The following is a 46,506-nucleotide window of genomic DNA, read 5'->3' as shown; positions in this document are numbered from 1 at the left end:
CGGCGGCTCACGCTCAAACCTTCGAACGCGGATTCCTCATTTCGCAAAAACGCACGGAAACACAAGACGGCACGACAAAAGCGTGCTGTCAGGCGTCGATGGTTGTTGCGGAATCGCTGTCCGGGGCCGACCGGAGTCGGTGCTCACGTCGGACAACTCGGAGAACACTACGGATCACGAGGGACCATGTCAACCCCGCGCCTGGGTGCCCGCCGACACCGAAGTCAGTCGTGAGAGGAGCATCAGGGTCGCCCCGCGCAACTGCCCCGAGCCCGTCCTCCGCCTGACGAGGATCTCCCCGTGACGACGTCCGGGCGCCGGTCACGGATGAAGTAGGACAGCACCCCTCCTGACAGTACGGCCCGGAGGACGTGAAGCTCGTTGTGGAGGTGGTCTCCCCCGAGTCCGCCCATCGCGATCGCACAGTAAAGCTCCGCAAGTACGCAGAGGCCGGCATCCCGCACTACTGGTGCATCGAGGACGAGGACGGGGCGCCCGTCGTGCACGTCTACGAGCTCGACGAACCCACCGGCGCCTACGCGCCCGCCGGGATTTTCCGGAACGCTCTCCAGCGCCCGGTGCCCTTCGAGATCACCCTGGACCTCGACAAGCTCACACCGCCGCGCAGCAGCTGAAAAGACAGCACCAAGTCAGCACGGTGCAAGTTCACCCAGCACATCCAGCACGCGCGACCGCGACGAAGCCCGTCGCCCGCGCCGGGAAAAGCGTTGTGTACACCTGAGTCACTCGGCACGCTTGGGCGCATGACGCAGCCGCTACCCATAGAGTCCATCCGCGATGTGCGCGCCCACCTCGCCGAGGTCGTGGAGCGTGCTGATCGCGACGACGTACCCACAGTGATCACGCGCCGGGGCAAGGAAGTCGCCGCCGTCGTCTCCATCGAGGTACTGCGCAAGTACCAGGAGTGGGAAGAGCGCGAGATCAATCGGATCATCGACGAGCGCATGGCCAACCCCGCGCCCGGCATCCCGATCGAGGACATCATGAGGGAGACGCTGGCACGCGGTGAGTGAGCCGCGCTCGTGTCCCAGCTCGAACGGCGCCGCCTGCGCGTCGGCGACTACCGCGTCGTCTACGCCATCGGCAGCAGAGAACTGGTGGTCTGGGCCGTTCACGCGGGACACCGGTCCACCGTTTACGACACCTGAGTGCTGCTGACCACACGTCAGAGTGTCCAGCACCCATCCAGCACGCGAATGCAGAAGGGGTCGGACTCGACAGAGTCCGACCCCTTCGACTTGCACGTTTGACTCAAGGCCTAACGTGCAGTGCGTGCGCGACTACACGTTGAAGCGGAACTCCACCACGTCGCCGTCCTGCATGACGTACTCCTTGCCCTCCATGCGGGCCTTGCCCTTGGCGCGGGCGTCGGCGACGGAGCCCGTCTCGACCAGGTCCGCGAAGGAGATGACCTCGGCCTTGATGAAGCCCTTCTGGAAGTCGGTGTGGATCACACCGGCCGCCTCGGGGGCCGTGGCGCCCTTCTTGATGGTCCAGGCGCGGGACTCCTTGGGGCCGGCCGTCAGGTAGGTCTGGAGGCCGAGGGTGTCGAAGCCGACGCGGGCGAGGGTGGCGAGGCCGGGCTCCTCGGCGCCGACGGACTGGAGGAGCTCCATGGCGTCCTCCTCGTCGAGCTCGGCGAGGTCCTGCTCCAGCTTGGCGTTGAGGAAGATGGCCTCGGCGGGGGCGACCAGGGCGCGCTGCTCGTCCTTGAAGGCGTCGTCGGTCAGCTCGTCCTCGTCGACGTTGAAGACGTAGAGGAACGGCTTGGTGGTGAGCAGGTGGAGGTCGTGGAGGAGCTCCGCCTTCTCCGAGCCCTGGACGATGCCGGCCGAGAAGAGCGTGTCGCCCTTCTCCAGGATCTCCTTGGCGGCCTCGACGGCCACGACCTTCGGGGCCACGTCCTTCTTGATCCGGGACTCCTTCTGGAGTCGCGGCAGGACCTTCTCGATGGTCTGCAGGTCGGCGAGGATCAGCTCGGTGTTGATCGTCTCGATGTCGTCCTTGGGCGAGACCTTGCCGTCGACGTGCACGACGTTCTCGTCCTTGAAGGCGCGGATGACCTGGCAGATCGCGTCCGACTCGCGGATGTTCGCCAGGAACTTGTTGCCCAGGCCCTCACCCTCGCTCGCGCCGCGCACGATGCCGGCGATGTCGACGAAGTCGACGGTGGCCGGGAGGACGCGCTGCGAGCCGAAGATCTCGGCGAGCTTGTCCAGGCGGGTGTCCGGGACGCCGACGACGCCGACGTTGGGCTCGATCGTGGCGAACGGGTAGTTGGCCGCCAGCACGTCGTTCTTGGTCAGGGCGTTGAACAGGGTCGACTTGCCGACGTTCGGCAGGCCGACGATTCCGATCGTGAGCGACACGGTGGCGACTTCCCTAGGAGGAGTGGAGGGTGGGGCGATCCCCCAGTTTACGGGGGCACCCGACCGGGCCCGACCGGTCGAGAACACCCCTCTTCCCGCCAAGGTCACCCAAAGGGCGTGTCCCGCAGGGGGTTCCCGGGCTGTTCCGACCTACGTTGGTGATGTGGAGCAGCACAGGACACGCAAGACGCAGCCCCGCCACCCCGCCGGGCACGGCCGGGAGGCCCCTCTGACGCCGCCCGGCGCCCTGGTCGAGGGCGCCGCGGTCTACCGCGTCGCCTCCCGGCCGCGTCCGGGCCGGCCCCGCGTCGAGCGCACGCCGCCGCCCGTCGTCATGGCGCTGCGCAGACTGCCCAACCCCCGGCTGACAGGTCTGGGCGCCGGGCTCTTCGTCTCCGCCGTCATGCTGGCGATCGGTTTCCTCGACTGGCTGCTGTTCGACAGCTCTCCGCTCGTCTACGGGCTGCTCTTCCTGCCCGTCAGCGCCCTGACCGCGTTCTGGGTGCGCACCGCCGACCTGGTCACCGCGCCCATCTCCGTACCGATCGCCTTCGCCGTCGGCGTCGTCCCCGTCTCGGGCGGTACGGGCGGGTTCGGGGGCCAGGCCATGGCCCTGGTCACGGCCCTCGCCGTGCACGCCGGCTGGCTGTACGGCGGCACTCTCGTCGCCGGCCTGATCGCCAGCGTCCGGAAGGTGCGCGACATGGGGCGCCGCCAGCGGGCGCCGGGCGGTGCGGCACGACCGGTCAGGCGCCCGGCCCCCGAACGCGGCTAGGACGAACGACGGCGGGAGGGGGCGGGGCCGGGGTGGGGGTGTCCGGACGTGGCGGCGACCTTCCCGAGCGAAGCGAAGGGAAGCTCGCAGTCCGGGCCGCCCGCGGTCTGGTTGTGTCGCCGCACGCCCCCCCCCCCCCCCCGGCCCCCGCCCCCGGCACCCCACGGGGTTGCCACCCACGAGCTCGCCGCGCCCACCCACCCGGCCCGGCACCACCCCAGGTCAGAGCAGGTCAGAGCAGGTCAGAGGCGCCGCAGGTCAGGTCAGGGCAGGGCAGGTCAGAGCACCGACGCCCCGGGCGGGGTGACCGGCGGCGCCCCCGCCGCCATCGCCGCCCCCACGATCCCCGCGTTGTTCTGCAACTGCGCCGGCACGATCTCCGCCCTGATGCCCTCGATCAGCGGCAGGAACCGGTCGGCCTTCCTGCTGACTCCCCCGCCGATGATGAAGAGCTCTGGCGAGAAGAGCATCTCGACGTGCGCCAGGTACTTCTGCACCCGTCGCGTCGCCCAGTGCTCCCAGCTCAGGTCCTCGTCCTCGCGCGCCTTCGACGAGGCGCGCTTCTCCGCGTCGTGGCCCTTGAGCTCCAGGTGCCCGAGTTCGGTGTTGGGGAGGAGCGTGCCGTCGACGAAGACGGCCGAGCCGATCCCGGTGCCGAGGGTGAGCACGATGACGGTGCCCTTCCGGCCCTTCCCCGCGCCGAAGGCCATCTCCGCGATCCCCGCCGCGTCGGCGTCGTTGAGGACGGTCACCGGCAGTCCGCCGAGCCGGTCGCCGAGCAGCCGGCCGGCGTCGACGCCGATCCAGCCCTTGTCGACGTTGGCCGCGGTACGGATGGTGGAGCCGGTGACGACCCCGGGGAAGGTGACGCCGATCGGCCCGGACCAGCCGAAGTGGTCCACGACCTCGACGACGCAGCCCGCGACGTCGTCGGGCGTCGCGGGCTGCGGGGTGAGTACCTTGTGGCGGGGTTCGGCCAGGTCGCCGCGGGCCAGGTCCACGGGGGCGCCTTTGATGCCCGAGCCGCCGATGTCCACTCCGAAGACGTTCATGGACCCAACGTTACGGGCAGAGGCCCTCCGTCACTCCTCAAACGGGAGCCGGAGTCACTCCTTGCCGAGCGCGTCCGCCACCGCGCGGAGGTCCTTGTTGCGGAGCTCCTTGGGCAGCGAGAAGGTCAGCGACTCGTCGGCCGTCTTGACCAGCTCCACGTCGGCGTAGCCGCGCTCGGACAGCCACTCCAGGACCTCCTGGACGAGGACGTCCGGGACGGAGGCGCCGGAGGAGAGGCCGACGCTGGTGACGCCCTCCAGCCAGGTCTCGTCGATCTCGCTGGCGAAGTCGACGAGGTAGGCGGCGGGGGCGCCGGCCTGCTTGGCGACGTCGACCATGCGCTGGGAGTTCGAGGAGTTCTTGGAGCCGACGACGATGACCAGCTCGGCCTGCGTGGCGAGCTCCTTGATCGCGGTCTGGCGGTTCTGCGTGGCGTAGCAGATGTCGTCCGACGGCGGGGAGATCAGCTGCGGGAACTTCTCCTTCAGCGCGTCCACCGTCTCCATGGTCTCGTCGACCGAGAGCGTGGTCTGGGAGAGCCAGACGACCCGGGAGGGGTCGCGGACCTCGACCTTGGCGACGTCCTCGGGGCCGTCGACGAGCTGGATGTGGTCGGGGGCCTCGCCGGAGGTGCCGATGACCTCTTCGTGGCCCTCGTGGCCGATGAGGAGGATGTCGAAGTCCTCGTTGGCGAAGCGCACGGCTTCCTTGTGGACCTTGGTGACCAGCGGGCAGGTCGCGTCGATCGTCGCGAGCCGGCCCTGTCGGGCCTCCTCGTGGACGGTCGGGGCGACGCCGTGCGCGGAGAACATCACGATGTTGCCCGGCGGCACCTCGGTGGCCTGGTCGACGAAGATCGCGCCCTTCCGCTCCAGGGTCTGCACGACGTACTTGTTGTGCACGATCTCGTGGCGCACGTAGACGGGGGCCCCGTACTGCTCCAGGGCCTTCTCCACGGCGATCACGGCACGGTCCACACCCGCGCAGTAGCCGCGGGGAGCGGCGAGCAGGACACGCTTCGGGCTGTTCGCGGGCGTTGCAGTCATGGTCCCCATCGTAAGGCCGCGTCGGTGGGCGGTTTCGTCACCGCCGTGGCCGAGACTGACGCCATGGCTGAGGACGCACGGGCGGCGGGGGCGGATCACGAGGGCCTGCGACGGAATCTCGGCTTCCGGGACCTCGTGGTCTACGGGCTGCTGTTCATCGCCCCGATGGCGCCGGTCGGCGTGTACGGCACGCTGGACGCGAAGTCGCACGGGGCGGTCGCACTCGTGTACGTCGTGGCGACCGTCGCGATGGCGTTCACGGCCTTCAGCTACGCGCAGATGGTGCGGGTCGCCCCGGGCGCCGGCTCCGTGTTCACCTACGCGCGCACGGCGCTCGGCGAGGGGCCCGGGTTCGTCGCCGGCTGGATGGCGATGCTCGACTACCTGCTGATCCCGGCGGTCGCGTACCTCTTCGCGGGCATCGCCATGGAGGCGCTGGTCCCCGAGGTGCACCGGTGGGTGTGGACGGGGATCGCGGTGGTGGTGACGACGCTGCTCAACCTGTGGGGCGTGCGGGCCGCGGCCCGGGTCGGCTTCGCCGTGCTGACGATGGAGATCGTGGTCCTGCTGGTCTTCGTCGTGTCCGCGATCGTCGTGCTCGTACGGGACGGGGCGCAGCGCGACTGGTGGTCGCCGCTGACGGGGGACGCCGGGTTCTCGACGGCGGCGATCGTCGGGGCGGTGTCGGTGGCGGTCCTGTCGTACCTGGGCTTCGACGCGATCGCGGCCTTCGCGGAGGAGGTGACGGGCGGCTCGGAGAAGGTGGCCCGCGCGCTGCTGTTCTGTCTGGCGCTGGCGGGCGCGCTCTTCGTGGCGCAGACCTGGTTGGTGGCGCTGCTGGAACCGGTCTCGTCGGGCGAGCTGGCGGCGGATCCGGCACTGCAGGGCTCCGCCTTCTACGACGCGGTGGAGGGGGCCGTGGGGGGCTGGCTGCACGACCTGGTGGCCGTCTCGAAGGCGATCGGCGCGGCCTTCGCGGCCCTCGCGGGGCAGGCGGCGGGCAGCAGGCTGTTGTTCGCCATGGGCCGCGAGCGCCGGCTGCCTCATCTGCTGGCCCGTACGGACTCGGGCGTGCCCCGGGTGGCGCTGCTCGTGTCGGCGACGGTCACGATGATCGCGGCGGTGTGGGCGGCGCGGAGCGACGACGGTCTCGACCACCTGGTGTCGGTGGTGGACATCGGCGCGCTGACCGCGTTCGTCCTGCTGCACGCGAGCGTGGTGGTCTGGTTCGCGGTGCGGCGCATGGCGGGGCCGCCGCACTGGCTGCGCCATGTGGTGGCGCCGGTGCTGGGTGCGGCGATCCTGGTCGCGGTGATCGTGGAGGCCTCCCCCTCGGCGCAGGTCGTGGGCGTGATCTGGCTGGGCATCGGTCTGGTGGTCCTCGCGGTGCAGGGCGCCCGGCGCCCGGAAGCGTGACGGTGCCCCGGGCCCGGAAGCGTGACGCGGCTCGGCGTCCGGGAGCGTGACGGTGCCCCGGGCCCGGAAGCGTGACCGTGCCCCGGGCCCGGAAGCGCGACGGTGCCCCGGGCCCGGAAGCCTGACGGTGCCCCGGGCCCGGGAGCGCGACGCGGCTCGGCGTCCGGGGACGCGGAGGGCGGCGGGCGGAGGGCGGCGGGCGGCGGCGAGCGGCCAGCGGCCAGCGGCCAGCAGCCAGCGGCGACATCGTCCGCCTGCGGGCGCCGGGCCGACCCGGCCGGGCGCCCGAGGGCGCGGCGGTCGCGGGGCGTCCGGAGGAGCCCGGCGGCCTGGGTCCGGGAGCGTGACGGGCCCCCGCACGGCACGCCTCCGCTGTCGGACCGGGCCGTTACGCTCGGCGCATGGGTCTGAACACGTCAGCCGAAGCGCCGCTGCCCGTCGGTGAGATCTCCCGGCTCATCGGGGGCTGGATCGACCGGCTCGGGACGGTGTGGGTCGAGGGGCAGATCACGCAGTTGTCGCGGCGGCCGGGAGCCGGGGTGGTGTTCCTGACGCTCCGGGACCCCTCGTACGACATCTCGATCAACGTCACCTGCTACCGCCAGGTCTTCGACGCCGTCGCCGACGTCGTGTCCGAGGGCGCGCGGGTGGTCGTGCACGCGAAGCCGGAGTGGTACGCGCCCCGGGGGCAGTTGTCGCTGCGGGCGGCGGAGATCCGGCCGGTCGGCATCGGCGAGCTGCTGGCCCGCCTGGAGATGCTGAAGAAGTCGCTGGCCGCCGAGGGACTCTTCGCACTCGACCGGAAGAAGCCGCTGCCCTTCCTGCCGCAGCTGATCGGCCTGGTCTCCGGGCGGGCGTCGGCGGCCGAGCGGGACGTCCTGGAGAACGCGCGGCGGCGCTGGCCGGCCGTCCGTTTCGAGGTGCGCAACGTGGCGGTGCAGGGGGTGAAGGCCGTGCCGCAGGTGATCCAGGCGGTGCGGGAGCTCGACGCGCACGAGGGTGTGGACGTGATCATCGTGGCGCGGGGCGGCGGCAGCGTCGAGGACCTGCTGCCGTTCTCGGACGAGCAGCTGGTCCGGGCGGTCGCCGACTGCCGTACGCCGGTGGTGTCGGCGATCGGTCACGAGCCGGACTCGCCGTTGCTCGACCTCGTCGCGGACCTGCGGGCCTCCACGCCGACCGACGCCGCGAAGAAGGTCGTGCCGGACGTGGGCGAGGAGCTGGAGCGGGTGCGGGGCCTGCGGGACCGGGCGCTGCGCTGCGTGCGGGGGTTGCTGGAGCGTGAGGAGCGGGGGCTGGCGCACGCGCTGGCCCGGCCGGTGATGGAGCACCCGCAGCGGATGGTCGAGGTGCGCGAGGACGAGCTCGACGCGCTGCTCGCCCGCAGCCGGCGCACGCTCGGGCATCTGCTGGACCGGGCCGACTCGGAGCTGTCGCACACCCGGGCGCGGGTGCGGGCGCTGTCGCCGGCGGCGACGCTGGAGCGCGGGTACGCGGTGCTCCAGCGGGCGGACGGCGCGGTGGTGCGGGACCCGGCGGAGGTCGGGGCCGACGAGGAGCTGCGGGCCCGGGTGGCCGCGGGCGAGTTCACGGTGCGCCGCACGGCCGGTCAGGGCTGAGCGCCGCACATCTTCCGGACGCCGGTCCGGATCATCTTCCCCAGGGATTTCCAAGGAGAGACGCATGGCTACGGGTACGGAACAGGGCGCGCTCGGCTACGAGCAGGCGCGGGACGAGCTGATCGAGGTCGTCCGGCGCCTGGAGGCGGGCGGGACGACGCTGGAGGAGTCGCTGGCGCTGTGGGAGCGCGGCGAGGAGCTGGCGAAGGTCTGCCGGCACTGGCTGGAGGGGGCGCGGGCCCGGCTCGACGCCTCGCTGGCGGCCGAGCGGGCGGAGGAGGCGGCGGAGGGGGAGGAGTAGGGGGCGCGGGGTTGTCGCGTACACTTAATCCTGTGAACCGGATCACTATCCGGTTTGGATAGTTGAAACTTCACCTACTCCGGGCGTACTGTCGAGACATCGCTCGCTCCCCCCGACGAGCGACCCCCCTTGCAGTTCGGAAGGTACGCAGCATGTCTCTCGTTCTTGACCCCGCCGCCCAGGACCTCCTCTTCCGTGAGGCCCGCACTGCCAACACGTTCACCGACGAGCCGGTGACCGACGAGCAGGTCCAGGCGATCTACGACCTCGTCAAGTACGGCCCGACCGCGTTCAACCAGACGCCGCTGCGCATCACCCTGGTCCGCTCCCCCGAGGCCCGCGAGCGCCTGGTCGCGCACATGGCCGAGGGCAACCAGGCCAAGACGAAGGCCGCCCCGCTGGTCGCCATCCTCTCCGCGGACAACGAGTTCCACGAGGAGCTCCCGGCCCTGCTTCCGCACTTCCCGCAGGCCAAGGACATGTTCTTCGCCGAGCGCCCGGTCCGCGAGCAGTCCGCCCTGCTGAACGCCGCCCTCCAGGCCGCCTACTTCATCGTCGGCGTCCGCGCCGCCGGCCTGGCCGCCGGCCCGATGACCGGCATGGACTTCGCCGGCCTCCAGAAGGAGTTCCTGGACGACGACCACACCCCGCTGATGGTCGTCAACATCGGCAAGCCGGGCGAGGACGCCTGGTTCCCGCGTTCCCCGCGTCTGGCCTTCGACGAGGTCATCACCACCGTCTGATGACCTGAGCGCACGCGAAGGGCCCCTGGTGCACCGCACCAGGGGCCCTTCCGCATGTCCGCAGCAGCAGGACCTCGCGCCGTCAGACCTTCTTCGACTGCAGCGCGCCCGCCATCTGGGCGAGCCGCTCGAACGAGGCCGTACCGGCCACGACCGTCGTCGCACCGCCCTCGGTGCGCACGAGGGCGTCGTACTTCGGACCCTCCCAGCGCTGCCAGACCCGGCCGCCCACCGTCTGGGTCTTCCCGGAGTTCTTGGCCTCCAGGGTGACCTCGGGCACGTACTTCGCGGGGTCGGCGGTGGACTGGTTGACCGCCACGTACTGGGTGTCCGGGTCCAGGAAGCCGAGGCGCCAGGCGTCGTGCTCCTCGCGCTTGTACGAGACGACCGTCGCCTTCCAGTCCGCGCCGAGGCCCTCGGGGGCCAGCACGGGGTAGGGCGCCGCGCGCTGCGCCGTCGCCAGCTCGACCCGGTAGTCCTTGGTCTCGACCGGGGTCGCCTTCTCGTCGTGGGGGATGAAGTAATACATCACGCCCGCGGCGACCATGATCACCGCGAGGGACTGGAACATCCCGCGTACCGTCTGCCTGCCTCGCATACCTGCCACGCCCCCATGGTCGCATCATGGTGTTGTGCTCATACGTGGGCCCCTCTGCTCAATTTGTCGACCTGACGATAGAGTCACAGCACCCTCTGTTTTTCCGGCCGTCGCCGACCGTCGCCGCATAGAAAGGTGCGCTCCGATGACCGAGCACCACCACCTGCCGCCCGAGCTGGAGGTCTCTCCCGAGGCCCCCGACCGCAACCTCGCCCTCGAACTGGTCCGGGTGACCGAGGCCGCCGCCATGGCCGCCGGCCGCTGGGTCGGCCGCGGAGACAAGATCGGCGCGGACGGCGCGGCGGTGAACGCCATGCGCACCCTGATCTCCACCGTCTCGATGAACGGCGTGGTCGTCATCGGCGAGGGCGAGAAGGACGAGGCGCCGATGCTCTTCAACGGGGAGCGGGTCGGCGACGGCACCGGTGCCGAGGTCGACATCGCCGTCGACCCGATCGACGGCACCACGCTCAACGCCAAGGGCATGCCGAACGCGATCGCCGTCCTCGCCGCAGCCGACCGCGGCGCGATGTTCGACCCGTCCGCGGTCTTCTACATGGACAAGCTGGTCACCGGCCCCGAGGCCGCCGACTTCGTCGACATCAACGCGCCCGTCTCGGTCAACATCCGCCGGGTCGCCAAGGCCAAGGGCATGACGCCCGAGGACGTCACCGTGGTCATCCTGGACCGCCCCCGCCACGAGGGCATCGTCAAGGAGATCCGCGAGACCGGCGCCCGGATCAAGTTCATCTCCGACGGTGACGTGGCCGGTTCCATCATGGCCGCCCGCGAGGGCACCGGCGTCGACCTCCTCATGGGCATCGGCGGCACGCCCGAGGGCATCATCTCGGCCTGCGCCATAAAGTGTCTGGGCGGCGTGATCCAGGGCAAGCTGTGGCCGAAGGACGAGGCCGAGCGCCAGAAGGCCCTCGACGCGGGCCACGACCTCGACCGGGTCCTCACCACCAACGACCTGGTCTCCGGCGACAACGTCTTCTTCGTCGCCACCGGCATCACCGATGGCGAGATCCTCCGCGGGGTCCGCTACCGCTCCGAGACCGCGACCACGCAGTCCCTGGTCATGCGCTCGAAGTCCGGCACGATCCGGCAGATCGACTCCACCCACCGCCTGTCGAAGCTGCGCGCGTACAGCAAGATCGACTTCGACCGCGCGAAGTAGCGGCGCGGAAGCGACGCCGGTACGAACCGGTACGGAAAGGGGCGCCCCCATGTGCGGTGGGGGCGCCCCTTTCCGTACGGGTGACGGACGCGTCAGCCGGCCTGGGCGATGCGCTCGGCCGCGGCCGCCTTGCGGAGCTCGACCTCCCGGCGGCGGCGCCGGGCGAGGACCACACGGCGCTCGGCGGCGGTGAGCCCGCCCCACACCCCGTACGGCTCGGGCTGGAGCAGCGCGTGCTCACGGCACTCGACCATCACGGGACAGCGGGCGCAGACCCGCTTGGCGGCCTCCTCCCGGGCGAGCCGGGCGGCGGTGGGTTCCTTGGAGGGGGCGAAGAAGAGCCCGGCCTCGTCCCTCCGGCACACCGCCTCCGCGTGCCAGGGACCGGCCTCGTCCTCCCGAGCGGGGATGCGCTGGGGCGGCACGGCGGCGGCGACCCGGAGGGGCTGATGCGGCGGCGTGTGCAGCACGGTCTACTCCTGACGACGGCTTCCGCGGGCGAGCGAGCGACGATGCACCAGCCCTACCCGCTGTGCGCGCGCCTATGCACTGCGTGCCGCGGTGTTCCGCGGTGCGGACACCTGACGGCGAATTCCGGTCAGCGTACGGAGCGGAATCCGGGCGTCAGTGACCGAGATGCTTGCGGAACTTGTCCTGAACCTGGTTCTGCAGGTCGGTGATCCACTTGCCGCGCTTGGGCTTGGCCTCCACGTTGCCGAAGATCGCGAAGCCGTTGACGACCACGACCGGGGCCTGCGGATCGACGCCCTCCAGGGTCACCACCTCGAAGTTGCCGAGGACCCCGGTGCCGCTGCCGCGCAGCGTGATGTTCTCCGGGACGCGGACCTCGACGTTGCCGAAGATCGACGTCGCGTTGATGGTGGTGAGGCGCTGGGCGAAGATCGCCTCGGTCAGGTCGATCTCGATGCTGCCGAAGAGCGAGAAGGCGTTGGTCCTGCGCCCCACCCGCCAGCGGCCCCTCCGGGTCGACGCGGAGAACACCGCGACCAGGTTGTCGGCCGGGCCCTCGGCGTCCTCGGGGCCGTACAGCGGGGCGGGCGCGGCGTGCGGCCGGGAGCCGGCGACCGGCAGGTCCCGCACGATCGGCTCCAGCTCGCCGACGGTCTTCGCCCGGTAGACCGCGTCGATCCGCTCCGAGTGCTCCTCGGCGTCGAGCCGCCCCTCCGCCAGGGCGTCCGCGAGGATGTCCGCGATCCTGTCCCGGTCCGCGTCCGAGGCCCGCAGCGACCCCGCGGGATCGGCGAAGTCGGGCCGGGGCGCGGGAGCGGGCGGCTGCTGAGGCTGCTTTTCGAGGTCCACGACCTCAGCGTAGCGAAACGCGATAGATCGCGACCAGGGGGAGCGGCCGTGTCCCGGGGGCGGCGGGCACGGCGCAGCGCAAACGCGCCATTCCGGCGCGGCCCCGGCCCCTACTGAGCCTTACCTCACAGGATCGCCGCCGCCCGCGCGTCTTAGGCTGGAGGACGCGCCGCCAATGGAGGCGGCGCCGCTGTCTGCCGAGTGAGGAATGGCCGCCGTCATGCCAGAGTTTGCGTACTCCGATCTGCTCCCCCTGGGAGAGGACACCACGCCCTATCGCCTGGTGACCTCCGAAGGTGTCTCCACCTTCGAGGCCGACGGCCGTACGTTCCTCAAGGTCGAGCCGGAGGCGCTGCGCAAGCTGGCCGCCGAGGCGATCCACGACATCCAGCACTACCTGCGCCCGGCCCACCTGGCCCAGCTGCGGAAGATCATCGACGACCCGGAGGCGTCGAGCAACGACAAGTTCGTCGCGCTCGACCTCCTGAAGAACGCGAACATCGCCGCCGCGGGTGTCCTGCCCATGTGCCAGGACACCGGCACGGCGATCGTCATGGGCAAGCGCGGCCAGAACGTGCTCACGCAGGGCCGGGACGAGGAGGCCCTGAGCAAGGGCATCTACGACGCCTACACCAAGCTCAACCTGCGCTACTCGCAGATGGCCCCCGTGACCATGTGGGAGGAGAAGAACACCGGCTCGAACCTGCCCGCGCAGATCGAGCTGTACGCGACCGACGGCGGCGCGTACAAGTTCCTCTTCATGGCCAAGGGCGGCGGTTCGGCCAACAAGTCCTTCCTCTACCAGGAGACCAAGGCGGTCCTGAACGAGGCCTCCATGATGAAGTTCCTGGAGGAGAAGATCCGTTCGCTCGGCACGGCCGCCTGCCCGCCGTACCACCTGGCGATCGTCGTCGGCGGCACGAGCGCCGAGTTCGCCCTGAAGACCGCCAAGTACGCCTCCGCGCACTACCTGGACGAGCTGCCCGCCGAGGGCTCCGCCGAGACCGGCCACGGCTTCCGCGACAAGGAGCTGGAGGAGAAGGTCTTCGAGCTGACGCAGAAGATCGGCATCGGCGCCCAGTTCGGCGGCAAGTACTTCTGCCACGACGTGCGGGTGGTCCGCCTCCCCCGCCACGGCGCCTCGCTGCCCGTCGCGATCGCCGTCTCCTGCTCGGCCGACCGCCAGGCCGTCGCGAAGATCACCGCCGAGGGCGTCTTCCTGGAGCAGCTGGAGACCGATCCGGCGCGCTTCCTGCCGGAGACCGAGGACGCGCACCTGGAGGCGGGCGAGGTCGTGAAGATCGACCTCAACCAGCCGATGGACCAGATCCTCGCCGAACTCACCAGGCACCCGGTCAAGACCCGCCTCTCGCTGACGGGCCCGCTGGTCGTGGCGCGCGACATCGCGCACGCCAAGATCAAGGAGCGGCTGGACGCCGGCGAGGAGATGCCGCAGTACCTGAAGGACCACCCGGTCTACTACGCGGGCCCCGCCAAGACCCCCGAGGGCTACGCCTCCGGTTCCTTCGGCCCGACGACGGCCGGCCGCATGGACTCCTACGTGGAGCAGTTCCAGGCCGCGGGCGGCTCGAAGGTGATGCTGGCCAAGGGCAACCGTTCGAAGCAGGTCACCGACGCGTGCGGCGCGCACGGCGGCTTCTACCTCGGCTCCATCGGCGGCCCGGCGGCGCGCCTCGCCCAGGACTGCATCAAGAAGGTCGAGGTCGTCGAGTACGAGGAGCTCGGCATGGAGGCGGTCTGGAAGATCGAGGTCGAGGACTTCCCGGCGTTCGTCGTGGTGGACGACAAGGGCAACGACTTCTTCCAGAGCCCTGCCCCGGAGCCGACGTTCACCCACATCCCGGTGCGCGGCCCCGGTCTCTGACCCCCGCTTGACGACAGGCCCCCGGCACGCGCCGGGGGCCTGTCGTCGTTCGTCCCGGGTGACGGCATGATCGTCAGGACGTCCGGGTGAAGGGGGAACACCGATGAGCGACGGGGGCCTGAGCGGCCGGGACCGGGAGCGGGACTTCCTGGTGGGGCTGCTGGCGCGGGCGGCGGACTGCCGGGGCGGGGCCGTGGTGCTGCGGGGCGAGGCCGGGTCGGGCAAGACGACCCTGCTGGAACACGCCGGGGCGCTCGCGGACGGGGCCGTCCTGCTGCGGTGCGTCGGGGTCGAGTCGGAGGCGGCGCTGCCGTACGCCGGCCTCCAGGTGCTGCTGCGGGGCACGCTGGAGCGGGCCCGCGGTCTGCCGGAGCGTCAGCTTCGGGCGTTGCGCGGGGTGATCGAGCTGGACGACGCGCCGCTCGGCGACCGGTTCCTGGTGGGGGCGGCCACCCTCGGGCTGCTCGGGGAGCTGGCCGAGGAGCGGCCAGTCGTGGTGCTGGTCGACGACGCGCACTGGCTGGACCTGGAGACCGTGGACGCGCTGCTGTTCGCGGCCCGCCGGCTGGGCGTGGGGCGGGTGGCCATGGTGTTCGCCGCGCGCGAGGGGTCGGCGGCCTTCGACGGCGCGCCCGGCCTGCCGGTGCTGCACCTCGGGCCGCTGACGGACGAGGAGGGCGCGGCGCTGCTCGCCGGCCGCGCGCCCGACCTGCACGCGGCCGTGAGCAACCGGATCCGCGGGCTCGCACAGGGCAATCCGCTCGCCCTGGTGGAACTGGCCGGGGCGCTGACGGCGGCCCAGCGGGACGGGAGCGAGCCGCTGGACGCCCGGGAGATCGCCGTCCTGCCGGCCTCGTGGCGGGTGCGGCGGATCTTCGACGAGCGGATCCTGGCCCTGCCCGGGCCGACCCGCCGGCTGCTGACGGTCGCCGCGGCCGACGACACGGGTGACGTGGCGCTGGTGCTCGCGGCGGCGGAACGGGTCGGGGCGGGCGCCGGGGACCTCGGGCCCGCGGAGGCGGCGGACCTGGTGCGGGTCTCCGGGCGGCGGCTCGTCTTCCGGCATCCGCTCGTGCGGGCGGCGGCGTACCAGGGGGCGGTGCTGGCCGAGCGGACGGCGGCGCACCGGGCGCTCGCCGAAGCGGCGCCCGCCGGTGGGGACATGGGCCGCCGGGCCTGGCACCTGGCGGCGGCGACGGTGGGCTACGACGAGGAGGTCGCAGCAGAACTGGAGCGCAGCGCCGAGCTGTTCCGTTCGCGTGGCGGGCGCGCGGCGGTCGCCGCGGCCTATCGGCGGGCGGCCCGCCTGACGGAGGACCCGGAGGCCCGGTCGCTGCGGCTGGCCGCGGCGGCGGCGGCCGCGGCCGAGGCCGGGCAGGTGGAGCTCGCGGCCGCGCTCGCCGACGAGGCGGGGCCGGTGAGCAGTCCGCCGGCGGTGGCCCGGCTCGCGAGCGTGCGGGCGGCGCTGGAGCACGGCCGGGGCCGTGCGGAGTCGGCGCGACTGCTGCTCGTCGAGGCGACCCGCGAGGTGACGGCGCGGCGGCCGGCCACGGGGGCGTGGCTGCTGTTCGAGTCGGCGGCGATGGCGTGGGACGCGCCGGACCCGGTCGCGGCGGCCCGGGACACCCGGTCGCGGCTCGCCGGCCTGGACTTCGGCGACTGTCCGGTGTACCGGGGCGCGTCGGGGGTGCTGGACGCGCTGGCGGGTGATCCGGTGGCCGGGGCGGCGGCGATCCGGGAGTTCGCCGGGTACGTGGTGCGGACCCGGCCCGAGCGCAGCCTGGCGGACCAGGTGCGGCTGCACGGCTGGGACATGCTGCTGGGCGAGTACCGGGGGGTGCTCGACGAGGCGGTGGCGCTGGAGCAGGAGTGCCGGGCGGAGGGCGCCGCGGGTGTGTTGCCGCGGGTGCTGCTGCGGCTGGCGCGCTGCCGGCTCTTCCTGGGCCGGCACCGGGACGCGTACACCACGGCGGTCGAGGGGCTGGAGATCGCCCGTGACACCGGTCAGCGGCACCTCGCCTCGCTGCTGTGCGGCGTGCTGTCCGCGCTCGCCGCGCTGGACGGGGACGAGCCGGGCGTGACGGACCCGGGCGGCGAGCTGTGGCCCGGTCTCGCGCCGCATGCGGTCTCGCGGACGAGGGCGCTGGGCCTGCTCGACCTGGGGCTCGGCCGCTACGACGCCGCGCTGCAGCGGTTCGCGGTCCTGACGGGCGGGCCGTACCGGCATCTGATGCTCTCCGTGCACAGCCTGCCCGACCAGGTGGAGGCGGCTGCCCGGCTCGGCCGGGGCGCCGACGCGGGCCCGGCGGCCGAGCGGTTCGCCCGCTGGGCGGGGTCAGCCGGGACGCCGTGGGCGGAGGCGGTGGAGCTGCGCTGCCGCGCCCTGCTGGCCCCCGAGGGTGCGGCCGAGCACTGGTACGAGCGGGCGCTGGCCGCGCACGAGGGGGACGGCCGCCCGTTCGAGGAGGCGCGGACCCGGCTGCTGTACGGCGAGTGGCTGCGCCGGGCGAAGCGCCGGGGGGCCGCCCGGGAGGCGTTGACGGTGGCCCTGGAGGTGTTCGAGCGGACGCAGGCGGGGGCGTGGGCGGACCGGGCCCGCACCGAGCTGCGGGCGCTGGGGGCCGCTCCGGCCCCGGCGGCGGCCGGGTCGGATCTCGCCGGCCGGCTGACGGCGCAGGAGCTGCGGGTGGTCCGGCTGGCGGCGACGGGCCTGAGCAACCGGGACATCGGGGCGCGGCTGTTCCTCAGCCCCCGCACGGTCGGCTACCACCTGTCCAACGCGTACCCGAAGCTGGGCGTGCCCTCGCGTGCCGCGCTGGGGGCGCTGGACCTGGGCTGAGGAAGCGGGACCGGGGGCGCGGCGCGGGTGCGGGCCCCGTGGCCCCGGCCTCCCCCCGCTGCCCGTGGCGGCGGCTTCCCCCGCTGCCTGTGGTGCCGGCCTCCCCCACTGCCCGTGGCGGCGGCCTCCCCCCACTGCCCGTGGCGGCGGCCTCCCCCCACTGCCCGTGGCGCCGGCCTCCCCCGCTCCTCGTGGCACCGGCATCCCCCACTGCCCGTGGCCCCGGCCTCCCCCGCTCCCCGTGGCCCCGGCCTCCGTCAGGGGTCCCGCGGCCGGGTCGTCCACCACCCCCGTACGGCGTCCCGGGTCGTCAACCCCCGGCATGGCATCCCGGGTCGTCAACCCGGCACGGCATCCCGGTCGTCCGCCCCGGCACGCCATCCCGGTCGTCCACCCCCGTAAGGCATCCCGGTCATCTGACGGATCCGCAGGACCCTTCCGTGTTCGTACGGTTCCCCTCGTCGGACGAAGGGCCGGCGGAGCGGCCGGAGGGGAGAGGTCATGAGGGTTCTGGTGCTGGGCGCGACCGGATACATAGGTTCCGCGGTGGTGGCGCGGCTGACGCTGGAGGGCCATGTCGTGGTCCCGCTGGTGAAGGACGCGACCGCGTGGGAGGGCGACGGGCCGGTGCGGGTCGGGGATCTGACCGATTCGGCCTCGTTGCGCGCGGCGGTCACGGACGACGTGGACGCGGTGGTGAACCTGGCGACGCCGACCGGTGACGAGGCGGTGGACACGGCCGCGCTGGAGGCGTTGCTCGCGCCGCTGCGCGGGACCGGCCGGGCGTTCGTCTACACCAGCGGCGTGTGGGTGCTGGGCGCCACCGGGGACGCGCCCGTGGACGAGGACGCGGCGACCGACCCGATCGCGATCGTCGGCTACCGCCCGCGGATCGAGGAGCGGGTGCTGGCCGCGGCCGGGGAGGACGTGCGCGCGGCCGTGGTGCGCCCCGGCATCGTGTACGGCCGCGGGGGCGGCATCCCGGCGATGATGACCGGCTGGGCCGGGGAGCACGGCACGGGCCGGTACGTGGGCTCGGCGGCGACCCGCTGGCCGATGGTGCACGTGGACGACCTCGCCGAGCTCTACGCCCTGGTGCTCGCCAAGGCCGAGGCGGGCACGGTGCTGCACGGCGTGGCGCACGAGGCCGTGCCCGTCGCGGCGGTCGCGGCGGCGGCGGACCTCGCCGCCGGTGGGACCGGGCGCGCCGAGCCGTGGCCGGTGGAGGGGGCCGCCGAGGTGCTCGGGGCGCCGTTCGCGGAGGCGCTCGCGCTGCACCAGGTGGTGTCCGGGCGGCGGGCGGCCGGGGTGCTGGGCTGGCGCCCGAGCCGCCCGTACGTCCTCACCGAGCTCGCCGGGGGTACCCGTGGCTGACTCCGGCATCCCGGCGCCCCCGATCTGCCGCGCGTGCGGCACCCAGTACGCCGAGCCGCGGCCCGACTGTCCCGTCTGTCTGGACGAGCGGCAGTACGTGGGCCGGGACGGGCAGCGGTGGACGACCCTGGAGGAGTTGCGCGCCGAGGGGCAGACCGGCCGCTTCGAGGAGGAGGGGCCCGACGTGCTCGGCGTCGGGTACACCCCGGGCTTCGCGATCGGGCAGCGCGCGCTGCTGCTGCGCACCTCCGCCGGGAACGTGCTGTGGGACTGCGTGCCGTACCTGGACGACGCGATGGTGCGGGCCGTCGAGGAGCTCGGCGGCATCGACCACATCGCGATCAGCCACCCGCACTTCTACTCCACGATGGTGGAGTGGGCGCACGCCTTCGACGCCCCCGTCCATCTGCACGAGGCGGACCGGCGGTGGGTCGGCCGGCCCGATCCGGCGCTGAAATTCTGGAGCGGCCGCACGCTCCGCCTGGGCGACGAGCTGACCCTGATCAACCCGGGCATCCACTTCCCCGGCAGCGCCGTGCTGCACTGGAGCGCGGGCCAGGGGGCGCTGTTCACCGGCGACGTGGTCAACGTCTGTCCGGACACGCGCTGGGTGACCGTCATGTACAGCTATCCGAACCACGTTCCGGAGCGCCCGCAGGCCGTCCGCGCCGCCGCCGACCTGCTGGGCGGCTACCGCTTCGAGCGCATCTACGGCGCGTGGTGGAACCGGGTGGTGACCTCGGGCGGCAACGAGGTCCTGGCCCGGTCCGTCGAGCGCTACCTGCGCTTCGAGGAGGGGCTCGTCGGCTGACCGGCCCTCCTTCGAGCCGGCGCCGGCGCCCTCCCGCGCCCCGCCCGCCCGTGCGCTCGCCCGCGCTCCCGGCCCCCGCGGCCGGGGGCGTCGTCGGCGGGGGCGCGGGCGGGGCCGTCTCCGGGACCGGTCCGCCGCGCCTCTGGCCGGGGCCGTATCCGGGACCGGTCCGCCGCGCCTCTGGCCGGGGCCGTCTCCGGGACCTTCGGCGGGACGTTCCTGCCCGCGCCCTCGCCGGCGCCTTGGCGGGCCCCTTCGTCGATCTTCGCTCAGATTTTCGCTACCGACTGGTAGCCCTCTCGTCTCCTACTGGCCAGTATGGGGCGCGAGCATGTCAACCACTGAGCCGGTAGACCACTCGGGAGCCCCCCATGCCCTCCGCAAAGGCCAAAACCACCGCGGCCGCCACCCTCGGCCTGACCGCCCTCCTCGTGGTCGGCCCCGCGCCGGCCGCCTCCGCGGCCGACCCGGACACGCACCTCGCGTCGACCGCCGCGATCAAGCACGTCGACTACACGACCTGGCGGCACGACGTGGCCGCCGTGGTCGACCAGGCGCGCCCGTACATCGAGGACCGCGCCGAGGACGCCGACGGCGAGAAGCAGGCGATCGTCCTCGACATCGACAACTCCTCCCTGGAGACGGACTTCCACCCGTTCTGGGAGCTCCCGACCCCGGCCATACCCGAGGTGCGGGCCCTGGTCGCCGACGCCCACGCGCGCGGGGTGTCCGTCTTCTTCGTGACGGCCCGTCCGGGGATCATCCACTCCCTGACGGACTGGAACCTGAAGAAGGCCGGCTACCCGGTCGACGGGCTGTACGTGCGCTCGCTGCCCGATCTGTTCGCCGAGGTGAGCGCGTACAAGACCGCCAAGCGCGCGGAGATCGAGGCCAAGGGTTACACGATCATCGCGAACATCGGCAACAACACCACCGACCTGGTCGGCGGCCACGCCGAGCGCACCTTCAAGCTGCCCGACTACGACGGCAAGCTGTCGTAGGGGGCGGGCACCGCGTGGTCAGCGCGTGGTGATGTGGAAGTCCATCCGCTGGTAGTCCCCGTCAGGGGTCACACGGATGTAGCCGTGCGCGCTCTTGAAGTCGCCGGTGCCGCCGGTGACGGCGACGTCGAAGGCGGCCGGCTGCTCGTTCGTGATGTCGAACGTCGTCAGGGCCTGGGCGGTCAGCTGGCCGCCCGGTCCACCGTTCAGGGCGAAGGTGCCGATGCAGTTGGCGTCGGCCTGGTCGCCGGAGACGCGCACCACTCCGCAGACGCCGCCGTCCCGGCCGACCTTGTCGCCGCCCTTGGTCTTGTACAGGTCGTCGGCGAACGTGAAGGTGTCGCCCGCCTTGGGCGCCGGGGCGCTCTCGCTCGCCCCGGAGACGGGGACCTCCTTGGCGTAGAGCGTGAATTCGAAGCCGTCGCCGTCGTCGTGGGCGGCGGCCGGGGCGGCGGTGGCGAGCGCCACGGCCGCGACCGTGCAGGCGCCGAGCGCGCCGATCCTCCTGAACCTGCGGATCATGTCCTGCCTCCTGCCGGGATGGCGGATCTCCCCCGAGGCCCGCTCATCATTGTCCGGCCGCCCGCCCGGGGGCGCACCCGGGTCGCGGGGGCCGGTCACCGGCCAGGGATGATGGGCCCATGCCACAGAGAGCATCCATACGTACGGCGGTACCCGTCGCCCTGCTGGCCTCGGGACTGCTGCTGACCGCCTGCGGCAGCCAGGCGGACTCCCCCGCGGCGCAGCCGGCGCCCGTCGCGCCGACGAGCGCCGCGCCCTCGTCCCCGCCCGCGCAGACGAAGCCGGCGAACGCGGCCGGCTCGCTGGGCGGCGCCGGTACGGCCTGCGAGCTGCCCGTCTCGTTCTCCCTCGCGAAGGACTGGAAGCCGAAGGCGGTCGAGAACCCGGAGGACCCGGAGTTCGCCGCGCTCACCCGCCAGGGACCGGCCTTCGCCCGCTGCGAGGTGGACGCCAAGCCCGCCGGGAACATCGGCTTCCTGCGGGTGTGGACCGCGCCCGGGGACAAGGGGCCGGCCCGTGCCGCGCTCGAGGCCTTCGTCAAGGCGCAGCAGAAGACGTCGGGCGTCCTGTTCAAGCAGACGCACGCCGGCGCACTGCCCGCCACGGAGGCCGTCTACACCGTGCACAACGAGGCCCTCGACGAGAAGAAGCAGGAGCGGGCCTTCGCCGTCGACACCCCGAAGGGCCCGGTCATCGTGCACCTCGGCGGGCTCGACACCGAGGAGCACCAGCAGATGCTCCCGGCGTACGAGCTGGCGAAGCAGAGCCTGCGGGTGCGGTGAGCCGCACCGCGTGACCGTGGTGGACCTGCCCGTGGCCCCCGTCCCGCACCGGACGGGGGCCACGGTGTCGTGGGGCCCCGCGCGAACGTCAGGCGGCGAAGCGCTGGTTCGCGGAGCCGTTGCAGCTCTGCAGGCGGATCGCCTCCCTGGCGGCGCCCTGGGTCAGGCACAGACCGGTGGCCGCGGCCGGCCGGAGGGTGTCGCCGTCACGGACGAACTTCTGGTTGGCGGCGCCGCTGCAGTTCCAGACGATGAGCGCCTTGCCGGCCTGGTAGACCGCGCCGGGGACGTCCAGGCAGCGGTCCTGGGTGAGCTGGGTGTGCACGGTCCGGCGGGCGGAGTCGTACCACCAGCCCTGGTTGCGGCCGCCGTGGCAGTCCCAGCCGAGGACGGCGGTGCCGTTGGCGGACTCGGAGGCGTTCACGTCGAGGCAGTTGCCGGTGGCCGCGTTCTTCAGCGGCCGGTACGCGTCGTCCCAGGCGAGCGGGAAGAGCGTCGGCGTGCCCGAGGAGTCGACGTCGGCACAGGCGGCCTCGCGGACGCCGGCGCTGTAGATCTGGGTGAGGCAGGACGCGAAGGCGCCGTGGCCCCGGTAGTTGGGGTGGAAGGACTGGCGGACGGAGTTCTCGTCCGGGGTGCCGGGCTTGGAGAGGTCGATGTAGAGGCCCCGCGCCCAGGCGTCCTCCATGCAGACCTCGTGGCCGTGGAAGAGCCGCGAGTTGTCGAGGAAGACGGCGCCGGTGTCGGCGGCCGCCTTGCGCATGCCGCGCTCGAAGGCGGGGACGGCGGTGTTGCGGCCCCACTTGGTGTCGGAGTCGTAGCCGAGACCGCCGCAGATCAGCTTGCCCGGGAAGTTCGGGTTGTCGTGGAAGTCCGGGCCGATCGGGCTGGGGTAGCCCATCACCACGAGCTTGTAGTCGGCGTCGGCGTAGCCGGCGTCGTGCATGACGGTCCGCAGGTCGCGGACGGTCTGCTCGACCTTGGGCACGAGGCCGTCGACGCGGGCCTGCCAGCCGGGGGCGTACGCGGGCTCGCAGGGGCCCTGGGAGAGCAGGTAGCGCTGGACGCAGTCGGTCATGACGGGACCGAACTGGAGGTCGTCGTTGGCGCCCGCGACCAGTACCACCATCTTGATGCGGGTGTTGCGCGCCTTGATCGCCAGGTTGTCGCTCTGGACCAGCTCGTCGGCGTACTGCTGGGAGCCGTCGATCCGGATGTTGCCCGTGTACGCGCCGGAGCAGGACACGTTGAACGTGAGGTCCGCGGGGATCCCGGTGCGGTGGATGGCGGCGTCGGGCGAGCGGTGGCACCAGTTGGCCGGGCCGTTGGTGGGCGACTCGTAGTTCCCGACGCCCTCCCCGGAGATCTCGCTGTCGCCGAGCGAGATCAGCCCGGTCCGGCGCTGGGCGAGCGGGCGTTCCTCGGGGCTGCCGTAGATCTTGGTGGCCTCCGCGGCCCGGATCGCCTCCAGCTCGGGCGAGAGGGGGACGGAGGTGATTCCGGCCGCGGTGGCCGTGTCGGCCGCTCCGGCGGGGGCGGCGGCCGTCATGCTGCCGAGGGCCGCCGCCGCCGCGGCGAGGGCGGCGACCGGCCAGCGGAGTCTGTACCTGGTGCGCGTCATTGCGCCTCCTGGAAGTGGGGTTACCCACGGTTTCTACTGGCCGGTAAACGACTTGGGAATACATCGAACAAGACAAGTGCTCAGCTTTTTGAGGAGGTTGACGAACCATGAGCAACGAAGAGGGCTACCGGATCGAGCACGACTCCATGGGCGAGGTCCGGGTCCCCGCCCACGCCAAGTGGCGCGCCCAGACCCAGCGGGCGGTGGAGAACTTCCCGGTCTCCGGGCAGCGCCTGGAACGGGCCCACATCGAGGCGCTGGCCCGGATCAAGGCCGCCGCCGCCAAGGTCAACGCCGAGCTCGGGGTGCTCGACGCGGACGTGGCCGGGGCGATCCAGGACGCGGCGGCGGAGGTCGCCGAGGGGCGCTGGGACGCGCACTTCCCGGTCGACGTCTTCCAGACGGGCTCCGGCACCTCCTCCAACATGAACACCAACGAGGTGCTGGCCACCCTCGCGACCGAGCGGCTGGGCCGGGACGTGCACCCCAACGACCACGTGAACGCCTCGCAGTCGTCCAACGACGTCTTCCCGTCGTCGATCCACATCGCCGCCACCGCCGCCGTCACCCACGACCTGATCCCGGCCCTCGACCACCTGGCGGCCTCGCTGGAGCGGAAATCAGCCGAATTCGCGAGCGTCGTCAAGTCCGGCCGTACGCACCTGATGGACGCCACCCCCGTCACCCTCGGGCAGGAGTTCGGCGGCTACGCGGCCCAGGTCCGGTACGGCGTCGAGCGGCTGACGGCCTCGCTCCCCCGGCTCGCCGAACTCCCCCTCGGCGGCACCGCGGTGGGCACCGGCATCAACACGCCGCCCGGCTTCTCGGCCGCCGTCATCGCCGAGGTCGCCCGGGCCACCGGCCTGCCGCTCACCGAGGCCCGCGACCACTTCGAGGCCCAGGGCGCCCGGGACGGACTCGTCGAGACATCCGGCCAGCTCAGGACCATCGCCGTATCCCTCACGAAGATCTCCAACGATCTGCGCTGGATGTCCAGCGGCCCGCGCACCGGCCTCGCCGAGATCAATCTTCCCGACCTCCAGCCGGGCTCCTCGATCATGCCGGGCAAGGTCAACCCGGTCATCCCCGAGGCGGTGCTGATGGTCGCCGCACAGGTGACCGGAAACGACACCACGGTCGCGGTGGCCGGTGCGGCCGGCAACTTCGAGCTCAACGTGATGCTCCCGGTGATGGCCAAGAACCTGCTGGAATCCGTACGCCTGCTGGCCAACGCCGCCCGGCTGCTCGCCGACCGCACCGTCGACGGGATCACCGCCAACGCCGAGCGGGCCCGCGAGTACGCCGAGTCCTCGCCGTCCGTCGTGACGCCCCTGAACAAGTACATCGGCTACGAGGAGGCCGCCAAGGTCGCCAAGAAGTCGCTGGCCGAACGCAGGACGATCCGCGAGGTGGTCCTGGACTCCGGCTACGTGGAACGGGGCGACCTCACCCTCGAACAGCTCGACGAGGCCCTGGACGTCCTGCGCATGACCCGCCCCTGAACCGCGGCTGACTCATCCGTGACCTTCGCCGCAGCGGTGCCGGGGGGCCGCCCCTAAGATCTGCGCATGACAGGATCCGGCCGCCCTCGGCACTGGGCGCCTGGGGATCACATCCTCTGGCGCTACCGCGACAACGGCACCGGCGACGTGCACATCTGCCGCCCGGTGACCGTGGTCCAGGACACCCCTGAGCTCCTCGCGGTCTGGATGGCCCCCGGCACCGAGTGCGTCAAGCCGGTCCTGGCCGACGGCACCCCCGTCCACGAGGAGCCGCTGGCCACCCGGTACACGGCGCCGCGCACCACCACCCGCGCCCGCTGGCACGGCGCCGGGGTGCTCAAGCTGGCCGCGCCCGGCGCCCCGTGGTCGGTCTGGCTCTTCTGGGAGCGCGGCTGGCGCTTCCGCAGCTGGTACGTGAACCTCGAGGCGCCCCGCACCCGCTGGTCCGACGGCGTCGACTCCGAGGACCACTTCCTCGACATCTCCGTCTACCCGGACCACAGCTGGCTGTGGCGGGACGAGGACGAGTTCGCCCAGGCCCAGCGGTCCGGCCTGATGGACGCCGCGCAGGCGGCCCGGGTCCGGCGGGCGGGCCGGGCTGCCGTCGAGACGATCCGGTCCTGGGGCGCACCCTTCTCGGACGGCTGGGAGAACTGGCGGCCCGACCCCGCCTGGACGGTCCCCGAACTGCCGGCCGACTGGGATCGCACCCCGGTGCACACGGCACCATGAGACCCTTGATGCGCCCCCGGGGGGCAAACGTAGGATCGTCCTCCGCAAGCACTCGACCGATCGGACGGCACGTCAAAGACCTGGCACGGCACTGGACCTGACCTCTGGTCATCCGCCAGTCATCCATGATTGCTTCATGAGGGGGAGAGCAGTGCCCGACCTGTGCGCGGCCGCGTCGGCCCGCTCCTCCACATCGACCTCGCGCCGGTGGTTTAGCCCCGCCGAAGGAGCGGCATCGGCGAGAAGAGCGCGTGCAAGGCACCACCGGCCCGGATGGACGGAATCCCAGGCGTGACGGAGCATCCCACCTCCCACGAAGGCCGCAAGGCGATGGCCGACCGGCCCCAGGAACGCACCCGCCCCCGTCAGGAGACGGCGACGGCGACGGCGGCCGCCGTCGCGGTGCCTCCGCCCGGCGGCGGCCAGAGCGGCGGCGACGGCGCCGCCGCGCGCCGCGAGGGCGACCGGCTGCGGTTCGTGGGCGCCGCGACCCGGCGGATCGCGCGCGGCCTCGACCTCGACGAGATCGTCCTCGGGCTGTGCCGGGCGACCGTGCCGACCTTCTCCGACGCGATCCTGGTCTATCTGCGCGACCCGCTGCCGGTGGGCGACGAGCGCCCCGCGGAGCCCTTCGTCCTGCGCCTGCGCCGTACCGACCGGCTGCGGTTAACGGACGGTGAGGGCGAGGAGCTGGTCCTCGTCCCCGACCCCGATCCGACGCCCGCGGCGGAGCTGTGCGAGGTCCGCTCGGGCAGCGCGCTGGCCGAGGTGCTGCGCGGGGTGCGGCCGGTGCCCGGCGACTCCGCCGCCGCCCGGGCCGCACTGCCGGAGCTGCTCGGTCCGGAGCATCCGGTGCCCGGTGGGCAGCGGGCCATACTCGCGCCGCTGCGGGGGCGGCGTCGGGTGATCGGCGCCGCGGTGTTCCTGCGCCGCCCGGAGCGGGCCGGCTTCGAGCCCAACGACCTGCTGGTCGCCGCCCAGTTGGCCACCCACACGGCCCTGGGCATCGACAAGGCGGTGCTGTACGGGCGCGAGGCCTACATCGCGGACGAACTGCAGCGCACGATGCTGCCGGACTCGCTGCCGCAGCCGACCGGTGTACGGCTCGCCTCGCGCTATCTGCCCGCGGCGGAGACCGCCCGGGTCGGCGGCGACTGGTACGACGCGATCCCGCTGCCCGGCAGCCGCGTCGCGCTCGTCGTCGGCGACGTCATGGGCCACTCCATGACCTCGGCGGCGATCATGGGCCAGTTGCGCACCACCGCGCAGACCCTGGCCGGGCTCGACCTGCCCCCGCAGGAGGTGCTGCACCACCTGGACGAGCAGGCCCAGCGGCTCGGCGAGAACCGCATGGCCACCTGCATGTACGCGGTCTACGACCCGGTCTCGCACCGGATCACCATCGCCAACGCGGGCCATCCGCCGCCGATACTGCTGCACCTGGGCGGCCGGGCCGAGGTGCTCCGGGTACCGCCGGGCGCACCGATCGGTGTGGGCGGGGTGGACTTCGAGGCGGTGGAGCTGGACGCGCCGGCCGGGGCCACGCTGCTGCTCTACACGGACGGTCTGGTGGAGTCCCGGCTGCGCGACGTGTGGACCGGGATCGAGCAGCTGCGCGAGCGGCTCGCGGCGACGGCCCAGCTCACCGGCCCGGACCACTCGCCTCCGCTGGAGGCGCTGTGCGACGACGTGCTGGACATGCTCGGACCGGGCGACCGGGACGACGACATCGCGCTGCTCGCGGCCCGCTTCGACGGGATCGCGCCGAGCGACGTGGCGTACTGGTTCCTGGAGCCGGAGGACGCGGCCCCGGGCCGGGCCCGACGGCTGGCCCGGCGGGCGCTGGCGCGCTGGGACCTGGAGGAGCTCACGGACTCGGTGGAGCTGCTGATCAGCGAGGTCGTGACCAATGCCGTGCGGTACGCGGAGCGGCCGGTCACGTTGCGGCTGCTGCGGACGGACGTGCTGCGCTGCGAGGTCGGCGACGACTCGCCGCAGCTCCCGCGGCAGCGGCGGGCGCGGGAGACCGACGAGAGCGGCCGCGGGCTGTTCCTGGTGAACCGGCTGGCCCGGCGCTGGGGGGCCACCCGGCTCTCGGGCGGCAAGGTGGTGTGGTTCGAGCTGGCCACGCGCTGAGCCGCGTTCGGACACGAACGCCGACGGCCGGGCCCCTCCGAGAGGGGCCCGGCCGTCGGTGTGTCAGGTGCCGGGGCGGCCGTCGACGACGCCGTCCGGCGGCGGCTGGGTCGTCGGGTCGGAGGTCCGCGTCGGCGTCGGCTCCGGCGGGGTCGTGTCGGTCGGCGTGGGCGGCCGCGTCGGCGTGGTGGCCGTGGAGGTCGGCGGCTGCGGCGGGGTGGTGGCGCCGCCGCTCTCCGTCGGGGTGGGCGTCGGCGACCCGGTGGTCTGGGTCGGCGTCGGGACGGTGTCGCCGCCGGAGGTGCCGTCGGTCTCCAGGTCGAAGGTGGCGTCGGAGCCGCCGCCGAGCGCCTTGGTCGTGTAGGCGCCCCAGATCTGGGCCGGGGTGCGGCCACCGTTGGCGCGGCCCGGGTTGATGGTGTCGGTGAGCGTCACCTGGTTGCCCTTGGCGTCCTCGCCGAAGAGTCCGACGGCGGTGACGAGTTCGGGGGTGTAGCCGACGAACCAGGCCGAGCGGTTGTTCTCGGAGGTGCCGGTCTTGCCCGCCGCCTGGTAGTCGCCGGCGGCGCGGAAGCCGGAGCCGCTCTGGACGACGCCCTGCATGGCCTTGGTGGTGGTGTCGGCGGCCTCGCGGCTGATGACCCGCTCACCGATCGACTGCACGCCCTCGACCTTGCGGTCCTTGTGCTCGGCGGTCTTCACGAGGGTCGGGGTGACCTTGTTGCCGTGGTTGTCGAGGGTGGCGTAGGCCCCGGCCATGTCCAGGGTGGAGGCGCCCATGACGCCGAGCGACATCGCCGGGGTGGTGCCGAAGTCCGCGCCGTCCTTCATGCCGAGGGCGAGGGCGGTCTGCTTGGCCTTCTTGGGGCCGACGTCCACGATCATCTGGGCGTAGACCGAGTTGATCGAGCTGTTGGTGGCCTTCTGGACGCTGACCGGGCCGTAGCTCTGGTTGTCCTCGTTCTCCGGCGCGAAGCTGATGTCGCTGCCGACGACCGGGCGCTTGCTGGTGCCGTCGTAGATCGTGCCGAGGCCGATCCGGCGCCCGTCCTGGGTCTCGGCGTCGTTGTCCAGGGCCGAGGCGAGCACGAGCGGCTTGAACGTCGAGGCGGGCTGGTAGTCGCGCCGGGTGGCGTTGTTCGTCCAGTGCTCGGTGGCTCCGACGCCGCCGTACATGGCGACGACCGCGCCGGTCTTCGGGTCGACGGAGGTGGCGCCGGCCTGGACGGTGGCCTGCTTCTTGTCGCCCTTGCGGTCGAGCTGGTCCTCGAGCTGCTCGTCGACGGCCTTGACCAGGGCCTTCTGCTTCTTCTCGTCGATGTTGAGGGTGATCGTCCAGCCGCCGGCCTTCAGGTCCTCCTCGCTGACGCCCTGGCGCACGAGCTCCTGGTTGGCGGCCTCGACGATGTAGCCGCTCTGACCGCTGAGGCCCTTGGGGGCCTTGGGCTTCTGGGGGACGGGGAACTTCAGGCCGGCCCGCTGACCGGCCTCCAGCCAGCCCTCCTCGACCATGTTGTCGAGGACGTAGTTCCAGCGCTCCTCGACGAGCTTGCGGCCCTCGGGGCCGGCGAAGGTCCAGTCGTACTGGCTGGGGGCCTGGAGCACGGAGGCGAGGTAGGCGCCCTGGGAGACGGTGAGCTTGGTGGCGTCGACGCCGTAGTAGGCCTGGGCGGCGGCCTGGATGCCGTAGGCGTTGCGGCCGTAGTAGCTGGTGTTGATGTAGCCGGCGAGGATCTCCGGCTTGCTCATGCGCTGGTCCACCTTGATGGCGATGACCATTTCCTTGAGCTTGCGGGTCGCCGTCTGGTCCTGGCTCAGGTAGTAGTTCTTGACGTACTGCTGGGTGATCGTCGAACCGCCCTGCTTGCCCTTGCCGGTGAGGGTGTTCCAGGCGGCGCGGGCGGTGCCCATGACGTCGACGCCGTTGTCCTTGTAGAAGGTCTTGTTCTCGGCGGCGACGAAGGCCCGCTGGACGTCCGTCGGGACCTTCTCGAGGCCCACGATCTCGCGGTTGATCTTGCCCGTGCGGGCGATGACCTTGCCGTTGGAGTACTTGTAGACGTTGCTCTGCAGCGTCGCGTCCGCGTTGGCCGACGGCACCGGGACCATCAGGTAGAGCGCGTAGAGGGCGCCCATCACGAGCAGGCAGCCCACGAAGAACGTGCCCAGGAGTTTCTTCCAGGTGAAGAGGCGGCGTATCCGCCCGCCCTTTCTCGCCTGGCTGTTACCTGTTCGGCCCATGTCCTCGTTCGCTCCGCTCGTCTTCGAATCAGCTCAGCAAGCTAACACCGGCGATCGCGACAAAGGGCGATCCATCCGGCTTTTCCGGGCGTGACAATGAGCACCCACTCCCGAGGGAACCGACGCTCCACGGGTCCGGATGGTTGTGTGCCGCCGGTCACAGACTTCGCGTTCGAGGGGTGTCCCGCGGCCCCGGCGAGCCCTGATCCGGCCCTGACCCGGGCTATACATCGTGCGTATACACTGCGTGTAGAGTGGCAGGCATGTCCATCGGTCACACCCTTCTGGGACTCCTGGAGTCCGGCCCGCGCCACGGCTACGACCTCAAGCGCGCCTTCGACGAGCGCTTCGGCCACGACCGGCCCCTCCACTACGGGCAGGTCTACTCGACGATGTCCCGGCTCCTGAAGAACGGCCTCGTCGAGGTCGACGGCGTCGAGGCCGGCGGCGGCCCGGAGCGCAAGCGGTACGCCATCACCGAGGCCGGCGTCACCGACGTCGCGCAGTGGCTCGCCACCCCCGAGAAGCCGGAGCCGTACCTCCAGTCCACGCTCTACACCAAGGTCGTCCTGGCCCTGCTCACCGGCCGCGGCGCCGCCGAGCTGCTCGACGTCCAGCGCACCGAGCACCTGCGCCTGATGCGCGAGCTCACCCGGCGCAAGAAGGACGGCGACCTCGCCGACCAGCTCATCTGCGACCACGCGCTCTTCCACCTGGAGGCCGACCTGCGCTGGCTGGAGCTGACCGCCGCCCGCCTCGACCGGCTCGCCGAGGAGATACGCCGATGACCACCGCACCCCTGCTCCGCGCGAGCGGGATGGACAAGGCCTACGGCCCGACCCCGGCCCTCGCCGGGGCCGAATTCTCCCTGCGCGCCGGCGAGGTCGTCGCCGTCATGGGCCCCTCCGGGTCCGGCAAGTCGACCCTGCTGCACTGCCTCGCCGGCATCGTCCGCCCCGACGCGGGCACGATCCACTACGACGGCCGCGAACTCACCGCGCTGACCGACGGCCAGCGCAGCGCGCTGCGCCGCTCCGACTTCGGCTTCGTCTTCCAGTTCGGTCAGCTCGTACCCGAACTGACCTGTGTCGAGAACGTCGCCCTGCCGCTCCGCCTCAACGGCGAGCGCCGCAGGCCCGCCGAGGCGCGGGCCCGCGAGTGGCTGGCCCGGCTGGAGGTCGAGGACGTCGCCGGCAAGCGGCCCGGCGAGATCTCCGGCGGGCAGGGCCAGCGGGTCGCCGTCGCCCGCGCGCTCGTCACCGCGCCCCGGGTGATCTTCGCCGACGAGCCCACCGGCGCGCTCGACTCCCTCAACGGCGAGCGGGTGATGCAGCTGCTCACCGACGCCTCGCGGGACACCGGCGCCGCCGTCGTCCTGGTCACCCACGAGGCCCGGGTCGCCGCCTACTCCGACCGCGAGGTCGTGGTCCGCGACGGCATCGTTCGGGACACGGAGTGGGCGGTATGAGCATGCGGACCTGGGCCCGCGACCTGACCCTCGGCGCCCGCTTCGCCGTCACCGGCGGCCGCGGCGGCTGGCTGCGCACCGCCCTGACCGCGACCGGCATCGGTCTCGGCGTGGCCCTGCTGCTCGTCGCCGCGTCCATGCCGAACATGCTGTTCCAGCGGGAGGTGCGCGAGTCGGCCCGCGCCGTCGACGCGAGCGAGCTGGTGGAGCGGCCCGGCCCGGAGACCTTTCTCTACGCCGACCAGACCACCCTCTACCGCGGCGACACCGTCACCGGGCTGCTGCTCCGGCCCGAGGGCGCGAGCCCGCCCGTCCCCCCGGGCGCGGCGAAGGTGCCCGCGGCCGGCGAGATGCTGGTCTCCCCCGCCCTGCGCGAGCTGCTCGACTCCGCCGACGGCGCGCTCCTGCGCGAACGCCTGCCGTACCGGGTCAGCGGAACTCTCGGCGACGCGGCGCTGATCGGCCCGGCCGAACTGCGCTACGTCGCCGGCACGGACATCCTCACCACCGACAACTTCACCGGGCGGGGCGAGCGCTACGGCTGGTCGGTGCCCGGGGAGCCGATGAACGCGTTCCTGCTGCTGCTCGTCGTCATCGCCTGTGTCGTCCTGCTGCTGCCGGTGCTCGTCTTCGTCGCGACCGCCGTCCGCTTCGGCGGCGAGCAGCGCGACCGGCGCCTCGCCGCCCTGCGTCTGGTCGGCGCGGACACCGCCATGACCCGGCGGATCGCGGCGGGCGAGTCCCTCGCGGGCGCGCTGCTCGGACTGGCCGTCGGCGCCGGCTTCTTCGCCCTGGCCGGGCAGCTGGCCGGCACCGTGCAGATCTGGGACGTCAACGCCTTCCCCGCCGACGTGTCCCCGGTGCCCTGGCTCGCCGCGGTGATCGTCGCGGCCGTGCCCGTCTCCGCCGTCGTGGTCAGCCTCTTCGCCCTGCGCGGGGTGGCGATCGAACCGCTCGGCGTGGTCAGGACCGCGACCCCGAGGCCCCGCCGGCTCGCCTGGCGGCTGATCCTCGTCCTCGCGGGCGCGGCCCTGCTCGTACCGACCGTGGGGAGGGTGCGGATCGAGGAGACCTCGATCGACGCCGTCGGCATCGCCCTCGGCTCGACCGTCGCCCTCGTCGGACTCACCACCCTGCTGCCCTGGCTGGTGGAGGCGCTGGTCCGGCGGCTGCGGGGCGGCCCGGTGGCCTGGCAGCTCGCCACCCGCCGGCTCCAGCTGAGCAGCGGCACCGCGGCCCGTACGGTCAGCGGCATCGTCGTCGCGGCGGCCGGGGCGATCGCGCTGCAGATGCTGTTCCAGGCGATGCAGAACGACTTCATGCGACCCACCAACATGGACACCGCGCGCGCCCAGATGGAGACCAAGGTCGCCGCCAGGAGCTCCGACGACGCCCGCCGGGCCATCGACGCGCTGGCCGGGACGAAGGGCGTGCAGTCGGTCGTCGGCACCATCGAGTCCAACGTGTGGCGTCCCGGCCCGCTGAGGAAGGGCGAGGACTTCGCCCCGATCACCTCGATCGCGGTCGGCGACTGCGCCTCCCTGAAGGAGTTCGCCCGCCTGCCCTCCTGCACCGATGGCGACGTGTTCATCGTCCTCGCCCACGGCACCGAGGGCCCGGACGACGCCTGGGTCGCCGAGACCGCCAAGCCGGGTGCGGCCGTCGCGCTGCGCGACCCGCAGGGGTACGCGGGCGGGGCGATGCCGACCTGGCGCATCCCGGCCTCGGCCCGCACCGTGGACGCGCGCCTCGATCCGCTGGGCCGGGTGCAGTTCGGGGTGATGGCCACGCCGAAGGCGATCGACGCCACCCGGCTCGATGCGCCGGAGGCCGGGGCCATGATCCGGATCGACCCGGCGGTGCCGGACGCCCCCGAGTACGTACGGAACACGGTCGCCGGGCTCGATCCGCTGACCCGCGTGCAGACCCTCCAGGACGTCGAGCGCGACGCCCAGTTCAGCAGCGTGCGCACCGGCATCATGATCGGCGCCACCCTCACCATGCTGCTCGTCGCGGTGTCGCTGCTGGTCACGACCCTGGAGCAACTGCGGGAGCGCAAGCGCCTGCTGTCCTCGCTGGTCGCCTTCGGCACCCGCCGCGCCACTCTCGGCTGGTCGGTGCTGTGGCAGACGGCGGTGCCGATCGTGCTCGGCCTCGCCCTGTCGGTGGCGGGCGGCCTCGCGCTCGGCCTGGTGCTGCTGCGGATGATCGGCAAGCAGGTCGAGGACTGGTGGGTCTTCCTGCCCGTCACCGGGGTCGGCGCGGCCCTGATCGCCCTGGTCACCGTCCTGAGCCTGCCGCTGCTCCTCCGGCTCGTGCGGGCCGACGGTCTCAGGACGGAGTAGCGCCCGCCCGGACGATCCGTACCGGGAGCCGCTTCATGGCGTCCCGGAGCGAGCCCGCCAGTTCCTCGAACTCGGACTGGCGGGCCGCGCCCGTCCGCATCGCGAGGGCGATCCGCCGGGTGGGCGCGGGATCGGCGAAGTCCCCGGTGTACAGGGCGGTGTTACGGGCGGTCTCGACCTTCACCGCGGTGCGCGGCAGCAGGGTCACGCCGAGTCCGCCGGCCACCAGCTGCACCAGCGTCGACAGTCCCGCCGCCGTCGTGGTGACCGGCGCCCCGTCCGTGCGGCCGGCCTCCCGGCAGATGTCGAGGGCCTGGTCGCGCAGGCAGTGCCCCTCGTCCAGGAGCAGCAGCTTGAGCTCCTGGAGCGCCTCGCGCGGGATGTCGGCCCGCCCGGCCAGGGGGTGCCCCTCGGGCGTGACGAGTACGAAGTCCTCGTCGAAGAGGGGGAGTTCGGTGACGCCCGGAACGCCGAGCGGGACGGCGAGCAGCAGCAGGTCGAGCCGCCCGGCGGAGAGCCCTTCGAGCAGCGACGAGGTCTGCTCCTCGTGCACCTGGAGGTCGAGCTCGGGGTAGCGGGTGTGGACGAGCCGCAGCACGCTCGGCAGCAGATAGGGCGCGACCGTCGGGATCACCCCGAGCCGCAGCACCCCGGTGAACGGCGCCTGCGCGGCCTCCGCCTCCTCCATCAGCTCGCCCACCGCGTCGAGCACGGCGTGGGCGCGCACGGCGAGCCGCTCGCCCGCGGGAGAGAGCAGCACCTTGCGCGTCGTACGCTCGAGGAGCTGGACACCGAGTGCCTCCTCAAGCGCCGAGACCGCACCCGAGAGGGCCGGCTGGCTCATCCCTATGGCTGCCGCCGCGTCCCGGAAGTGCAGATGCTCCGCGACCGCCGCGAATGCTCTGAGCTGGGAGAGGCTGGGCTGCTTCACCCGGCGCACGGGAATCACTGATAACCACCTTCGATCAACCCGACCCACTATAGCTATTTCACTGATCAATGCACTCCGTGCCATGCTGTGGGCCGTCCAACCCCTCACGGAAGACCTCAAAAGGGACCCTTCCGGCCTGTAAGGAGAGCGCGTGCTCACTGTCGGTGACAAGTTCCCCACCTACGACCTGACCGCCTGCGTGTCGCTGGAGAGCGGCAAGGAGTTCGCGCAGATCGACCACAAGTCCTACGAGGGCAAGTGGCGCGTGGTGTTCTTCTGGCCGAAGGACTTCACCTTCGTCTGCCCGACCGAGATCGCCGCGTTCGGCAAGCTGAACGACGAGTTCGCCGACCGTGACGCCCAGATCCTCGGAGTCTCCGGCGACTCCGAGTTCGTCCACCACGCCTGGCGCAAGGACCACGCCGACCTGCGTGACCTGCCCTTCCCGATGCTCGCCGACTCGAAGCACGAGCTCATGCGCGACTGCGGCGTCGAGGGTGCCGACGGCTTCGCCCAGCGCGCCGTCTTCGTCGTGGACCCGAACAACGAGATCCAGTTCGTCATGGTGACCGCCGGCTCCGTCGGCCGTAACCCCAAGGAGGTCCTGCGGGTCCTCGACGCCCTGCAGACCGACGAGCTGTGCCCCTGCAACTGGACCAAGGGCGAGGACACCCTCGACGCCGCCGCGCTCCTGGCCGGTGAGTGAGCGTGGCGCTCGATGAGCTGAAGGCCGCCGTACCGGACTTCGCCAAGGACCTGAAGCTGAACCTCGGCTCGGTCATCGGCAACAGCGAGCTTCCGCAGCAGCAGCTGTGGGGCACGGTGCTGGCCTGCGCCATCGCCTCGCGCTCGCCGCGGGTCCTCAGGGAGCTGGAGCCCGAGGCCCAGGCGAACCTGAAGCCGGAGGCCTACCAGGCCGCCAAGTCGGCCGCCGCGATCATGGCGATGAACAACGTCTTCTACCGGACCCGGCACCTGCTGTCGGACCCCGAGTACGGGACGATGCGCGCCGGTCTGCGGATGAACGTCATCGGCAACCCGGGTGTCGAGAAGGTCGACTTCGAGCTGTGGTCGCTGGCCGTGTCCGCGATCAACGGCTGCGGCCAGTGCCTGGACTCGCACGAGCAGGTCCTGCGCAAGGCCGGCGTCGACCGCGAGACGATCCAGGAGGCCGTGAAGATCGCCTCGGTCATCCAGGCGGTCGGCGTCACGCTCGACGCCGAGGCCGTGCTGGCCGAGTAGGGCCGTCCGTACCACGCGAGGGGCCCCGGGGTGCGAACCCCGGGGCCCCTCGGGCGTTCCCGCTCACCGCTGGAGCGCCGCCATCAACTGCCGCATGTCCTCGACGAGATAGGTCTGCAGGGCGGCCGGGTCCAGGTCCGGGGACTCCACGTACCGGTTCCTCTTCTCGTCCCAGACCTCGGGCATGACGGTCAGCGAGATCTCGGCCTGCCCGTCCACGACCCGCACCCAGACGCCTCCGCCGCTGAGCTCGCCCACGTAGGCGTACTCGGCCAGTCCGCCGATCCGGTCGCCCAGCTCACTGATCTGCGGATCGGTCATCCGGGCCTCGAACTCGGGGCCCGGGTCGGTCACCCGGTGCAGGGCGTAGTCGACGCTCGCGCTGTAGCGTGCGCTCCCCTTCGCCAGGCTCACGCCGCACCCCCACTGGAAGAGAGCGGGCTCGTCCACCTTCAGCGGCTCGTTCATGGACGGTCCCTTGGGCCCGATCGCCGAGGTCAGCCCGTCGAACCGGCCCACCTGGCACGGGTCGCGGTCGGTGCGGTAGGCACCGAGGTCGGGGCCCCGGCTCTCGTACGCGTAGAGCCCGCCGGCCCAGAGGGCCGAGGCGAGGGCCGCGCCGCCGAGCGCCCACAGCCAGGGACGGCGGGCCCGCGGGGCCTCCGGCCGGCCACCGGGCGCGGGCTGCGGCCACGGCTGCGGCTCCACCCACACCTGGGGCCGCGGGGCGCCAGGGCCGTCCGGGCCACCGACCAGCTCGGGCTCGGAGATCACGCGGAGCCTCCCGGCACCCGGTCGGCCGAGCCGGGCGCCGGGGTCGGCGCCACTTCGTAGGCGGTCGCCCCGCGGGGTTCGGGGGCGGCGCGCAGGGCCTGCTCGGTGCTGTACGCGCGGAGGTAGCCGACCACCGTGTTGGCGACGGCGACCAGCGGGACGGCGACGACGGCGCCGCCGATCCCGGCGGTGAGACCGCCGGCCGCGACCGCGAGCACGACCGCGAGGGGGTGCACCCGTACGGCCCGGCCGAGGATGAACGGCTGCAGGACGTGGCCCTCGATCTGCTGCACGGCGAGCACGACCACGAGCACCATCAGGGCGGTGAACACCCCGTTGGTGACGAGCGCGACGACGCACGCGAGGGCGCCGGAGACGACGGCACCGACGAGCGGGATGAACGCGAAGAGGAAGATGAACACGGCGAGCGGCACGGCCATCGGCACTTCGAGGAAGTAGAGACCGAGGCCGATGAAGACGGCGTCGATGAGGGCGACGAGCACCGTGCCCCGGACGTACGCGGTCAGGGTCCGCCAGGCCCGGGGACCGGCGCCCGCGACGCCGGGCCGCGCCTGGGCGGGCACCAGCTTGAGCGTCCACTCCCAGACCTTCTTCCCGTCGTAGAGCAGGAAGAGGGTGGAGAACATCGCGAGCAGGATGCCGGTCATCGCCTCCACGACCACGGTCACGCCCTGGAGTCCGGCGGAGGTGATCTGCTCGGCGTTGGCGCCGATGGTGTCGCTGAGGTTCTTGGCGATGTCGTTGATCTGCTGCTCGGTGACATGGAAGGGGCTGTCGAGGAGCCAGTGCTTGAGCTCCTCGATGCCGTCCTTGACCCGGTCGGACAGGCTGTCGATGTTGTCCATCACCTGCCAGACCACGAACCACCCGACCAACCCCATGATCACGAAGCCGGAGACGGCGGTGACGGCGGTGGCGAGCCCGCGCGGCAGGCCCTTCCTGCGCAGCAGCGCGACGGTGGGCTGGAGCAGCGCGGTGATGAGGAGGGCGGCGACGAAGGCGAGGACGACCAGCTGCACGGAGCTGATCACCTTCATCAGCACCCAGACGGTGCCGGCGAGGACGAGCAGGCGCCAGCCGGCCTCGGCGGCGACCCGCATGCCCCAGGGGATCGCGGCCACCGGGTCCGGGCGGGCGGCGACGGCGGGCGCGTAGGCGGGCGGTGCGGGCACCGAGGCGGCGGGCACCGGAGGTTCGGGGGCGGCCTCGGGGACGGACGGTCCGGGTTCGGGAACCGTGGCGCCGGACTCGGCCTCGGCCTGGACCGGCGCGGCGACCGGGGGCGGGCCGGCGGCGGCCGAGGCGGCAGCGGTGTCCGGGGTGGCCTGTGCGGCCGAGGCGGTCGCGAGGGCGGGCACGGGTCCCGGGCCGGCGTACGGCGCTTCCGCGGGGGCGTCGCGCTCGGCCTCCGCCCGCCGCTCGTCAAGGCGTTCGCCCATGCGGCTCAGGCCGTCGCCCACGCGGCGCAGCCATCCTGGCAGTCTCGACATGCTCTTCCCTCTCCCCCCTCGGCTCCCCGAACCTACACCCCTGCACGGGCGAAGCCCCTCACCGAAGGACGGTGAGGGGCTTCGCCGGGTTGAGCGGGGGCCGGTACGGATCACTACCGGGCGCCGTCTCCTAGTACCAGTGGTTCGCCTGCCAGAACGACCAGGCGCCACAGGGGCTGCCGTAACGGCCGTTCATGTAGTTGAGGCCCCACTTGATCTGGGTGGCGGGGTTCGTCCGCCAGTCCGCGCCGGCCGAGGACATCTTCGAACCGGGGAGGGCCTGGACGAGACCGTACGCACCCGAGGAGGCGTTGGTCGCGGTGTAGTTCCAGCCGGACTCGTGGTTCACGATGTTGCTGAAGCACTGGAACTGGTCACCCGGGATCATCTGGCGGGCGATCGCCTTGACGTCCGAGATGCTGTACGAACCCTGGGCGGCGAAGCTCGACGCGTCACGGAGGGCGGACCGGCTGGCGCGCTCGGCCTCGGCCTCCTTGCGCTCCTTCTCCGCCTTGTCGGCCGCTTCCTTCTTGGACTCGGCGTCCTTGGCGGCCTGGATGCGGGCGGCTTCCTCGGCGGACTTGCGCGCGACGGAGTCCGCGGCGGCAGCCTGGGCGTCGGCCTGCTCCGCGAGGGTGGAGACCTGTACCTGGGCCTGCTCGCCCGCGGGGATGTCCGCGAGCAGCGTGGTGTCGGCCGCGGTGGCCTCGAAGTTGTCGTCAGCGGCCTGGGCTGCGTTGCCCGAGGCGACTCCGACGACGGCGCCGACAGTGGTGACCGCAGTGGCCGAAGCCACCGCGAATCCCCGGACCGAGATCCGGCTCACACGGTTTCCTTCCAGCATCGCCCGCACAGGGTGACCAAGCGGGCGAAAATCGTGCCCCTGACGCTGGTCTCCGACTACTGGGTCACAGAAGACACGGGCCCGTGGTGCTGTGGGCGGCATACGGCGAACGGCTGTTGAGTTGTGTGGTGCTACACCCCTGAGGGTGCACGTGTGCCGTATGCGGGGCCTGACGGAAGCAAGACTTTGCCGGACGGCGACACCGCAAGGCAATTCCGTGCTGCGTGTGAAAGCTCACACCTGGCTGGACGCACGGGATTTGACGGATAAGGGAGACAGCGCGACGCCGCCCGGCTAAGCTCTCGCGCTTTGCCGGGCGGCGCCAACTGCGGTGCGAATCACCTCATTCGGGACAGATCACATCTGACCGTCCTCGAGCATCTCGGTCACGAGCGCGGCGATCTGCGAACGCTCGGAGCGCGTCAGCGTGACGTGCGCGAAGAGCGGATGCCCCTTCAGCTTCTCGACCACGGCGACGACTCCGTCGTACCGGCCCACCCTCAGGTTGTCGCGCTGGGCGACGTCATGGGTCAGGACCACCCGGGAATTCGCCCCGATACGGGACAGAACGGTCAGCAGTACGTTCCGCTCCAGGGACTGGGCCTCGTCCACGATGACGAACGCGTCGTGCAGCGAGCGGCCCCGGATGTGAGTGAGCGGCAGGACCTCCAGCATCCCGCGGCCGAGCACCTCCTCGATCACCTCGCGGCCCGCCACCGCCGAGAGCGTGTCGAAGACCGCCTGCGCCCAGGGGCTCATCTTCTCGGCCTCGGTGCCCGGCAGATAGCCGAGCTCCTGCCCGCCCACCGCGTACAGCGGACGGAAGACCATCACCTTCTGGTGCTGACGGCGCTCCAGGACCGCCTCCAGGCCCGCGCAGAGCGCGAGCGCGGACTTGCCGGTGCCGGCCCGGCCGCCCATGGAGACGATGCCCACGTCCGGGTCGAGCAGCAGGTCGAGCGCGATTCGCTGCTCGGCGCTGCGGCCGCGGATGCCGAAGGCCTCCCGGTCGCCGCGCACCAGGCGCACACTGCCCTCGGCCGTGACCCGGCCCAGCGCCTTGCCCCGCTCGGACTGGAGCACGAGCCCGGTGTGCACCGGCAGCTCGGCCGCCTCCGGTACGTACAGGGTCTCCTGGTCGTAGAGCAGGTCGACCTGGTCCGCGGCGAGCGCGACCTCGGACATCCCGGTCCAGCCGGAGTCCGTGATGGCGAGTTCCGCCCGGTACTCCTCGGCGAGGAGGCCGACCGAGGACGCCTTGATCCGCAGCGGCAGGTCCTTGGAGACGACGGTGACGTCGTACCCCTCCGCCTGCAGGTTGCGGGCGACCGCGAGGATGCGGGAGTCGTTGTCCCCGAGCCGGTAGCCGGCCGGAAGGACCCCGGGGTCCGAGTGGTTGAGCTCGACACGCAGGGTGCCGCCCAGATCCCCGATGGGGAGCGGGGAGTCGAGGCGCCCGTACCGGACCCGGAAGTCGTCGAGCAGGCGCAGGGCCTGCCGGGCGAAGTAGCCGAGTTCGGGGTGGTGCCTCTTGGCCTCCAGCTCGGTCACCACGACGATGGGGAGCACGACCTCGTGCTCCTCGAAGCGGGACATCGCGCTGGGGTCGGCCAGCAGGACGCTGGTGTCGAGAACATAGGTGCGCCTGTCGGACAAGCGGCGCTTAGTGCTGGTCACCACGGAAGGACAGACCCCCTTCGAGGACCCCTGTGAGGTCGGGGTTGCGACGGAACCGCTTCGGCGGAAGGGCCACTGGCCGAAAAGCTGCCGGCGGAGCGGTGGTCGCGGCGGAATGGGACCGGGCTCAGGCCACGATGCGCGGGCCGAGCGCCGGCCCTCCGCTTCGCCCGTACATGTCCTGCACGGTCGTCCTGGTGCAAAGGGCCTCCCGGGTGGCGGTCTCCGTGCCGCTCACTTCACCAGGGATATGCCCTCCCGCACGCGCCGTCATGCCATGGCATATGACGGCGTGTTCGTGAACAGGGGGTGACGGAAGGTGCCGATGCCTTCCCGTGGGTGTCGCGGGGGTCCCGTGCGAGGGTCACGGTGTCCGGTGCGGTCCTCGGCGCGCCGGACGAAGGCCCACGTGACGGATCCGCTCGGGTCTTCGGGGGGGGCGAGGGTGCGTGCCGGGGGCCGCGCGGGACCCTCGCCGCACCCCAGGGGGCGTCAGTTGCCGGACCGGTTGCCGGATCAGTTGCCGAAACGGCGGTGCCGGGCCGCGTAGTCACGCAGCGCCCGCAGGAAGTCGACCTTGCGGAAGGCCGGCCAGTGGACCTCGCAGAAGTAGTACTCCGAGTGCGCGCTCTGCCACAGCATGAAACCGGACAGGCGCTGCTCGCCGCTGGTGCGGATCACCAGGTCCGGGTCGGGCTGGCCGCGCGTGTAGAGGTGCTCCGCGATGTGGTCGATGTCGACGATCTCCGCCAGCTCCTCGAAGCTGGTGCCGCGCTCCGCGTGCTCCAGGAGCAGCGAGCGGACCGCGTCCGCGATCTCCTGCCGGCCGCCGTAGCCCACCGCGACGTTCACGAGTATGCCCGTGTTGTCCAGGGTGGCCTGCTCGGCCTCCTTGAGGACGGACTGGGTGCGCGCCGGCAGCAGGTCGAGGGTGCCCACGTGGTGCACCCGCCAGCGGCCGTCGGCGGCGAGCGCCCGCACGGCGCCCTCGATGATCCCGAGCAGCGGGAGGAGCTGGTCCTCGGGACGGTTCAGGTTGTCGGTGGAGAGCATCCAGAGCGTGACGACCTCGACGTCGGTCTCGGCGCACCAGCCGAGCAGCTCCTGGATCTTGTCCGCGCCGGCCTTGTGCCCCTGCTCGGGGGTGCCGCCGGAGGCCTTGGCCCAGCGCCGGTTGCCGTCGAGGATGACGCCGATGTGCTTGGGCACCTGGGCGTGGTCGAGTCGGCCTTCCACCCGGCGTGCGTAGAGCCCGTACACCAGGTCGCGCAGGTTCACTGTTCTTTACCCCTCCATGCAGTGTCGGCCCCCGAAGCCGCCACATTACTGCGGACGGGTAACCGGCTCCCAGCCCGGGACTGTCACAAGTCCGTGATAAGCAGAGATACGTGACTGATTCCCCCCTGTACCGCGCCGCCGCGGACCGTTACGAAGCCATGGAGTACCGGCGCACCGGCCGCAGCGGACTCAAGCTCCCCGCGATCTCGCTGGGCCTGTGGCACAACTTCGGCGACGACCGTGCCCTCGAATCGCAGCGCGCGATCCTGCGCCGCGCCTTCGACCTGGGCGTGACCCACTTCGACCTGGCGAACAACTACGGCCCGCCGCCCGGCTCCGCCGAGCTGAACTTCGGCAAGCTCTTCGCCCAGGACTTCGCCCCGTACCGGGACGAGCTGATCGTCTCGACCAAGGCCGGCTATCTGATGCACCCCGGGCCGTACGGCGAGTGGGGTTCGCGCAAGTACCTGATGTCGTCGCTCGACGCCTCCCTGAAGCGGATGGGCCTCGACCACGTCGACATCTTCTACTCGCACCGCTTCGACCCGCACACCCCGCTGGAGGAGACGATGGGGGCGCTCGCCTCCGCCGTCCAGCAGGGCAAGGCGCTGTACGTGGGCGTCTCCTCGTACACCAGCGAGCAGACCGCCGAGGCCGCGCGGATCCTCAAGGAGATGGGCGTTCCGCCGCTCATCCACCAGCCCTCTTACTCCATGATCAACAGGTGGACGGAGGAGGACAACCTCCTCGACACCCTGGAGGCGGCCGGCATGGGCTGCATCTCCTTCGTGCCGCTGGCGCAGGGGCTGCTCACCAACAAGTACCTGAAGGGCATCCCCGAGGGCTCCCGGGCCACCCAGGGCAAGTCCCTCGACCCTGACCTGCTCTCCGACGAGGTGCTGCGGCGACTGCGCGGCCTGGCGGACATCGCCGAGCGGCGCGGGCAGTCCCTCGCCCAGCTCGCCCTGCGGTGGGTGCTGCGCGACGAGCGCATGACCTCGGCCCTGATCGGCGCGTCGAGCGTCGCGCAGCTGGAGGAGAACGTGGCGGCGCTCGCCGCGGCCCCGCTCACCGACGAGGAGCTGAAGGACATCGACTCCTTCGCCGTCGACACCGAGGGCACCAACATCTGGGCCGGCCGGGGCTGACGCGCCGCGGGCGGCCCGGTGACCGCGCGGGGACGGGAATGGGGGCCCGCCCTTCGCCGTGAGCCGGGTCCGCCCGTTGCCGTGAGCCCGTCGGCCCGTTGCCGTGAGCCAGGTCCGGCCTTCGCCGTGAGCAGGTCCGGCCTTCGCCGTGAGCAGGTCCGGCCTTCGCCGTGACCGGGTCCGGCCGGGGCCGTGAACGGAGGCCGCCCGGGGCCGTGGACCGGCAATGCCCGGAGCGGGAAAGAAAACGGGCCGGTCCGTGGGGGGGATACGGACCGGCCCGAGGGGGGGTTTCCACCATAACCCTTCATTAGTCGTCCTGCGTGCCAAGTGCGCCGAACGAGGGCCGTCGGATTCGCCGGAGGCCAAGCGGCACAAGGGCTCCAAGGCCCTGTGGCGGGTTTGTGCCCGGGCGTGGCGGCGGAATCGGTACCTCCGACGGGGGACCCCTCCGTCAGGTCGCCGGGTTGACGCGGCGAGGGGGCGAGGCGCGGGTCGGCACAGGACCGAAGCGGACCGGATCTGACCTACACGGCCCCTACCGTCGCCCCATGACGACCTCCACTCCCCCGCACGTCACCTGGGCGCAGGCCGACGCCCGGCGGATGCGCCGCCAGTTCCTCGACGAGCCCGCGCAGGCGCGGCCGGCCGCGGTGGCCGCCGCGATGCTCGGCGCGCACGCCCAGGTCCTGTCGGCGGCCGAGCTGTCCGTGGCACTCCGCACGACGGAGGGGACGCGATCCGACGTACGGGCCGCGCTGTGGCAGGACCGCGCGCTGACGAAGACGTACGGGCCGCGCGGCACCGTGCACCTGCTGCCGTCCGCCGACCTGCCGATGTGGACGGGCGCGCTGTCCGCGATCCCGGCCGGGGCGAGCGGGCAGCCGCCGCACGTGCGCATGACGTCCGCGCAGACGGACGAGGTCCTGGCGGCGATCGCCGACGCGCTGACCGGCACCGAGCTCACCGTGGACGAACTGACCGACGCGATCGTGGCGCGCACCGGCCCCTGGGCGGGCGACCGCGTGATGGACGCCTTCCAGGACAAGTGGCCCCGCTGGCGCCAGATCACCCATCTGGCCGCGCACCGCGGGGTGCTGGCCTTCGGCCGCGACCGGGGCCGGAAGGTCACGTACACGAACCCCGGGGTGCGGCCCCAGGCCGGACCCCGGGCGCTCGGCGAGCTGGTGGACCGCTATCTGCGCGCCTACGGCCCCGCGACCCCGGCGCACTTCGCGAAGTGGCTGGCGGCGCCGGCGGGCTGGGCGACGGAGCTGTTCGCCTCCCTGGCCGGGGCCGGGCGGGTCGAGGAGGTGTCCTTCGACGGGGCGGTGGCCTGGGTCGCCGCCGGTGACACGGACTTCCCCGACGAGCGGCCCGGGCGCGGGGTGCGGCTGCTGCCGTACTTCGACGCTTTCGGGATCGCCTCCCAGCCGCGGCCCCGGCTGTTCGCGGGCCGGGCCGCCGAGCGGGCGCTGGCGGGCGGCCAGGCCGGGAACTTCCCGGTGCTGCTCGTCGACGGCACGGTCGAGGGGGTGTGGCACCAGCGCCGTTCCGGGAGGCGGATCGCGGTGACCGTCGAGCCGTTGCGCACCCTGGCGCCGGCCAGGCTCCGGGAGCTGGAGGCGCAGGCCGAGCGGGTGGCCGCGGTCCTGGAGGGCCGGGCCGAGCTGACGGTCGGTCCGGTGGCGGTCGGGCCGCACGCCTGACGCGGACGCCTCAGCGGGCGGCGCGGCGCAGCAGGGTGATCCCGTCGCGGCGGGCGACCAGCGTGTAGCCGTACTTCCCGACGGCCGCCGTCAGCTCCGCCTGCTGCTGCTCCAGGGGGTAGGGCCAGTGGCCCGGCCGGTACGGCCAGGACTCGGGGGCCTCGGAGTCGTGCACGATCCATTCGGCGGTGGGCCGCGGCAGGCCGGCGCGCTGGTGCTCGTAGAGCCGGCCCTCGACCGGGAAGGTGGGGAAGACGACGACCGTGCAGCGCGAAGTCAGCTGGGGGACGAGCCGGTTGGAGGCGGCGACGGTCGCGCCGTCGGGGATCCTCGCGAGCAGCGCCCGGGCGGCGTCCAGGTGCGGGGTGGTGTGCCAGGTGGCCCGCTGGGCGAGCTGTGCCAGCGGGAAGGAGGGGAGCAGGACGACGGTGACCGCGAGGACGGTGGCGAGGGCGGCGCGCACGTTGCGGGGGTTGGTCTCGCGGCCGAGGACGTCGAGGAGACCGGCGAACACCACCGGCATGAGGATCGCGCTGTAGTGGAAGGCCGTCCCCCAGTGGAAGGCGTTCTCGGAGGCCATCCGCCAGGCGAGGGTGGGTAGCGCGATCAGGGCGAGCGGGGAGCGCAGGGCGAGCAGCGCGGACGGGGCGAGGACGAGGATCAGGGTCGTCGCCTTGGTGTCGGGGCGGAGCAGGTCGAGCGGGGCGTGCGCGAGCGCGTCGAGCAGGGAGCCGTGGGCGACGGCGAGCTGGCCGCCGTGGGCGTAGCCGCCGGTGGGGCCGAAGGCGGGGATCAGGACCTTGATCTCCAGGAAGGAGCCCAGGAGGCCGGCGGCCGAGGTGACGAGCCCGAGGGTGCGGGCCCGCTTGTCGGTACGTCCCCCGCTGTCGGTGCGTCCCTTGAAGGCGATGTACGCGCCGACGGCGGCGAGGGTGAGCCCCAGGTCCTCCTTGACGAGGAGGAGCGGCGCGGCCCAGGCGACGGCGGTCCGCCAGCGGCGCCGTCCGAGCGCTTCGAGGGAGAAGGCGAGCAGGGGGACGGCGAGCGCGATCTCGTGGAAGTCGAAGGCGGCGGCGGAGGCGATGCCCCAGCTGAGCCCGTATCCGACGGCGACGACGTGCGCGCCGCGCGGGCCGATGGCGCGGCGCGCCCAGCGGACCAGCGGGACGGCGCCCAGCGCGAGGAGGGCGGACTGAGCGACGAGCAGGGTGAGGGGGGAGGGCCAGAGCCGGTAGAGGGGGGCGAGGGTGGCGAGCAGGGGGTGGAAGTGGTCGCCGAGGAGGTTGAAGTCCTCGCCGCGCAGCGGGGCGACGGGCGCCCGGAGCTCGGCGTAGGCGCGGACGGCCTGCTCGAAGATGCCGAGGTCGTATCCGGTGGTGCGGAGGAGGAGATGGCGGCGCACGGCGACGGTGGCGTACAGCAGGCAGAAGGCGGCGGCCCAGGCCCAGGGGACGAGGGAGGGACGTCGGTACCAGGGGGTGGCGGGTGTGTCCGGGAGCGCCGCCTCCCGTTCACTCGGTGACGCTTTCTGATCAATTGTCCGCATATGGCGTGATGCTAGGGCCGCCCGTTCAGGGGACGGCGGTGAACGCGCCGAGCAGCAGCCCGAGCAGGGCACCGACGATCATGAAGGGCCCGAAGGGGATCGCCGTGCCGCGGCGCGCGCGGCGGGTGAGGAGCAGCCCGAGCCCG

At 72.4% G+C, this 46,506-nt stretch carries 40 protein-coding genes and 2 pseudogenes (1 of these 42 cut by a window edge); 25 read left to right on the top strand and 17 right to left on the bottom strand.

The annotated features are described in order from the left end of the window. Nucleotides 1–199: 199 nt before the first annotated feature. The 3 genes and pseudogenes from ACIRQF_RS37135 to ACIRQF_RS37125 all read left to right on the top strand — a co-directional run. Nucleotides 200–635 (top strand): annotated as a pseudogene (locus ACIRQF_RS37135) (Uma2 family endonuclease); the annotation flags it as partial. 129 nt (nucleotides 636–764) lie between these two features. Further along, complete coding sequence (locus tag ACIRQF_RS37130; RefSeq protein WP_019434848.1) at nucleotides 765–1,034, top strand: type II toxin-antitoxin system Phd/YefM family antitoxin; 270 nt, start codon at nucleotides 765–767, stop codon at nucleotides 1,032–1,034. 3 nt (nucleotides 1,035–1,037) lie between these two features. Beyond that, nucleotides 1,038–1,169 (top strand): annotated as a pseudogene (locus ACIRQF_RS37125) (type II toxin-antitoxin system RelE/ParE family toxin); the annotation flags it as partial. Nucleotides 1,170–1,301: 132 nt separating this feature from the next. Here the strand turns inward: ACIRQF_RS37125 and ychF are convergent. Continuing rightward, complete coding sequence (ychF, locus tag ACIRQF_RS37120) at nucleotides 1,302–2,390, bottom strand: redox-regulated ATPase YchF (RefSeq protein ID WP_376637838.1); 1,089 nt, start codon at nucleotides 2,388–2,390, stop codon at nucleotides 1,302–1,304. 163 nt (nucleotides 2,391–2,553) lie between these two features. Between ychF and ACIRQF_RS37115 the strand changes: the two genes are divergently transcribed. Beyond that, the gene (locus ACIRQF_RS37115) at nucleotides 2,554–3,165 is read left to right on the top strand and encodes a DUF6542 domain-containing protein (RefSeq protein WP_389759869.1); all 612 of its coding nucleotides are present in this window, start codon (nucleotides 2,554–2,556) and stop codon (nucleotides 3,163–3,165) included. 278 nt (nucleotides 3,166–3,443) lie between these two features. On the opposite strand, the gene ppgK is transcribed toward ACIRQF_RS37115, so the two are convergent. Further along, nucleotides 3,444–4,217 carry a polyphosphate--glucose phosphotransferase gene (gene ppgK, locus ACIRQF_RS37110; protein WP_403528243.1) on the bottom strand — a complete coding sequence of 258 codons (774 nt, stop codon included), beginning with the start codon at nucleotides 4,215–4,217 and terminating at the stop codon, nucleotides 3,444–3,446. Nucleotides 4,218–4,271: 54 nt separating this feature from the next. After that, the gene (locus ACIRQF_RS37105; RefSeq protein WP_382486661.1) at nucleotides 4,272–5,273 is read right to left on the bottom strand and encodes a 4-hydroxy-3-methylbut-2-enyl diphosphate reductase; all 1,002 of its coding nucleotides are present in this window, start codon (nucleotides 5,271–5,273) and stop codon (nucleotides 4,272–4,274) included. 54 nt (nucleotides 5,274–5,327) lie between these two features. Between ACIRQF_RS37105 and ACIRQF_RS37100 the strand changes: the two genes are divergently transcribed. From ACIRQF_RS37100 to ACIRQF_RS37085, 4 genes are all read left to right on the top strand, one after another. After that, nucleotides 5,328–6,680 carry an APC family permease gene (locus ACIRQF_RS37100; RefSeq protein ID WP_404099291.1) on the top strand — a complete coding sequence of 451 codons (1,353 nt, stop codon included), beginning with the start codon at nucleotides 5,328–5,330 and terminating at the stop codon, nucleotides 6,678–6,680. Nucleotides 6,681–7,081: 401 nt separating this feature from the next. After that, entirely contained in the window at nucleotides 7,082–8,299 is a 1,218-nt protein-coding gene (gene xseA, locus ACIRQF_RS37095) for an exodeoxyribonuclease VII large subunit (protein WP_404099289.1), read from the top strand. Between the two features lie 64 nt (nucleotides 8,300–8,363). After that, entirely contained in the window at nucleotides 8,364–8,600 is a 237-nt protein-coding gene (locus ACIRQF_RS37090) for an exodeoxyribonuclease VII small subunit (protein WP_382486654.1), read from the top strand. Nucleotides 8,601–8,752: 152 nt separating this feature from the next. Continuing rightward, nucleotides 8,753–9,343, top strand: coding sequence for a malonic semialdehyde reductase (locus tag ACIRQF_RS37085; protein ID WP_376637831.1), 591 nt, complete (start codon nucleotides 8,753–8,755; stop codon nucleotides 9,341–9,343). Between the two features lie 82 nt (nucleotides 9,344–9,425). Here the strand turns inward: ACIRQF_RS37085 and ACIRQF_RS37080 are convergent, their stop codons facing one another. After that, nucleotides 9,426–9,941 carry a DUF4245 domain-containing protein gene (locus tag ACIRQF_RS37080; protein ID WP_404099304.1) on the bottom strand — a complete coding sequence of 172 codons (516 nt, stop codon included), beginning with the start codon at nucleotides 9,939–9,941 and terminating at the stop codon, nucleotides 9,426–9,428. A gap of 145 nt (nucleotides 9,942–10,086) precedes the next feature. Here ACIRQF_RS37080 and glpX point away from each other — a divergent pair, with 145 nt between their 5' ends. After that, on the top strand, nucleotides 10,087–11,121 hold the full coding sequence (glpX, locus tag ACIRQF_RS37075) for a class II fructose-bisphosphatase (RefSeq protein WP_376637829.1): 1,035 nt from the start codon (nucleotides 10,087–10,089) through the stop codon (nucleotides 11,119–11,121). Nucleotides 11,122–11,213: 92 nt separating this feature from the next. Here glpX and ACIRQF_RS37070 read toward each other — a convergent pair whose 3' ends face one another. Continuing rightward, a complete protein-coding gene (locus tag ACIRQF_RS37070; protein ID WP_376637850.1) occupies nucleotides 11,214–11,588 on the bottom strand; it encodes a WhiB family transcriptional regulator in 375 nt (124 codons plus the stop codon). Between the two features lie 157 nt (nucleotides 11,589–11,745). Then, complete coding sequence (locus tag ACIRQF_RS37065) at nucleotides 11,746–12,441, bottom strand: DUF1707 domain-containing protein (protein ID WP_376637828.1); 696 nt, start codon at nucleotides 12,439–12,441, stop codon at nucleotides 11,746–11,748. A gap of 220 nt (nucleotides 12,442–12,661) precedes the next feature. Here ACIRQF_RS37065 and ACIRQF_RS37060 point away from each other — a divergent pair, with 220 nt between their 5' ends. The 5 genes from ACIRQF_RS37060 to ACIRQF_RS37040 all read left to right on the top strand — a co-directional run bounded on the left by ACIRQF_RS37060 (nucleotide 12,662) and on the right by ACIRQF_RS37040 (nucleotide 20,351). Then, entirely contained in the window at nucleotides 12,662–14,326 is a 1,665-nt protein-coding gene (locus ACIRQF_RS37060; protein WP_404099284.1) for a fumarate hydratase, read from the top strand. 103 nt (nucleotides 14,327–14,429) lie between these two features. Further along, nucleotides 14,430–17,165, top strand: a complete 2,736-nt coding sequence (locus ACIRQF_RS37055) for an AAA family ATPase (protein WP_404099282.1) — start codon at nucleotides 14,430–14,432, stop codon at nucleotides 17,163–17,165. 501 nt (nucleotides 17,166–17,666) lie between these two features. Next, nucleotides 17,667–18,539, top strand: coding sequence for an NAD-dependent epimerase/dehydratase family protein (locus tag ACIRQF_RS37050; RefSeq protein ID WP_404099280.1), 873 nt, complete (start codon nucleotides 17,667–17,669; stop codon nucleotides 18,537–18,539). Continuing rightward, complete coding sequence (locus tag ACIRQF_RS37045; RefSeq protein WP_382486644.1) at nucleotides 18,532–19,350, top strand: MBL fold metallo-hydrolase; 819 nt, start codon at nucleotides 18,532–18,534, stop codon at nucleotides 19,348–19,350. The genes ACIRQF_RS37050 and ACIRQF_RS37045 overlap by 8 nt, the downstream gene beginning before the upstream one ends. A gap of 371 nt (nucleotides 19,351–19,721) precedes the next feature. Further along, nucleotides 19,722–20,351: an HAD family acid phosphatase gene (locus ACIRQF_RS37040; RefSeq protein WP_389759790.1), complete on the top strand. Its 630-nt coding sequence runs from the start codon at nucleotides 19,722–19,724 to the stop codon at nucleotides 20,349–20,351. An 18-nt stretch (nucleotides 20,352–20,369) separates the two neighbouring features. Here the strand turns inward: ACIRQF_RS37040 and ACIRQF_RS37035 are convergent, their stop codons facing one another. After that, the gene (locus ACIRQF_RS37035) at nucleotides 20,370–20,873 is read right to left on the bottom strand and encodes a dirigent protein (RefSeq protein WP_382486640.1); all 504 of its coding nucleotides are present in this window, start codon (nucleotides 20,871–20,873) and stop codon (nucleotides 20,370–20,372) included. 119 nt (nucleotides 20,874–20,992) lie between these two features. On the opposite strand from ACIRQF_RS37035, the gene ACIRQF_RS37030 reads away from it, so the two are divergent. Then, on the top strand, nucleotides 20,993–21,655 hold the full coding sequence (locus ACIRQF_RS37030) for a lipoprotein (protein WP_404099276.1): 663 nt from the start codon (nucleotides 20,993–20,995) through the stop codon (nucleotides 21,653–21,655). Nucleotides 21,656–21,743: 88 nt separating this feature from the next. Here the strand turns inward: ACIRQF_RS37030 and ACIRQF_RS37025 are convergent, their stop codons facing one another. After that, nucleotides 21,744–23,276 carry a ricin-type beta-trefoil lectin domain protein gene (locus ACIRQF_RS37025; protein ID WP_404099274.1) on the bottom strand — a complete coding sequence of 511 codons (1,533 nt, stop codon included), beginning with the start codon at nucleotides 23,274–23,276 and terminating at the stop codon, nucleotides 21,744–21,746. A gap of 107 nt (nucleotides 23,277–23,383) precedes the next feature. Here ACIRQF_RS37025 and ACIRQF_RS37020 point away from each other — a divergent pair, with 107 nt between their 5' ends. From ACIRQF_RS37020 to ACIRQF_RS37010, 3 genes are all read left to right on the top strand, one after another. After that, the gene (locus ACIRQF_RS37020; protein WP_389757815.1) at nucleotides 23,384–24,778 is read left to right on the top strand and encodes a class II fumarate hydratase; all 1,395 of its coding nucleotides are present in this window, start codon (nucleotides 23,384–23,386) and stop codon (nucleotides 24,776–24,778) included. Between the two features lie 66 nt (nucleotides 24,779–24,844). Next, nucleotides 24,845–25,510: a DUF402 domain-containing protein gene (locus tag ACIRQF_RS37015; protein WP_404099271.1), complete on the top strand. Its 666-nt coding sequence runs from the start codon at nucleotides 24,845–24,847 to the stop codon at nucleotides 25,508–25,510. A gap of 291 nt (nucleotides 25,511–25,801) precedes the next feature. Then, a complete protein-coding gene (locus ACIRQF_RS37010) occupies nucleotides 25,802–27,646 on the top strand; it encodes a SpoIIE family protein phosphatase (RefSeq protein ID WP_404099269.1) in 1,845 nt (614 codons plus the stop codon). 63 nt (nucleotides 27,647–27,709) lie between these two features. Here ACIRQF_RS37010 and ACIRQF_RS37005 read toward each other — a convergent pair whose 3' ends face one another. Continuing rightward, entirely contained in the window at nucleotides 27,710–29,887 is a 2,178-nt protein-coding gene (locus ACIRQF_RS37005; RefSeq protein WP_404099266.1) for a transglycosylase domain-containing protein, read from the bottom strand. A 263-nt stretch (nucleotides 29,888–30,150) separates the two neighbouring features. Here ACIRQF_RS37005 and ACIRQF_RS37000 point away from each other — a divergent pair, with 263 nt between their 5' ends. Genes ACIRQF_RS37000 through ACIRQF_RS36990 form a run of 3 tightly spaced genes read left to right on the top strand, consistent with a single transcriptional unit; the run spans nucleotide 30,151 to nucleotide 33,700 of the window. Further along, a complete protein-coding gene (locus ACIRQF_RS37000; protein ID WP_382484125.1) occupies nucleotides 30,151–30,675 on the top strand; it encodes a PadR family transcriptional regulator in 525 nt (174 codons plus the stop codon). Then, nucleotides 30,672–31,355, top strand: coding sequence for an ABC transporter ATP-binding protein (locus ACIRQF_RS36995; protein ID WP_389757823.1), 684 nt, complete (start codon nucleotides 30,672–30,674; stop codon nucleotides 31,353–31,355). Before ACIRQF_RS37000 ends, ACIRQF_RS36995 begins: the two co-directional genes overlap by 4 nt. After that, nucleotides 31,352–33,700, top strand: a complete 2,349-nt coding sequence (locus tag ACIRQF_RS36990; RefSeq protein ID WP_404099262.1) for an FtsX-like permease family protein — start codon at nucleotides 31,352–31,354, stop codon at nucleotides 33,698–33,700. Before ACIRQF_RS36995 ends, ACIRQF_RS36990 begins: the two co-directional genes overlap by 4 nt. Here ACIRQF_RS36990 and ACIRQF_RS36985 read toward each other — a convergent pair. Next, nucleotides 33,687–34,631, bottom strand: coding sequence for a LysR substrate-binding domain-containing protein (locus tag ACIRQF_RS36985; protein ID WP_404099260.1), 945 nt, complete (start codon nucleotides 34,629–34,631; stop codon nucleotides 33,687–33,689). The genes ACIRQF_RS36990 and ACIRQF_RS36985 overlap by 14 nt on opposite strands. 151 nt (nucleotides 34,632–34,782) lie before the next feature. On the opposite strand from ACIRQF_RS36985, the gene ACIRQF_RS36980 reads away from it, so the two are divergent. Together ACIRQF_RS36980 and ACIRQF_RS36975 are read left to right on the top strand one after the other, a co-directional pair. Further along, nucleotides 34,783–35,337 carry a peroxiredoxin gene (locus ACIRQF_RS36980; protein WP_376637811.1) on the top strand — a complete coding sequence of 185 codons (555 nt, stop codon included), beginning with the start codon at nucleotides 34,783–34,785 and terminating at the stop codon, nucleotides 35,335–35,337. Between the two features lie 2 nt (nucleotides 35,338–35,339). Further along, nucleotides 35,340–35,873 (top strand): alkyl hydroperoxide reductase, encoded by a 534-nt coding sequence (locus tag ACIRQF_RS36975; RefSeq protein WP_376637810.1) that lies wholly within the window; start codon nucleotides 35,340–35,342, stop codon nucleotides 35,871–35,873. 63 nt (nucleotides 35,874–35,936) lie between these two features. Here ACIRQF_RS36975 and ACIRQF_RS36970 read toward each other — a convergent pair whose 3' ends face one another. The 5 genes from ACIRQF_RS36970 to ACIRQF_RS36950 form a co-directional block, all read right to left on the bottom strand. Beyond that, nucleotides 35,937–36,647, bottom strand: a complete 711-nt coding sequence (locus ACIRQF_RS36970) for a hypothetical protein (RefSeq protein WP_404099256.1) — start codon at nucleotides 36,645–36,647, stop codon at nucleotides 35,937–35,939. Further along, nucleotides 36,644–38,158 carry an AI-2E family transporter gene (locus ACIRQF_RS36965; RefSeq protein WP_404099254.1) on the bottom strand — a complete coding sequence of 505 codons (1,515 nt, stop codon included), beginning with the start codon at nucleotides 38,156–38,158 and terminating at the stop codon, nucleotides 36,644–36,646. The genes ACIRQF_RS36970 and ACIRQF_RS36965 overlap by 4 nt, the downstream gene beginning before the upstream one ends. Nucleotides 38,159–38,288: 130 nt before the next feature. Further along, nucleotides 38,289–38,984, bottom strand: a complete 696-nt coding sequence (locus ACIRQF_RS36960) for a transglycosylase SLT domain-containing protein (protein WP_376637807.1) — start codon at nucleotides 38,982–38,984, stop codon at nucleotides 38,289–38,291. Between the two features lie 375 nt (nucleotides 38,985–39,359). Further along, the gene (locus tag ACIRQF_RS36955) at nucleotides 39,360–40,682 is read right to left on the bottom strand and encodes a PhoH family protein (RefSeq protein ID WP_389757836.1); all 1,323 of its coding nucleotides are present in this window, start codon (nucleotides 40,680–40,682) and stop codon (nucleotides 39,360–39,362) included. A 513-nt stretch (nucleotides 40,683–41,195) separates the two neighbouring features. Continuing rightward, on the bottom strand, nucleotides 41,196–41,957 hold the full coding sequence (locus ACIRQF_RS36950) for an isoprenyl transferase (RefSeq protein ID WP_376637805.1): 762 nt from the start codon (nucleotides 41,955–41,957) through the stop codon (nucleotides 41,196–41,198). Between the two features lie 110 nt (nucleotides 41,958–42,067). Here ACIRQF_RS36950 and mgrA point away from each other — a divergent pair, with 110 nt between their 5' ends. Both mgrA and ACIRQF_RS36940 read left to right on the top strand, forming a co-directional pair. Further along, on the top strand, nucleotides 42,068–43,105 hold the full coding sequence (gene mgrA / locus ACIRQF_RS36945) for an L-glyceraldehyde 3-phosphate reductase (RefSeq protein ID WP_403528321.1): 1,038 nt from the start codon (nucleotides 42,068–42,070) through the stop codon (nucleotides 43,103–43,105). Between the two features lie 551 nt (nucleotides 43,106–43,656). Continuing rightward, nucleotides 43,657–44,814, top strand: a complete 1,158-nt coding sequence (locus tag ACIRQF_RS36940) for a winged helix DNA-binding domain-containing protein (protein ID WP_404099248.1) — start codon at nucleotides 43,657–43,659, stop codon at nucleotides 44,812–44,814. A gap of 10 nt (nucleotides 44,815–44,824) precedes the next feature. Here the strand turns inward: ACIRQF_RS36940 and ACIRQF_RS36935 are convergent, their stop codons facing one another. Beyond that, the gene (locus tag ACIRQF_RS36935; RefSeq protein WP_404099245.1) at nucleotides 44,825–46,360 is read right to left on the bottom strand and encodes a DUF2079 domain-containing protein; all 1,536 of its coding nucleotides are present in this window, start codon (nucleotides 46,358–46,360) and stop codon (nucleotides 44,825–44,827) included. Between the two features lie 25 nt (nucleotides 46,361–46,385). Then, nucleotides 46,386–46,506 carry the 3' portion of a prepilin peptidase gene (locus ACIRQF_RS36930; RefSeq protein ID WP_382484141.1) on the bottom strand. The gene runs 617 nt beyond the window's last position, so 121 of the gene's 738 nt are visible here — the last part of the coding sequence; the start codon falls outside the window, past its right edge — the gene reads right to left on this strand; its stop codon occupies nucleotides 46,386–46,388.

Origin of the sequence: Streptomyces sp. NPDC101191 (assembly GCF_044767915.1) — a bacterium.
Taxonomy (GTDB): domain Bacteria; phylum Actinomycetota; class Actinomycetes; order Streptomycetales; family Streptomycetaceae; genus Streptomyces.
This window is presented reverse-complemented; position numbering and strand designations above follow the sequence as displayed.

Bases quoted from the DNA above. Each gene is read 5' to 3' on its own strand.
- ACIRQF_RS37060 (WP_404099284.1), top strand. From the start codon at position 12,662: ATGCCAGAGTTTGCGTACTCCGATCTGCTCCCCCTGGGAGAGGACACC.
- ACIRQF_RS36965 (WP_404099254.1), bottom strand. From the start codon at position 38,158: ATGTCGAGACTGCCAGGATGGCTGCGCCGCGTGGGCGACGGCCTGAGC.
- ACIRQF_RS37020 (WP_389757815.1), top strand. From the start codon at position 23,384: ATGAGCAACGAAGAGGGCTACCGGATCGAGCACGACTCCATGGGCGAG.
- ACIRQF_RS37025 (WP_404099274.1), bottom strand. From the start codon at position 23,276: ATGACGCGCACCAGGTACAGACTCCGCTGGCCGGTCGCCGCCCTCGCC.
- ACIRQF_RS37090 (WP_382486654.1), top strand. From the start codon at position 8,364: ATGGCTACGGGTACGGAACAGGGCGCGCTCGGCTACGAGCAGGCGCGG.
- ACIRQF_RS37040 (WP_389759790.1), top strand. From the start codon at position 19,722: ATGCCCTCCGCAAAGGCCAAAACCACCGCGGCCGCCACCCTCGGCCTG.
- xseA (WP_404099289.1), top strand. From the start codon at position 7,082: ATGGGTCTGAACACGTCAGCCGAAGCGCCGCTGCCCGTCGGTGAGATC.
- ACIRQF_RS37050 (WP_404099280.1), top strand. From the start codon at position 17,667: ATGAGGGTTCTGGTGCTGGGCGCGACCGGATACATAGGTTCCGCGGTG.
- ACIRQF_RS37105 (WP_382486661.1), bottom strand. From the start codon at position 5,273: ATGGGGACCATGACTGCAACGCCCGCGAACAGCCCGAAGCGTGTCCTG.
- ACIRQF_RS37000 (WP_382484125.1), top strand. From the start codon at position 30,151: ATGTCCATCGGTCACACCCTTCTGGGACTCCTGGAGTCCGGCCCGCGC.
- ACIRQF_RS37085 (WP_376637831.1), top strand. From the start codon at position 8,753: ATGTCTCTCGTTCTTGACCCCGCCGCCCAGGACCTCCTCTTCCGTGAG.
- ACIRQF_RS37130 (WP_019434848.1), top strand. From the start codon at position 765: ATGACGCAGCCGCTACCCATAGAGTCCATCCGCGATGTGCGCGCCCAC.
- ACIRQF_RS37035 (WP_382486640.1), bottom strand. From the start codon at position 20,873: ATGATCCGCAGGTTCAGGAGGATCGGCGCGCTCGGCGCCTGCACGGTC.
- ACIRQF_RS37055 (WP_404099282.1), top strand. From the start codon at position 14,430: ATGAGCGACGGGGGCCTGAGCGGCCGGGACCGGGAGCGGGACTTCCTG.
- ACIRQF_RS37030 (WP_404099276.1), top strand. From the start codon at position 20,993: ATGCCACAGAGAGCATCCATACGTACGGCGGTACCCGTCGCCCTGCTG.
- ACIRQF_RS36940 (WP_404099248.1), top strand. From the start codon at position 43,657: ATGACGACCTCCACTCCCCCGCACGTCACCTGGGCGCAGGCCGACGCC.
- ACIRQF_RS37080 (WP_404099304.1), bottom strand. From the start codon at position 9,941: ATGCGAGGCAGGCAGACGGTACGCGGGATGTTCCAGTCCCTCGCGGTG.
- glpX (WP_376637829.1), top strand. From the start codon at position 10,087: ATGACCGAGCACCACCACCTGCCGCCCGAGCTGGAGGTCTCTCCCGAG.
- ppgK (WP_403528243.1), bottom strand. From the start codon at position 4,217: ATGAACGTCTTCGGAGTGGACATCGGCGGCTCGGGCATCAAAGGCGCC.
- ACIRQF_RS37015 (WP_404099271.1), top strand. From the start codon at position 24,845: ATGACAGGATCCGGCCGCCCTCGGCACTGGGCGCCTGGGGATCACATC.
- ACIRQF_RS36990 (WP_404099262.1), top strand. From the start codon at position 31,352: ATGAGCATGCGGACCTGGGCCCGCGACCTGACCCTCGGCGCCCGCTTC.
- ACIRQF_RS37100 (WP_404099291.1), top strand. From the start codon at position 5,328: ATGGCTGAGGACGCACGGGCGGCGGGGGCGGATCACGAGGGCCTGCGA.
- ACIRQF_RS36995 (WP_389757823.1), top strand. From the start codon at position 30,672: ATGACCACCGCACCCCTGCTCCGCGCGAGCGGGATGGACAAGGCCTAC.
- ACIRQF_RS36935 (WP_404099245.1), bottom strand. From the start codon at position 46,360: ATGCGGACAATTGATCAGAAAGCGTCACCGAGTGAACGGGAGGCGGCG.
- ACIRQF_RS37005 (WP_404099266.1), bottom strand. From the start codon at position 29,887: ATGGGCCGAACAGGTAACAGCCAGGCGAGAAAGGGCGGGCGGATACGC.